51 protein-coding genes, 3 tRNA genes and 1 riboswitch (1 of these 55 only partly in view) are annotated in these 57,671 nt (G+C 43.1%); of the genes, 29 read left to right on the forward strand and 25 right to left on the reverse strand.

All coding sequences use genetic code 11. The features are described 5' to 3' along the window. From L3V33_RS09170 to moaA, 6 genes are all read right to left on the reverse strand, one after another. A protein-coding gene (locus tag L3V33_RS09170) for an ABC transporter substrate-binding protein (RefSeq protein ID WP_017093479.1) crosses the window boundary here: on the reverse strand, positions 1 to 922 show its 5' portion. Its footprint begins 710 nt before the window's first position; the window shows 922 of its 1,632 coding nt (coding positions 1-922); it begins with the start codon at positions 920 to 922; the stop codon falls past the left edge of the window. Positions 923 to 1,585: 663 nt separating this feature from the next. Further along, positions 1,586 to 2,059 (reverse strand): molybdopterin synthase catalytic subunit MoaE, encoded by a 474-nt coding sequence (moaE, locus tag L3V33_RS09175; protein WP_004734024.1) that lies wholly within the window; start codon positions 2,057 to 2,059, stop codon positions 1,586 to 1,588. A 2-nt stretch (positions 2,060 to 2,061) separates the two neighbouring features. After that, the gene (gene moaD / locus L3V33_RS09180) at positions 2,062 to 2,307 is read right to left on the reverse strand and encodes a molybdopterin synthase sulfur carrier subunit (RefSeq protein ID WP_061021879.1); all 246 of its coding nucleotides are present in this window, start codon (positions 2,305 to 2,307) and stop codon (positions 2,062 to 2,064) included. Continuing rightward, a complete protein-coding gene (moaC, locus tag L3V33_RS09185) occupies positions 2,304 to 2,783 on the reverse strand; it encodes a cyclic pyranopterin monophosphate synthase MoaC (RefSeq protein ID WP_017076655.1) in 480 nt (159 codons plus the stop codon). Before moaC ends, moaD begins: the two co-directional genes overlap by 4 nt. Before the next feature lie 12 nt (positions 2,784 to 2,795). Beyond that, on the reverse strand, positions 2,796 to 3,308 hold the full coding sequence (gene moaB / locus L3V33_RS09190; RefSeq protein WP_004734027.1) for a molybdenum cofactor biosynthesis protein B: 513 nt from the start codon (positions 3,306 to 3,308) through the stop codon (positions 2,796 to 2,798). Between the two features lie 90 nt (positions 3,309 to 3,398). Next, on the reverse strand, positions 3,399 to 4,388 hold the full coding sequence (gene moaA, locus L3V33_RS09195; RefSeq protein ID WP_026012219.1) for a GTP 3',8-cyclase MoaA: 990 nt from the start codon (positions 4,386 to 4,388) through the stop codon (positions 3,399 to 3,401). Next, a riboswitch (molybdenum cofactor riboswitch) is annotated at positions 4,377 to 4,529 on the reverse strand. Its footprint overlaps the gene before it by 12 nt. 194 nt (positions 4,530 to 4,723) lie before the next feature. On the opposite strand from moaA, the gene L3V33_RS09200 reads away from it, so the two are divergent. Then, on the forward strand, positions 4,724 to 5,611 hold the full coding sequence (locus L3V33_RS09200) for a YvcK family protein (protein WP_017063463.1): 888 nt from the start codon (positions 4,724 to 4,726) through the stop codon (positions 5,609 to 5,611). 96 nt (positions 5,612 to 5,707) lie between these two features. Here the strand turns inward: L3V33_RS09200 and luxU are convergent, their stop codons facing one another. From luxU to uvrB, 3 genes are all read right to left on the reverse strand, one after another. Then, positions 5,708 to 6,052, reverse strand: a complete 345-nt coding sequence (gene luxU, locus L3V33_RS09205) for a quorum-sensing phosphorelay protein LuxU (RefSeq protein WP_171310763.1) — start codon at positions 6,050 to 6,052, stop codon at positions 5,708 to 5,710. Positions 6,053 to 6,076: 24 nt separating this feature from the next. Then, positions 6,077 to 7,465, reverse strand: a complete 1,389-nt coding sequence (gene luxO / locus L3V33_RS09210) for a quorum-sensing sigma-54 dependent transcriptional regulator LuxO (protein WP_004734031.1) — start codon at positions 7,463 to 7,465, stop codon at positions 6,077 to 6,079. A gap of 302 nt (positions 7,466 to 7,767) precedes the next feature. Beyond that, on the reverse strand, positions 7,768 to 9,798 hold the full coding sequence (uvrB, locus tag L3V33_RS09215; RefSeq protein WP_065204945.1) for an excinuclease ABC subunit UvrB: 2,031 nt from the start codon (positions 9,796 to 9,798) through the stop codon (positions 7,768 to 7,770). A gap of 509 nt (positions 9,799 to 10,307) precedes the next feature. On the opposite strand from uvrB, the gene L3V33_RS09220 reads away from it, so the two are divergent. The 10 genes from L3V33_RS09220 to L3V33_RS09265 all read left to right on the forward strand — a co-directional run bounded on the left by L3V33_RS09220 (position 10,308) and on the right by L3V33_RS09265 (position 19,102). Next, positions 10,308 to 10,383: transfer RNA gene (locus tag L3V33_RS09220), tRNA-Asn, on the forward strand. A gap of 486 nt (positions 10,384 to 10,869) precedes the next feature. After that, on the forward strand, positions 10,870 to 11,448 hold the full coding sequence (gene rsxA, locus L3V33_RS09225; protein ID WP_004734039.1) for an electron transport complex subunit RsxA: 579 nt from the start codon (positions 10,870 to 10,872) through the stop codon (positions 11,446 to 11,448). Between the two features lie 2 nt (positions 11,449 to 11,450). Next, the gene (rsxB, locus tag L3V33_RS09230) at positions 11,451 to 12,044 is read left to right on the forward strand and encodes an electron transport complex subunit RsxB (RefSeq protein WP_004734040.1); all 594 of its coding nucleotides are present in this window, start codon (positions 11,451 to 11,453) and stop codon (positions 12,042 to 12,044) included. A gap of 7 nt (positions 12,045 to 12,051) precedes the next feature. Then, entirely contained in the window at positions 12,052 to 14,724 is a 2,673-nt protein-coding gene (rsxC, locus tag L3V33_RS09235; protein WP_237290278.1) for an electron transport complex subunit RsxC, read from the forward strand. Continuing rightward, on the forward strand, positions 14,724 to 15,770 hold the full coding sequence (gene rsxD, locus L3V33_RS09240) for an electron transport complex subunit RsxD (RefSeq protein WP_237290279.1): 1,047 nt from the start codon (positions 14,724 to 14,726) through the stop codon (positions 15,768 to 15,770). Before rsxC ends, rsxD begins: the two co-directional genes overlap by 1 nt. Positions 15,771 to 15,783: 13 nt before the next feature. Beyond that, complete coding sequence (gene rsxG, locus L3V33_RS09245; protein ID WP_237290280.1) at positions 15,784 to 16,413, forward strand: electron transport complex subunit RsxG; 630 nt, start codon at positions 15,784 to 15,786, stop codon at positions 16,411 to 16,413. After that, complete coding sequence (locus L3V33_RS09250; RefSeq protein ID WP_004734044.1) at positions 16,413 to 17,105, forward strand: electron transport complex subunit E; 693 nt, start codon at positions 16,413 to 16,415, stop codon at positions 17,103 to 17,105. Before rsxG ends, L3V33_RS09250 begins: the two co-directional genes overlap by 1 nt. A gap of 206 nt (positions 17,106 to 17,311) precedes the next feature. Further along, positions 17,312 to 17,947: an endonuclease III gene (gene nth / locus L3V33_RS09255; RefSeq protein ID WP_010437137.1), complete on the forward strand. Its 636-nt coding sequence runs from the start codon at positions 17,312 to 17,314 to the stop codon at positions 17,945 to 17,947. Positions 17,948 to 18,042: 95 nt separating this feature from the next. Beyond that, entirely contained in the window at positions 18,043 to 18,459 is a 417-nt protein-coding gene (gene gloA / locus L3V33_RS09260) for a lactoylglutathione lyase (RefSeq protein ID WP_054547234.1), read from the forward strand. A gap of 208 nt (positions 18,460 to 18,667) precedes the next feature. After that, positions 18,668 to 19,102: a DUF2753 domain-containing protein gene (locus L3V33_RS09265; protein WP_017076183.1), complete on the forward strand. Its 435-nt coding sequence runs from the start codon at positions 18,668 to 18,670 to the stop codon at positions 19,100 to 19,102. 95 nt (positions 19,103 to 19,197) lie between these two features. Here the strand turns inward: L3V33_RS09265 and L3V33_RS09270 are convergent, their stop codons facing one another. Next, positions 19,198 to 20,079 (reverse strand): OmpA family protein, encoded by an 882-nt coding sequence (locus L3V33_RS09270; protein ID WP_017080932.1) that lies wholly within the window; start codon positions 20,077 to 20,079, stop codon positions 19,198 to 19,200. A 188-nt stretch (positions 20,080 to 20,267) separates the two neighbouring features. Here L3V33_RS09270 and rnt point away from each other — a divergent pair, with 188 nt between their 5' ends. Both rnt and L3V33_RS09280 read left to right on the forward strand, forming a co-directional pair. Further along, positions 20,268 to 20,912: a ribonuclease T gene (rnt, locus tag L3V33_RS09275; protein ID WP_017061178.1), complete on the forward strand. Its 645-nt coding sequence runs from the start codon at positions 20,268 to 20,270 to the stop codon at positions 20,910 to 20,912. Between the two features lie 66 nt (positions 20,913 to 20,978). After that, complete coding sequence (locus tag L3V33_RS09280) at positions 20,979 to 22,304, forward strand: Na+/H+ antiporter family protein (protein WP_017079305.1); 1,326 nt, start codon at positions 20,979 to 20,981, stop codon at positions 22,302 to 22,304. Between the two features lie 229 nt (positions 22,305 to 22,533). Here the strand turns inward: L3V33_RS09280 and L3V33_RS09285 are convergent, their stop codons facing one another. Next, a complete protein-coding gene (locus tag L3V33_RS09285) occupies positions 22,534 to 23,163 on the reverse strand; it encodes a DsbA family protein (RefSeq protein WP_237290281.1) in 630 nt (209 codons plus the stop codon). A 97-nt stretch (positions 23,164 to 23,260) separates the two neighbouring features. Next, positions 23,261 to 23,599: a Grx4 family monothiol glutaredoxin gene (locus L3V33_RS09290; protein WP_017076187.1), complete on the reverse strand. Its 339-nt coding sequence runs from the start codon at positions 23,597 to 23,599 to the stop codon at positions 23,261 to 23,263. Between the two features lie 269 nt (positions 23,600 to 23,868). On the opposite strand from L3V33_RS09290, the gene sodB reads away from it, so the two are divergent. From sodB to L3V33_RS09305, 3 genes are all read left to right on the forward strand, one after another. Then, positions 23,869 to 24,453: a superoxide dismutase [Fe] gene (gene sodB, locus L3V33_RS09295; RefSeq protein WP_004734050.1), complete on the forward strand. Its 585-nt coding sequence runs from the start codon at positions 23,869 to 23,871 to the stop codon at positions 24,451 to 24,453. Between the two features lie 311 nt (positions 24,454 to 24,764). After that, positions 24,765 to 25,268, forward strand: a complete 504-nt coding sequence (locus L3V33_RS09300; RefSeq protein WP_004734051.1) for a VC2046/SO_2500 family protein — start codon at positions 24,765 to 24,767, stop codon at positions 25,266 to 25,268. 278 nt (positions 25,269 to 25,546) lie between these two features. After that, positions 25,547 to 26,230 carry an SDR family oxidoreductase gene (locus L3V33_RS09305; RefSeq protein ID WP_237290282.1) on the forward strand — a complete coding sequence of 228 codons (684 nt, stop codon included), beginning with the start codon at positions 25,547 to 25,549 and terminating at the stop codon, positions 26,228 to 26,230. Positions 26,231 to 26,420: 190 nt separating this feature from the next. Here L3V33_RS09305 and adhE read toward each other — a convergent pair whose 3' ends face one another. Then, complete coding sequence (gene adhE / locus L3V33_RS09310) at positions 26,421 to 29,126, reverse strand: bifunctional acetaldehyde-CoA/alcohol dehydrogenase (protein ID WP_054547228.1); 2,706 nt, start codon at positions 29,124 to 29,126, stop codon at positions 26,421 to 26,423. Positions 29,127 to 29,764: 638 nt separating this feature from the next. Here adhE and L3V33_RS09315 point away from each other — a divergent pair. After that, positions 29,765 to 30,403 carry a YchE family NAAT transporter gene (locus L3V33_RS09315; protein WP_004734056.1) on the forward strand — a complete coding sequence of 213 codons (639 nt, stop codon included), beginning with the start codon at positions 29,765 to 29,767 and terminating at the stop codon, positions 30,401 to 30,403. A gap of 150 nt (positions 30,404 to 30,553) precedes the next feature. Next, the gene (locus L3V33_RS09320; protein WP_026012221.1) at positions 30,554 to 31,396 is read left to right on the forward strand and encodes an ion transporter; all 843 of its coding nucleotides are present in this window, start codon (positions 30,554 to 30,556) and stop codon (positions 31,394 to 31,396) included. Between the two features lie 152 nt (positions 31,397 to 31,548). Here the strand turns inward: L3V33_RS09320 and asd are convergent, their stop codons facing one another. After that, positions 31,549 to 32,667, reverse strand: coding sequence for an aspartate-semialdehyde dehydrogenase (gene asd, locus L3V33_RS09325; RefSeq protein WP_017079532.1), 1,119 nt, complete (start codon positions 32,665 to 32,667; stop codon positions 31,549 to 31,551). 500 nt (positions 32,668 to 33,167) lie between these two features. On the opposite strand from asd, the gene nhaC reads away from it, so the two are divergent. Beyond that, the gene (gene nhaC / locus L3V33_RS09330; RefSeq protein WP_017079531.1) at positions 33,168 to 34,604 is read left to right on the forward strand and encodes a Na+/H+ antiporter NhaC; all 1,437 of its coding nucleotides are present in this window, start codon (positions 33,168 to 33,170) and stop codon (positions 34,602 to 34,604) included. A gap of 103 nt (positions 34,605 to 34,707) precedes the next feature. Here the strand turns inward: nhaC and L3V33_RS09335 are convergent, their stop codons facing one another. From L3V33_RS09335 to yejK, 3 genes are all read right to left on the reverse strand, one after another. Beyond that, complete coding sequence (locus L3V33_RS09335) at positions 34,708 to 35,886, reverse strand: chemotaxis protein (RefSeq protein WP_237290283.1); 1,179 nt, start codon at positions 35,884 to 35,886, stop codon at positions 34,708 to 34,710. Between the two features lie 76 nt (positions 35,887 to 35,962). After that, complete coding sequence (locus tag L3V33_RS09340) at positions 35,963 to 37,333, reverse strand: Hpt domain-containing protein (protein WP_237290284.1); 1,371 nt, start codon at positions 37,331 to 37,333, stop codon at positions 35,963 to 35,965. Between the two features lie 105 nt (positions 37,334 to 37,438). Beyond that, the gene (gene yejK, locus L3V33_RS09345) at positions 37,439 to 38,443 is read right to left on the reverse strand and encodes a nucleoid-associated protein YejK (RefSeq protein ID WP_017079528.1); all 1,005 of its coding nucleotides are present in this window, start codon (positions 38,441 to 38,443) and stop codon (positions 37,439 to 37,441) included. 84 nt (positions 38,444 to 38,527) lie between these two features. Here yejK and L3V33_RS09350 point away from each other — a divergent pair, with 84 nt between their 5' ends. The 3 genes from L3V33_RS09350 (at position 38,528) to L3V33_RS09360 (ending at position 40,821) form a co-directional block, all read left to right on the forward strand. After that, a complete protein-coding gene (locus L3V33_RS09350; RefSeq protein WP_004734063.1) occupies positions 38,528 to 38,755 on the forward strand; it encodes a YejL family protein in 228 nt (75 codons plus the stop codon). Positions 38,756 to 38,783: 28 nt separating this feature from the next. After that, on the forward strand, positions 38,784 to 40,592 hold the full coding sequence (locus L3V33_RS09355; RefSeq protein ID WP_237290285.1) for a DUF3413 domain-containing protein: 1,809 nt from the start codon (positions 38,784 to 38,786) through the stop codon (positions 40,590 to 40,592). A gap of 138 nt (positions 40,593 to 40,730) precedes the next feature. Then, positions 40,731 to 40,821, forward strand: a tRNA-Ser gene (locus L3V33_RS09360). Positions 40,822 to 41,476: 655 nt separating this feature from the next. Here the strand turns inward: L3V33_RS09360 and L3V33_RS09365 are convergent. Beyond that, a complete protein-coding gene (locus L3V33_RS09365; RefSeq protein WP_237290286.1) occupies positions 41,477 to 42,661 on the reverse strand; it encodes an NnrS family protein in 1,185 nt (394 codons plus the stop codon). A 37-nt stretch (positions 42,662 to 42,698) separates the two neighbouring features. Further along, entirely contained in the window at positions 42,699 to 43,142 is a 444-nt protein-coding gene (locus L3V33_RS09370; protein WP_004734067.1) for an Rrf2 family transcriptional regulator, read from the reverse strand. A 324-nt stretch (positions 43,143 to 43,466) separates the two neighbouring features. Between L3V33_RS09370 and L3V33_RS09375 the strand changes: the two genes are divergently transcribed. Then, positions 43,467 to 43,557, forward strand: a tRNA-Ser gene (locus tag L3V33_RS09375). A 302-nt stretch (positions 43,558 to 43,859) separates the two neighbouring features. Here L3V33_RS09375 and L3V33_RS09380 read toward each other — a convergent pair. The 6 genes from L3V33_RS09380 to L3V33_RS09405 form a co-directional block, all read right to left on the reverse strand. Further along, positions 43,860 to 45,713, reverse strand: a complete 1,854-nt coding sequence (locus L3V33_RS09380) for an alpha-amylase family glycosyl hydrolase (RefSeq protein ID WP_017091299.1) — start codon at positions 45,711 to 45,713, stop codon at positions 43,860 to 43,862. A 210-nt stretch (positions 45,714 to 45,923) separates the two neighbouring features. Beyond that, positions 45,924 to 47,045: a sn-glycerol-3-phosphate ABC transporter ATP-binding protein UgpC gene (ugpC, locus tag L3V33_RS09385; protein WP_004734070.1), complete on the reverse strand. Its 1,122-nt coding sequence runs from the start codon at positions 47,043 to 47,045 to the stop codon at positions 45,924 to 45,926. 227 nt (positions 47,046 to 47,272) lie between these two features. Next, positions 47,273 to 47,755, reverse strand: coding sequence for a glycosidase (locus L3V33_RS09390; protein ID WP_076646545.1), 483 nt, complete (start codon positions 47,753 to 47,755; stop codon positions 47,273 to 47,275). 25 nt (positions 47,756 to 47,780) lie between these two features. After that, complete coding sequence (locus L3V33_RS09395; RefSeq protein ID WP_017092510.1) at positions 47,781 to 48,182, reverse strand: hypothetical protein; 402 nt, start codon at positions 48,180 to 48,182, stop codon at positions 47,781 to 47,783. Between the two features lie 21 nt (positions 48,183 to 48,203). Next, positions 48,204 to 49,208, reverse strand: coding sequence for a UDP-3-O-(3-hydroxymyristoyl)glucosamine N-acyltransferase (gene lpxD, locus L3V33_RS09400; protein ID WP_017092509.1), 1,005 nt, complete (start codon positions 49,206 to 49,208; stop codon positions 48,204 to 48,206). 20 nt (positions 49,209 to 49,228) lie between these two features. After that, positions 49,229 to 50,233: a hypothetical protein gene (locus tag L3V33_RS09405; protein ID WP_004734074.1), complete on the reverse strand. Its 1,005-nt coding sequence runs from the start codon at positions 50,231 to 50,233 to the stop codon at positions 49,229 to 49,231. A 409-nt stretch (positions 50,234 to 50,642) separates the two neighbouring features. On the opposite strand from L3V33_RS09405, the gene L3V33_RS09410 reads away from it, so the two are divergent. From L3V33_RS09410 to L3V33_RS09435, 6 genes are read left to right on the forward strand one after another with little or no spacing between them, the layout of a single operon-like run. Beyond that, complete coding sequence (locus L3V33_RS09410; protein WP_020477191.1) at positions 50,643 to 51,869, forward strand: maltose ABC transporter substrate-binding protein; 1,227 nt, start codon at positions 50,643 to 50,645, stop codon at positions 51,867 to 51,869. A gap of 9 nt (positions 51,870 to 51,878) precedes the next feature. Then, on the forward strand, positions 51,879 to 53,162 hold the full coding sequence (locus L3V33_RS09415; RefSeq protein ID WP_004734076.1) for a sugar ABC transporter permease: 1,284 nt from the start codon (positions 51,879 to 51,881) through the stop codon (positions 53,160 to 53,162). Between the two features lies 1 nt (position 53,163). After that, positions 53,164 to 53,997, forward strand: a complete 834-nt coding sequence (locus tag L3V33_RS09420; protein WP_171736709.1) for a sugar ABC transporter permease — start codon at positions 53,164 to 53,166, stop codon at positions 53,995 to 53,997. Between the two features lie 15 nt (positions 53,998 to 54,012). Continuing rightward, positions 54,013 to 55,791 carry a glycoside hydrolase family 13 protein gene (locus L3V33_RS09425; RefSeq protein WP_237290287.1) on the forward strand — a complete coding sequence of 593 codons (1,779 nt, stop codon included), beginning with the start codon at positions 54,013 to 54,015 and terminating at the stop codon, positions 55,789 to 55,791. A gap of 4 nt (positions 55,792 to 55,795) precedes the next feature. Beyond that, positions 55,796 to 56,725: an ROK family protein gene (locus tag L3V33_RS09430; protein ID WP_237290288.1), complete on the forward strand. Its 930-nt coding sequence runs from the start codon at positions 55,796 to 55,798 to the stop codon at positions 56,723 to 56,725. 58 nt (positions 56,726 to 56,783) lie between these two features. Beyond that, positions 56,784 to 57,578: a TrmB family transcriptional regulator gene (locus tag L3V33_RS09435; RefSeq protein ID WP_237290289.1), complete on the forward strand. Its 795-nt coding sequence runs from the start codon at positions 56,784 to 56,786 to the stop codon at positions 57,576 to 57,578. Positions 57,579 to 57,671: the final 93 nt, after the last annotated feature.

Raw genomic sequence — 57,671 nt, forward strand, 5'->3', positions numbered from 1 at the left:
CTTTCTTAGTGTTAAAGATGTAGTAGTAAGTACATAGGTTACCCGCTACAGATACATCTTCCGCATACTCTTTCTTAAGGCGCTTGAAGTGCTCAGTTGGAAGTTCATTTGTAAAGTCGATTTCACCAGATAGGAAACGGTTCATTTCCGCAACTTGGTTTTCGATTGGTAGGAACGTTACTTTATTAAGAACCGTCTTATCGTTATTCCAGTATTGGTCGTTACGCTTTAGAACTAAACGCTCGTTCACAACCCATTTATCGACAGAAAACGCGCCGTTACCTACAAAGTTACCCGGTTTAGTCCATTGGTCACCGAATTTTTCAACAGTCGCCTGATGTACTGGCTTCATTGTTGTGTGGCCCATCATCATTACGAAATATGGTACCGCTGTATCTAGTTCAACAACAAGCGTGTTTGCATCTACAGCTTTAACACCTAGCTCACTCTTGTCTTTCTTACCCGCTACGATGTCTTTCGCATTCACCATCTTGGTATATTCCATGTACCAAGCATATGGAGAAGCAGTGGCAGGATCGACTGCACGTTGCCAGCTGTAAACGAAATCTTCAGCTGTTACAGGATCGCCGTTAGACCATTTTGCATCTTTACGTAGGTGGAAAGTGAATGTTTTGTTGTCCGTCGTTTCCCAGCTTTCGGCTACACCTGGGATTGTATTACCTTCGCCATCTTGGTTCACTAGACCTTCTAGAAGATCACGAATTACGTGAGATTCTGGTACACCTTGAGATTTGTGTGGGTCGATAGTCGCAACTTCAGTACCGTTACCGCGAACAAGTTCCTGAACTTTTGCTAGTTCTGTGCCTGCTGGAACTTCAGCAGCGATAGAAAGAGTAGAAGTGGCAGCCACTGCCAAACCAGCACCTAGAAGAAGGGCCTGAGTGATTTTATTCTTGTACATTTAATAAACTCCAAGTTTTACGTATTGCATCCATGACTTCTTTGCTAAGTTCACTGAACGGCAGTGATTTAGATTTATTTAGCTCAAAATTTAAGCATAAAAATCTAAAACCTTACAAAGATTGAGGCACACACTATCAACCATTGAAGTAATTTGCCATAAACAAGTCGCAAAAAATCGGATAATTCTCCGAATTACTCAAGGTCACAGTGTAAATCTCTAATAAAAACCTAATGAATAGTTAATTACACATAGGAATTAATTAAAAAACAGCCTTTAGTGTTGATGTATCTGAATTGATACTTTTATTTAGCATCTTATGCTAGAACACTGTCGGCAAATTAACATTAATGCCACATGAAATCTAATTGCACATCACATATCCCCTAAATAGACTGCACTATTTGTGAGGATTATCACTTTATACAAAACAGCATAAAGCACTGCACCAAAACGGATTTGGAAATGCACCAAGACAGACTAAATCACGCGTTGAATTCATATGCAACTTGACTGCTTAGTCATTTATTAAAGACCCTTTTATTTATAAATTACTTTGTAGCACGCACAAAAAAACCGACGTCAAATGTCGGCTTTCTTACTATCTACGTCCCAACCTGAAATACGCTTTCATGTTAAGATCGAAACACGCTATGGAGTGGATTACTTCTTCCAACGCTCCGCTGCTTTCGCGTCGGAGTCTCGAGAGTCAACCCAACGAGTCGCCTCAGTAGTACGTTCTTTTTTCCAAAACGGCGCTTTGGTTTTCAGAAAGTCCATAACAAACTCACACGCTTCGAAGGCAGCGCCACGATGTGCACTGGATACACCAACGTAAACAATCTGGTCACCGATATCTAGATCACCAACGCGGTGAATCACTCGCATCTTCTGAATAGGCCAGCGCGCTTCAGCTTGATCACAGATCTCGCTCAACGACTTCTCTGTCATACCCGGATAATGCTCCAGAGACAAACCAATAACGTTGTCGCCAAGGTTCATGTCGCGAACTTTACCAACAAACGTCACAACCGCTCCCGCAGCCGTACCTTGAGCTAGATAATCGTATTCGCCACCCACAGAAAAGTCTTCAGCAGTAACCAATACTCTTGGATCAATAACTCGAGAGTCATTCATGGTTAACCTCCAGTAACTGGTGGGAAGAAAGCCACTTCGTCGCCGTCTTTCACTTCAGTCGTCAAAGGTACAATTGATTGGTTGAGTGCTGCCAGCAGCTTGCCCTCTTCCAATGCGATATCCCATTTGCCTTCATTTGTTACTAGGTGGCTGCGAATCGCTTCAATAGTATTGTATTGCGCATCGATCTCTAGGCTATCAACACCAACAAGTTCACGAGTTTGTGCAAAGAAAAGTACCGTAATCATGATTCCACCTTAAAGTGACCTGATTTACCACCCGTCTTCTCTAACAGGCGTACGTTCTCGATAACAATGTCTTTCTGAACAGCTTTACACATATCGTAAATTGTTAGCGCGGCAACAGAAGCGGCCGTTAGCGCTTCCATTTCTACGCCTGTCTTACCTGCAAGCTTACATACCGATTCGATTCGAACCTTACTTTCAGACTCGATAGCCTCAAGCTGAACTTCAACCTTAGTCAGTAGCAAAGGGTGACACAGTGGAATCAGGTCCCACGTCTTCTTCGCTGCTTGGATACCAGCAATACGTGCCGTTGCGAAAACATCACCTTTATGGTGGCTGCCAGAAACAATCAGTTCTAGCGTCTCGGCTGACATTTGAACAAAAGCTTCTGCTCTCGCTTCACGTACTGTCTCTGCTTTAGCCGATACATCGACCATGTTTGCTTCGCCAGACGCGTTAATGTGTGTAAATTGGCTCATACTCAAACCACCTTATACAGAAAGATGTGGCATGAAGTTACAAGGACGGTGGCTAGCATCCATCTGTTGCTTGATGATCTTAGTCCAACCGGTGCGGCATGCGCCTGTAGAGCCAGGCATCGCAAAGATAACCGTGTGGTTAGCAAAACCCGCAATCGCACGAGATTGAATCGTCGATGTACCAATCTCTTCGTAAGACACTTGGCGGAAAAGCTCACCAAAGCCTTCTACTTCTTTATCGAATAGTGGTTTAAGTGCTTCAGGCGTGCTGTCACGAGATGTAAAACCCGTACCGCCAGTGATCATAATCGCTTGAACGCTTTCGTCAGCAATCCACTTAGATACGATCGCACGGATCTTGTACATGTCATCGATAACGATTTGCTTATCAACCACGTTGTGGCCTGCTTCTTTAGCATGCTCAGCTAGGTAACCACCTGACGTGTCATTTTCTTCTGTACGAGTATCTGAAACGGTTAGTACTGCGATGTTTGCTGCTTGAAATTTGCTTTCTGCGTGACCCATTTGTTCACCTATATAAATTTTTCAATGATTAGACTTATTCGCCCAGCTTAAAGAAGCTGAGCGATAAAATGCTTTAGAGTATATAGCGGGTTAACCGCCGATTGACGCCAAGTTTGGAGTCATGCCGCTGTTGCCATCATGCAAGAAGTGGCTAACGGACTTGGTTTGAAGCTGAGCCTGAATTCGATCAATGAGCTCTTGCTCTTGCTGATCTTCTTGAATCAGATCTCTCAGTTCAACACCGTGGTCGCCAAACAGACATAGGTGAAGTTTACCGGTCGCAGAAACACGCAGTCGGTTACAACTCTCACAAAAGTCTTTCTCGTAAGGCATGATCAAACCAATTTCACCCTTGTAGTCTGGGTGGACAAACACTTGTGCTGGGCCATCGTTAACAGCTTTGACTTTTAACAGCCAACCATTAGCAATAAGCTGGTTGCGGATCGCTACGCCAGACACATGGTGTTTATCGAACAACTCGTCCATCTCGCCGGTTTTCATCAGCTCGATAAAACGTAATTGAATAGGTTTGTCTTTGATCCAATTAAGGAAGGCTGGTAATTCCTGACTATTGAGGTCTTTCATCAATACGACGTTGACTTTGACTTGTTCAAAGCCAACCTCAAACGCTTTATCAATGCCTCGCATAACCTCTGTAAACTTATTCTCACCAGTGATCTGATGGAACATGCGCGAATCTAAGCTATCCACGCTCACGTTTATATGGGTTAAACCAGCATCACGCCATTGCCCTACTTGTTTCTCCATGCGGTAGCCATTCGTTGTCGTGGCTACTTTTTCGATGCCTGGAGTAGAAGCAACAGTATGTATGATTTCAGGAAAGTCTTTACGCAGGCTCGGCTCTCCGCCAGTAATGCGGATCTTAGAGGTACCACAATCTGCAAACGCTTTAACAATACGTTTGATCTCGGGAACACTTAAAAAAGACGAGTTTTTTTGCCCTGACGGTTTATAACCATCTGGCAAGCAGTAAGTACATTTAAAGTTACAGACGTCTGTAACCGACAAGCGCAAGTAATAAAACTTGCGATGGAATCTATCTTCGAATTGTTGCGCCACGGAACACCTTTCCAAACACGGGAGGCATAATCATTTCCAATTAAGCCCTTGTGACAACATGTCACTGGCTCTTGATGCGTATCGGTACAGCAAATACCACTGTGCGACTTAGCATGCGAGAGCTCGGAGTTATGGCAACTGCACGTTATATTCACACGCGCAGTAGCTGAGTAATAAAATACTTAATATTTGTACGTGAATCTAGCTCTGATGACAAAAAACGGGTCACATCGGCAAAAAAAACGTATCAAACCCTCAAAATAACTCTTGTTGAGTATCTGACGAGAAGCATTTAACCTAAATTATAGTTGGTAATAATCTAACAAGAACAAAAAATGAATATTTACTCTTCGAAGAAAGTCGTAGCAATCGGTGGGGGCCATGGCTTAGGTCGCATGCTAGCTGCATTAAAAGACTTTGGTAACAACGCAACTGGCATTGTTGCAACGACAGATAATGGTGGTTCCACCGGAAGAATTCGAGACTGCCAAGGTGGTATTGCTTGGGGAGATACTCGTAACTGTATCAACCAATTAATCACAGAACCTTCGATCAGTTCGATGATGTTTGAATATCGCTTTCGCGGTCAAGGTGAACTCGATGGTCACAACTTAGGTAACCTAATGCTAACGGCGTTAGACAACCTTTCCGTTCGCCCATTGGAAGCAATTAACCTAATTCGAAATATGCTCAAGGTCGATGTCAATATCGTCCCAATGACCGAGCACCCTTCTGATCTAACGGCTCTATCAATGGACGGTCGTTGGGTAACTGGCGAAACTAACGTTGACGACATGACAGAAAAGCTGCGCATGATGGACTTATCTCCAGAAGTACCGGCAACCAAAGAAGCTGTAGCTGCCGTTGAGCAAGCAGACTGCATTGTCCTTGGACCAGGAAGCTTTTTAACCAGTGTGATGCCCCCGCTGCTACTGCCAGAAATTGGCAAAGCAATCGCGGAAAATACCAAGGCAAAAGTTATCTTTGTTGAAAACCTTTCGCCAGAACACGGCCCTGCAGGAAAAATGACGCTTCAAGAACAATTGGAGTGGTGTGAACGTACCTGTAAGGCAAGAAAGATAGACATTGTACTAGGCAATGAACCACACCCTGAATTAGAAGGGCAATGGAATTGTGTGACCACTGATCTTGCCTCTCCTAACCGAGATTGGCGACACGACCGTTTAAAACTCCAACAAGCGATTAGGGATCAACTAGCTTAATGCTTGTAGCTTAGGCTAGACGACAGAGACCAGTAAAAACAAAAAAGGAGCATCATGCTCCTTTTTTAATATCTACTTATGCCACCATCAACCGCTTTAGAGATCAGTCATCAACTGCTGATATTCCGTGTACGTTGATAACAGAAGTTCTTGCATATCTTGAAAATCAACGTCTGTCACGGGTAACGCTTGTTTCACTTTTGCATCCACACTAATCGCAAAACTACACAAAGAATCTGCGCCAAAGCTCGCGGCACTGCTCTTTAAGGCATGGCTAATGTCGGCCAGATACTTCGATGTATCCGTGTCTTTATTGAGATCTAGGTGCTCATAGTATCCTTTCAATTCACCTAAAAATATTTCCAGTAGCACTGGAACATTCTCTTGCCCGATTTCGCCGGCAAGTTCATCAACTTTTTGCTGATTTAATACTTTCGTCATTATGATTTTCTTATTGTTTGGTGATTACTGCTTCGCATTCCACGTTTGCAACTTACGGTATATCGTAGATGGACTGACATCTAAGAAACCGGCCGCGCGGGGAATGTTGCCGTCACACGCTTTTATGGCCTGTTCGATAGCCGTCTTCTCAGTGATCCACAATGGGAAAATATCTTTTACCGTGATGTCTTCGTTCTGCTTCTCTTTCAAGCGCAGGCTGTTTTCAATCGGTTGGTTCAATGGTGGTGGAAGCATGTTGAGAGTAATCTCTTTACCATTATTCAATACCACCACATTTCGTAATACGTTTTGTAATTGACGAACGTTACCCGGCCACTCGTATTGGTTAAAGCGATCCAACACTTCCTGAGCAAAACGCACAAAGGCCTTACCTTCCTCAACCGACATGTAGCCTAGTAACGAGTACGCAATCTCGATGACATCTTCACCACGCTCGCGTAATGGCGGCAAGTGCAGTGGAATCACGTATAAACGATAGTATAAATCTTCTCTAAAGCGACCTTCTTGTACTTCTTTCCAAGGGTCACGGTTGGTCGCACACACAAAACGAACATCCACACTCTTCATCTTCGAAGAGCCGACTTTTTGAAAAGTACCGGTTTGGATAAAGCGCAGCAGCTTAGTTTGCAGCTCTAAGTCCATTTCGCACAGCTCATCAAGGAACAGTGTTCCACCATCAGCAAGCTCAGCAGCACCTTGGCGATCGGTCGCAGCACCGGTAAAGGCACCTTTAACGTGACCAAACAGCTCACTTTCAATCAGATCTTTAGGAATTGCCGCACAGTTGATTGCGATAAAAGGCTTATCGCCACGCTTGCTCGCTGCATGAATGGCTTCTGCACATACCTCTTTACCGGTACCACTTTCACCAGTAATGAAAATGCTCGCCTTACTCGATGCAGCAGAATCAATCGTTCGGTAAACCTGCTGCATGGTTTGGCTGCTGCCGATAAAGCCTTGGTAATTTTGGTTTCCCGGGTGTTCCGAGCTGTTTTTAAGCTTGGTGGCTTTGCGGATCGCGTTGTTCACCGTAATACGGAGTCGGTCGGCTTCACACGGTTTGATAAGGAAATCTTGAGAACCATGACGCATCGCTTCTACGGCGGTATCGATAGAGCCGTGAGCCGTCATGAAGATAACCGGAACTTCAGGGTACTTTTGTTTTACAGCAAATAGCACGTCCATACCGGTCATGTCAGGCAGACGTAGATCTAATAAAATAAGGTCTGGGATTCGATGATTCAAACTCTCGATTGCATCGCGGCCAGTGCCGACAATGTTGATATCAATTTCGAGCGGTGTAAGATACGAGCGATATAAAGCTGCTACCGAAGCGGTATCCTCAACCATCAACAAATACTTCGATTTGTTATCTAGCGTTTTTGATTGCATATCCTAGCCATTTATAATTTGCATTTCTTATTATAGTCGCATTCCGCTTTGCATTATGCAAATTAGCCACAATATTTGTAGTGTGTTTTTTTACTTACTTCAAATAATCAATGTTTTATCTACCTGGCACGAACGATGCAACAGTGTAAATGACCTCCGGGTCACCTAGCCAACTGACGTTGTTAGTGGACCGAGTGTTCACAAACGTAAGCCAGTAGAATATTTACTACTGGCTGTTTTTTTGCCTGAAGCACTCTCAATTTTTGTCTTGAGGGGATCAACTTCTCGAGTGAAAAGCGAGATTAGCTGTTGGTAATAAACTGCTTTCTTAGCTGCTCAATTTCATCACGCTTCTGTGCTGCCAATTCAAATTCTAGGTTCTGAGCATGCTGATACATCGCAGCTTCAAGCTTGCTGATCTCTTTATCAAGCTGTTGCGGTGTAAGTACAGCATAACTTTCAGAAGGCTCTGCAACCTTAGATAGAGGAACTTGCTTCGATTGGCGCTGCTGCTTCGACTTGGTTAGATCACCTAGCTCCATAATGTCTTTGATATTACGTTTCAACGCTTGCGGCGTGATGCCTTGCTCTTCATTGTAGGCTTGCTGCTTCTCACGACGACGATCGGTTTCATCAATCGCTTTTCTCATCGACTTAGTAATTGAATCACCATAAAGGATCGCTCGACCTTCCAAGTTACGAGCTGCGCGACCAATGGTTTGGATCAGAGAACGCTCAGAACGCAAGAAGCCCTCTTTATCTGCATCAAGAATCGCCACCAGCGACACTTCTGGCATATCCAAACCTTCACGAAGTAAGTTAATACCCACTAACACGTCGAACTCGCCCAAACGTAGGTCTCGAATGATCTCTACACGCTCAACGGTATCGATATCCGAGTGCAAATAACGAACCTTAACACCATGCTCACTAAGGTATTCGGTTAAGTCTTCTGCCATTCGTTTAGTCAACGTAGTGACCAATACGCGCTCTTCTTTAACTGAACGGATTCTGATTTCAGATAACAAGTCATCCACCTGAGTCGCGACAGGTCTTACTTCGATGATTGGGTCTAACAGACCAGTAGGACGCACCACTTGATCAGCAATTTCACCATCTGATTTATCAATCTCATAATTACCCGGCGTGGCCGACACAAAAATGGTTTGTGGCGCGATCGATTCGAACTCTTCAAATTTCATCGGACGGTTATCCAACGCAGAAGGCAACCTAAAGCCAAACTCAACCAAAGTTTCTTTACGAGAGCGGTCACCTTTATACATGGCACCAATTTGCGGCACAGTTACATGTGACTCATCGATGATCAGCAAACCATCATCAGGCAGGTAATCAAATAACGTTGGAGGCGCTTCCCCTTCCGCACGGCCGCTCAAGTATCGTGAATAGTTTTCGATACCGGAACAGAAACCCAACTCCGTCATCATCTCGATATCAAACTGAGTTCTTTGAGAAATACGCTGTTCTTCGAGAAGCTTGTTGTTGTCTTTTAAATATTGAGCCCTATCGCGCAACTCATCCTTAATCTTCTCAATCGCCTCAAGGATCTTCTCTCTTGGGGTTACATAGTGAGTTTTTGGATAAACGGTAAAACGCGGTAAGTCTCTTTGTTTCACCGCACCAGTCAGAGGATCAAAAATACTAATGCAGTCCACTTCGTCATCGAACATTTCAATTCGAACCGCATCTTGGTCAGATTCTGCTGGGAAGATATCAATCACCTCACCACGAACACGGAACTGCCCACGTTCAAATGCGACATCGTTTCTTGAATATTGCAGCTCAGCCAAGCGGCGTAGGATGTCTCGCTGATCCATCACCTCACCACGACTCAAATGAAGCATCATCTTCAAATAAGACTTAGGATCACCAAGACCGTAGATAGCCGATACAGACGCAACAATAATGGCATCTTTTCTTTCTAACAAAGCTTTGGTAGCTGAAAGTCTCATTTGCTCAATATGAGCATTTATCGACGCATCTTTCTCGATAAAGGTATCCGTGGTTGGAACGTAGGCTTCCGGTTGGTAATAATCGTAGTAAGAAACAAAGTACTCAACGGAGTTATTCGGAAAGAAAGATTTCATCTCGCCATAAAGTTGAGCTGCCAACGTTTTGTTAGGCGCTAACAAGATTGCTGGTCTTTGAGATTGAGAAATGACGTTGGCAAGAGTAAAGGTTTTACCAGAGCCCGTTACCCCTAATAGAGTTTGATGTGCCAAACCAGAATCTAATCCATCTAGTAATCTGGTTATCGCTGTCGGCTGGTCACCGGACGGGCTATAGTCCGATACCAAGTCAAAGAGTTTACTCATAGGTCGCCATTTCCATACTGTGTATTTAATCAGGTCATTGTCACTCTAGGAGCTATGTCGTTGCAACTATTATCTAGAGAAATGCTTCTTAAGATTAGATATCAGTGATAGCTTTTACTTTTAGAAATTGGTATTATCCGTGCCCTTGCAAGATCTCTTCAGCTAAATCACTTAATTTTTCATCCACTACTTTTCCCCAAAAAATCTAAAAATAGCACTTGTTTTACTGTATGTTTTATAATCGTCAAAAGTTATACAATCGTGATATTTTGATACAAATCTTTTAAATACATTACCTTACCTCAGATTTTTATATTCTCAGATTTATCCTAATTATTGTTGTTAAAGTTTCACGCACACACTTATCCACAATTTTGGTGGATAACTAAAGAAAGGCTAAATCCGGTAAGGCGTCCAAGAAAGTAAAGTTTTTTATATTATTTTTTTCTGCTATTTTTTATTGACAGAAATTCGGACTATTATTAGAATTCGCGTCGCTAACGAGCAATTCCCCTTTAGTTCAGTTGGTAGAACGGCGGACTGTTAATCCGTATGTCGCAAGTTCAAGTCTTGCAAGGGGAGCCAAATTCAGAAAAAAGCTCAATCGAAAGATTGGGCTTTTTTCGTATATAACTGCGACTAACTTGTTCCAAGTTAATGTCACAAACCTAGCCGCCCGCGTTCAAGTCTCGACAAGGGGAGCCAAATTTAAAGAAGCCGCATCACTCGATGCGGCTTTTTGCGTTTTAGCGGTTTGGGAACGTATTCGACTCGCTGCTTTCCTTCTCTTTTTGATAGTTCTGAGCACAAAAAGCCACAAATATGACCCTATTCGTAGGAAGTAAATCGAGTTCAATTCAAGAATGATCTTATGAAAGATCCAGTTTGACTACTCCTATAAACTGTCTCACGAAGTAAAAATTGGCCGTCTATACTTACGGTAACTTTAATAATCAATCGATTACCTGATGTTTTTTTCACCAAGTGTCTAAATCCCTAGTGATCCTTGGTTGTTATTAGGTAAGCAAAGCAGGATAATATCGGGATCGGAATCTCAAGAATTAATCCATTATGACCGAATACCTTTTGTTGTTGGTTGGCACAGTGCTGGTCAATAACTTTGTACTAGTGAAGTTTTTAGGGCTATGTCCTTTCATGGGAGTCTCCAAGAAACTGGAGACTGCGATTGGCATGGGCCTCGCGACGACTTTCGTTCTGACGTTAGCGTCGGTATCTGCATACCTAGTAGAAACCTACATCCTTACCCCTCTGGGTATTGAATACCTGCGTACCATGAGCTTCATCTTGGTTATCGCGGTGGTTGTTCAATTTACGGAAATGGTCGTTCACAAAACCAGCCCAACTCTATATCGCCTGTTGGGTATCTTCCTGCCTCTTATCACCACCAACTGCGCGGTGTTAGGTGTGGCACTTTTGAACATCAATGAAAACCACAACTTCATTCAGTCGATCATCTATGGTTTCGGCGCTGCGGTTGGTTTCTCGCTTGTATTGATCCTATTTGCTGCGATGCGTGAGCGTATTGCGGTTGCTGATGTTCCTATGCCATTCAAAGGCGCATCGATTGCGATGATCACAGCAGGCCTAATGTCTCTGGCATTTATGGGCTTTACTGGGTTGGTGAAGTAAGAATGAGTACCATCTTAATTGCAATCATTGCACTCGCCGTTTTAGCCGCTGTTTTTGGCGCTATCTTAGGCTTTGCTTCTATTCGCTTTAAAGTAGAAGCCGATCCGATCGTTGATCAAATCGATACTATTTTACCGCAAACTCAATGTGGCCAGTGTGGTTACCCTGGTTGTCGCCCATACGCAGAGGCGATCGCTAACGGAGATAAGATCAACAAATGTCCTCCCGGCGGCCAAGCTACGATTGAGAAGCTTGCAGATTTAATGGGCGTAGAAGTTGAAGACTCCGCTCATGACTTAGACAACAAAGTAAAAACCGTTGCCTTCATTCATGAAGATATGTGTATTGGCTGTACCAAATGCATTCAAGCCTGCCCTGTCGACGCCATTGTTGGTGGCACCAAGGCACTTCACACAGTAATCAAAGATGAATGTACAGGTTGTGATCTATGTGTCGCACCGTGCCCTACTGACTGTATCGAAATGATTCCAGTGGCAACAACGACTGAAAATTGGAAATGGCAGATGAACATCATTCCTGTTACTGATATCACTAACCAAGCGACTGATGCGACCGCGTCAGAGCCTAAGGCATAGGGTTAGTATGATCTCTTTAATTGAACAAATTCGCACGGGCTCAATTTGGAACTTCCCGGGCGGTGTGCACCCTGCTGAAAACAAGAAACAGTCGAATACTACTGATATCGTGCATGCAAGGCTCCCAGAAGAAATCGTTCTTCCAGTGAAACAGCATATCGGTAAGCCTGGTAACTTGTTGGTTGCTGTCGGTGATGCCGTACTCAAAGGTCAACAACTGACGGCCTTAGAGACTGGTTTTACTTTGCCAGTACATGCACCAACATCGGGTGTGATTACCGCTATCGAACCACGAACCACCGCTCACCCTTCAGGCTTGAGCGACGTGTGCGTGGTTATTAAACCTGATGGCCTCGACGCTTGGGTTGCAAAACACCCGGTTGAAGATTTTTCTACAAAGACATCCGATGAACTGCTTGATGTAATTCGCCAAGCTGGTATCTCAGGCATGGGTGGCGCAGGCTTCCCCACCGCTAAAAAGCTTCAATCAGGCTTAGGTCGTACCGACATTTTAATCGTCAACGCTGCTGAGTGTGAACCTTACATCACCTCAGATGACAAGTTGCTGCAAGAGCATGCCGAAGAAGTATTAAAAGGCATCGAAGTGGTTGAACACATTCTTCAACCAAAGTTGACGGTTATCGGCATTGAAGACAACAAACCAGATGCGATAAAAGCTCTTGAGATTGCTGCGAAAGACAAAGATATCGTCATTCGTGTTATCCCAACTAAATACCCTTCTGGTGGTGAGAAGCAACTTATCAAGATCCTCACCAACAAAGAGGTTCCAGCTGGCGGCATCCCTGCAGACATTGGTGTTTTGGTTCAGAACGTCGGTTCTCTTTATTCTATTAAGCGAGCGGTAATTGACGGCGAACCTGTGGTTAACCGCGTTGTGACCTTAACCGGTAAAACCTTTAAGCAACCTCGTAACGTTTGGGCGCTATTAGGCACACCTGTACATGAGTTACTTGAAGAGTTTGGCTACAAAGCCGATAAAAAATTGCCGCGTTTGATTTTGGGTGGCCCTATGATGGGCTTCACCTTGCCACATGCCAATGTGCCAATCACCAAAACGTCGAACTGTATTTTAGCGCCAACGCGTCGTGAGATCTCACCAAGCACTTACGAGATGGAATGTATTCGTTGCAGCGCGTGTGCTGAAGCTTGCCCTGCGTCTCTACTTCCTCAACAACTGCAATGGCATGCGAAAGCCAACGAGTTGGATAAGTGTGAAGAGCTGAATATTAAAGACTGTATTGAATGTGGTGCTTGTGCGTTTGTCTGCCCAAGTGAAATCCCTCTTGTTCAGTACTATCGCCAGGCAAAAGCAGAAATCAAAACAAGAAAAGATGAAGCAACGGCCGCAGAACGCGCCAAGATTCGTTTCGAAGAGAAAAACGCTCGTATGGAGCGTGACAAAGCTGAACGTGAAAATCGCTTCAAGAAAGCTGCTGACAACCGTCGTAAAGATATGAAGTCTGCGGATGGTGATGATGCGATTGCAGCTGCGATTGCTCGCGTTAAAGCGCAAAAAGCTGCGGCAGACCAAACAGCTAATGCAGAACCAGCCGTGAAACCTGCGGTAGCCGCTGCGATTGCGAAGGCAAAAGCGAAACAAGCTGCAGCTCAAAAAGCAAACGACGCCGGACCTGATAACTCTGAAATGTCTAAGTTACGAGAAGAGCGTAAGAGACAAGCTAGAGAACGTAAAGCACAACAAGCTGCAACGGATAATCCAGCAGAGAACTCTGGCGATACTAAGAAAGATGCTGTCGCTGCGGCTATTGCTCGCGCTAAAGCCAAGAAAGCTCAACAAGCGGAGTCAGCGTCTGAAGCTTCAGCTGAAAGTTCTGGCGACGCTAAGAAAGATGCTGTTGCTGCAGCTATCGCTCGTGCTAAAGCCAAGAAAGCTCAACAAGCAGAGTCAGCTGCTCAAACCGAAAGTGAAGCGCCGGTTAAAAGTTCTGGCGACGCTAAGAAAGACGCAGTCGCTGCAGCAATTGCTCGCGCTAAAGCCAAAAAAGCACAACAAGCTGAATCAGCTGCTCAAACCGAAAGTGAAGCTCCAGCTAAAAGCTCTGGCGATGCCAAGAAAGACGCAGTCGCTGCGGCCATTGCTCGTGCTAAAGCCAAGAAAGCTCAACAAGCGGAATCAGCTGCTCAAACCGAAAGTGAAGCTCCAGCTAAAAGCTCTGGCGACGCTAAGAAAGATGCAGTCGCTGCCGCTATCGCTCGCGCTAAAGCCAAGAAAGCTCAACAAGCGAAATCAGCTACTCAAACCGAAAGTGAAGCTCCGGTTGAAAGCTCTGGCGACGCTAAGAAAGATGCCGTTGCTGCGGCTATTGCTCGCGCTAAAGCGAAGAAAGCACAGCAGGCTAAGCAAGACCAAACGACAGAAACTCCTGAGCCAGTGGTTGAAGCTAAAACTCAACAAGAGTCAGTCGATCCTAAGAAAGCTGCAGTTGCCGCCGCGATTGCTCGCGCTAAGGCGAAAAAAGCACAACAAGCGAAGCAGGTCGAAGCTCAAGCAACCGCCCCTGAAATTGAAGTGGAAGCTGAAACTCAATCAGAACCCGTCGATCCTAAAAAAGCAGCCGTTGCTGCCGCTATTGCTCGTGCTAAAGCAAGAAAGGCGCAGCAAGAGCAAGACAAAAAGAATAATGAGGAGAAAGAGTAGTGGCCTTCTTTATCGCCAGCTCACCGCACGCACACAGTCGTAGAAGCACCCCAGATCTGATGAAATGGGTCGCTATTTGTGCATTGCCAGGTCTACTAGCTCAAACCTACTTCTTCGGATGGGGTACGCTCATCCAGTTAGTATTTGCTATTGCACTTGCTGTTACCTTTGAAGCCGCTGTAATGCTGCTAAGAAAACGTCCGCCAGTGATGGCATTACGTGATTACAGCGCTGTTGTGACCGCTTGGCTGTTAAGTGTCGCGATTCCGCCACATTCTCCTTGGTGGATTCTAGTCATAGGTATGTTCTTCGCTATTGTCATCGCTAAGCACCTATATGGCGGCCTTGGACAAAATCCATTTAATCCAGCGATGGTCGCTTACGTTGTTTTGCTGATCTCATTTCCAGTTCAGATGACCAGCTGGAATGCACCGGCCAGCTTAACGGCTGAAGCAACAAGCTTTGTTGACTCTTTCTTGATGATCTTTACCGGTTTCAACAATGAAGGTTTATCTCTTCAACAAGCACGCCTTGGTATTGATGGTACCACCATGGCAACACCACTTGATGCCTTCAAAACCGCATTGACAGCAGGCAACACCGCTTCTGAAGCTCTGTCTCAACCACAATTCAGCTGGTTAGCAGGCGTGGGCTGGGAATGGGTTAACCTTGCCTACCTAGTCGGCGGATTAGTGCTCATCAAGCAACGCGTGATTCAATGGCATATTCCTGTGGCTTTCATCGGCAGCCTTGCGCTGTTTAGCCTAGTGTTCTTAATCCTAACCCCAGGTGAAACAGCTTCTCCAACCATTCACCTATTGTCTGGCGCAACCATGCTTGGTGCATTCTTCATTGCAACCGATCCGGTTTCCGCCTCGACGACAGTGAAAGGTCGCTTGGTATTTGGTGCGCTGATCGGTGGTCTAGTCTTTATCATCCGCAGCTGGGGCGGCTTCCCTGATGGCGTAGCGTTTGCTGTATTGTTAGCCAACATGTGTGTTCCACTGATTGACTACTACACCAAACCTCGTACATACGGCCACTAAGGAAGCAGATACTATGCTAAATGCAATTAAGAAAAACGGTCTTGTACTTGCGATTTTTGCGTGTGCTTCAACAGGTTTGGTCGCGGTAACTCACTACCTGACCAAAGATCAGATCAAACAGCAAGAACAGGCTCAGTTACTGTCTGTGCTTAACCAAGTGATCCCGCATGATCTGCACGATAATGAACTCTTTTCAGCCTGCACTCTGGTTCAAGCAGAAGAGCTGGGCACTGAGCAAGCGATGCCGGCTTACATTGCTAAAATCAATGGTGAGCCGAGTGCGATTGCGATTGAAGTGATTGCCCCTGACGGCTACAACGGCGCGATTAAAGTGATTGTTGGAATGAAGATCGACGGTACTATTTTAGGTACTCGCGTGCTTTCTCACCAAGAAACGCCAGGTTTGGGTGATAAGATTGATTTGCGTGTAAGTGATTGGATTCTTTCGTTTGCAGGCAAACAAGTAACAGATTCTAATCTTGACCGTTGGAAGGTTCGTAAAGACGGTGGTGACTTTGACCAGTTTACTGGTGCAACCATCACACCAAGAGCGGTCGTGAAGTCAGTCAAACAAGCGGTTCAATACGTTAACCAAAACAACCAAGCATTGCTTGCTCAACCTCTAAATTGTGGTGGTGAATAATGAGTGACCATAAAACACTGATCAAAAATGGCATGTGGGCCAATAACCCTGCCCTAGTGCAACTTCTTGGGTTATGTCCGCTGCTGGCTGTATCGTCAACAGTCACTAACGCACTTGGGCTAGGTATCGCTACCTTGCTTGTATTAGTCGGGTCGAACGTGTCTGTTTCTCTGGTTCGAAACCATGTGCCAAAAGAAGTGCGTATTCCAGTATTCGTGATGATCATTGCATCACTGGTAACCTGTGTTCAACTACTGATGAATGCCTACGCATACGGGCTTTACCTATCTTTGGGTATCTTCATCCCACTGATCGTAACCAACTGTATCATCATTGGCAGAGCTGAAGCCTTCGCGTCTAAAAACGAAGTGCTACCTGCTGCTCAAGATGGTTTCTGGATGGGCCTTGGCATGACATCGGTACTGGTTGTATTGGGTGCGATGCGTGAGGTTATTGGTAACGGAACCCTATTTGATGGCGCAGACTTGCTCCTTGGTGATTGGGCTTCGGTATTGCGCATCCAGATATTCCAATTTGATAACAGCTTCTTGTTAGCCCTGCTACCACCCGGTGCCTTTATTGGTGTTGGTTTCTTGATTGCTTTGAAAAATATCATCGACAACCAAGCTAAAGCTAGACAGCCCAAACAAGAAAAACCAGCTATTGAACGCGCTCGCGTTACCAATGCCTGATAAGTTACAGTAGCTTAAACCCTGCTGAGTAACTCAACCGCTCAGCAGGTAAATAGATAAACCAAGTACACATAATAATGACGCTCATAAGAGCGCGTAACCGATGATAAAGCCTGAACCATTGCGGAACTTGTTATTTTAAAACGAGTAAGTTTGAAAGAACTTCGCCGGAACTCAAGCCCTAACTATTTGAAAGTAATGTCGCTATGAACAATGTAAAACGAGTAGAAATACTTGAGCGTTTAAGAGAAAACAATCCAAAGCCAGAAACTGAGCTTAACTGGAACAGCCCTTTCGAGTTGCTGATCGCCGTGCTCTTATCTGCGCAGGCAACCGATGTCAGCGTCAACAAAGCCACTGATAAGCTTTACCCCGTTGCTAATACGCCACAGGCTATTTTCGACCTAGGTGTCGATGGCCTAAAAGAGTACATCAAGACCATAGGCCTGTTTAATTCGAAAGCAGAAAACACCATCAAAACGTGTCGTATGCTGCTTGACCTACACAATGGTGAAGTACCGGAAGATCGCGCTGCATTAGAAGCCCTTCCTGGCGTTGGCCGTAAGACTGCCAACGTAGTATTGAATACCGCTTTCGGTTGGCCAACCATTGCCGTTGACACTCACATCTACCGTGTATCAAACCGCACCAAGTTAGCGATGGGTAAAACGGTCGATGATGTTGAAGCTAAGCTGCTCAAAGTCATTCCAAAAGAATTCAAACTGGATGTCCACCATTGGCTCATTCTTCATGGACGTTACACCTGTGTCGCGCGTAAACCACGCTGTGGCAGCTGTATCATTGAAGACCTATGTGAGTTCAAAGAGAAGACGGACGTCTAGGCTAACAAGCCTATTGGCCAAAAAGCGCCGCGTTTATCTAGCGGCATAAAACAGAATTACAAAAACGTATACATAATTAAAGCTAGGAGCAAATCATGTCAAACGGTCGTATTTTACACACCATGCTACGCGTGGGTGATCTAGACAAGTCTATCGAGTTCTACACCAATGTAATGGGCATGCAGCTATTACGTAAGAACGAAAACAAAGAGTACGAATACACGCTGGCTTTCGTTGGCTTTGGTGATGAATCTCAAGGAGCTGTGATTGAGCTGACTCACAACTGGGGCACGACTGAATACGACCTTGGCTCAGCTTTTGGTCACGTTGCTATCGGTGTTGATGACATCTACACAACGTGTGATGCAATTAAAGCAGCAGGCGGTAACGTAACGCGTGAAGCTGGTCCGGTTAAAGGCGGCTCTACACACATCGCATTCGTTAAAGATCCTGATGGCTACATGATTGAACTTATTCAGAACAAACAAGCAAGTGCTGGTCTAGAAGGTTAATTCCTAACAAACCGCTATGAAGTTTGGCTTTGAAAATAAAAGCCTAAACCAATACCAAAAGAAGCGAGCCCTATGCTCGCTTCTTTTTTATGTTTCCACGCATGAACAATACCCTTCACTAATTATTATTAACAATCTCACCAATGAAACTTTACATGATAATGATTATCATTTAAATTAACCACCTATTGATTAGTGAGGTAATACAATGATTAGCGAATGGGAAAAACACACGTTACTTGCCGATACTGCATTGCAGCTCGACGATCCTGTACGAAGTATTCTTCACTATCAGCAAGCATTAAACTTAAGCGAAGAAATTACTGAACGCACTGATATTCAGGCTGATGAGCGTTTGCTGATTTCAGTTATCTCTTGCCATAACCTTGCTCAATTCTGGCGATGGGCTGGAGATACAGACTACGAACTCAAGTACCTTCAACTTGCTTCAGAAAAAGTACTGACCCTGATTCCGCAGTGCCCGAATACACAATGCTCCAGCTTTATAGATTCTATTGGTTGCTGTAAGAAAGCCCTTATCGATTTCATGAAACGCCATCCCAACCCTAAAATTGCCTCTATGGTTGAAAAAATCGATACCGCGACCAACTGTGAAATGATCGCTCGCTTCCGCTTGAACTAAACAAGTTACGTTTAGACAATAGCTCCAAATTTTAAAGACAAAAAAGCCCGTCATTACGACGGGCTATCTGATTTCAAAACAAGCAATTATTCTGCTTAAACCTGCGTACGACCTAAAGAGATCACAACGCGTCGGTTCTTGTCTTTACCAATTGGCGAATTGTTGTCTGCAATCGGGCGACGTTTACCATAGCCCTGAACTTGGATACGATCTTCTGGCAAGCCTAAAGATTTGAAGTACTCTCTTAACGATTCCGCTCTGCGCTCTGAAAGGTTTTGGCTAATACCTTTGCTGTCGACAGAATCGGTGTACGTTGCCACCAGCACAAGATCGATGTCTTGGTTATAGCGAACGTAATCGGCGATCTGGCTCAGCCTTTTGCGCGACGACTTGTTCAGCTGATCGCTGTTACGGTCATAGTGCAAAATAGTGAAAGAGATATCTTCAAAGCTGTAAGGCAGCAGGTTAGCAACACAGTCACTGAACACATTGTATTTTTCTTGGAATAACACCGACGACAGCGACACTTCGATTCGCTGGTCGCGGCTCTGCCACTCTTGGTAACTGAATGTCGGGTAGCGCCCTTTCTCCAACTCACTCAAAATCCCCCAAGCTGTTTGACCACCGACGTAGCCATCAAATTGTTGGAAGAACTTAATGGTTGTCATGCGATCAGCACTTTCACCCGGACGCCAAGGTGGCGGCATCGAAATCAAGCTGACATTACGCGTAGCACCCATTGGGCGACGCATTTTAAGCTCAAAGTCCAAAATGATTTTTTTACTCGCGCGAGATGAGAACTCAGCATCACCAAAATTTGGGATAGGGTGAACCAAGCGGCATTCGAGTGGCGTGTTGGCCACCATCTCCCACTTTGACTGTTGAGGAGATGCTCCATAACGCTTTTCTTGTGCCATTACTGGTAACGACATAAGTAGCGAAAATAGCATTGAACCTGTTATGAGTTGTTTCTTCATAAAGTGGAGTATCTCTTAAGCAATTCGTTTAACAATGCAGCCAATTGCCGCATTTTTCTCTCACGTTTAAATATGCAATTATCAAGCCGCAATGGATTAGGTAATTTATGATTTATTGCCCTTCCCTAGTTTTTATCACTGCTATTATCTGCAATAATGCAGCCTTAATCACACTTATTTGGGCTAACATGACTGTAGAAAACGAAGCTCTGACCCTAAAAAAACGCTTTCGTGGCTATTTTCCAGTGGTCATCGACGTGGAAACCGCAGGGTTTAACGCTGAAACCGATGCATTATTAGAAATCTGTGCCATTACGTTAAAAATGGATGAGAACGGAGATCTGCACCCTGCATCAACGCTTCATTTTCACATTGAGCCTTTTGAAGGCGCAAATATAGAGCAGGCAGCATTAGACTTTAACGGAATTAAAGACCCATTTAGCCCATTACGTGGTGCTGTGTCGGAACAAGAAGCCCTTAAAGAAATCTACAAGCTAGTGAGAAAAGAACAAAAAGCTTCAGATTGCAGTCGTGCAATCATGGTTGCTCACAACGCTACATTCGATTTGAACTTCGTTAATGCAGCAAGTGAGCGCTGTAAGCTTAAACGCGTCCCTTTCCATCCATTTGCTACTTTTGACACTGCAGCTCTTAGTGGTCTTGCCTACGGTCAAACCGTTTTGGCTAAAGCTTGCCGCACTGCAGGGATGGAATTTGACAACAAAGAAGCACACTCTGCTTTGTATGATACGCAAAAAACCACAGAGTTATTTTGCGGCATTGTAAACAAATGGAAAGCCCTTGGTGGTTGGCCTCTTGTTGACGAAGAATAAAAAAATAGAGTCGGTAAACGTTCACTCGTATTGCCTTCATAAAAAACACAACATCCCGAGAATAATATGAATCCTGTTGTAATTTCAGTTTGCATCATGCTTGTTTTAGCTTTGATGCGCGTAAACGTAGTCGTTGCTCTCACGTTCAGCGCAATTATCGGTGGCGTAGCCTCTGGTATGGGCTTGAACGACGCAGTCGCGGCTTTCGAAAGTGGATTAGGTGGCGGTGCAACTATCGCACTTAGCTACGCTATGCTTGGTACATTCGCTGTTGCTATCTCACGTTCTGGTATCACAGACCTGCTTGCTCAAAGCGTCATTAAGCGTATTCACGGTAAAGAGAACAGTGCAGCATCTAATGGTCTAAAATATGGCATCCTAGCGTCTTTGATCCTAGTGACCATGTCTTCGCAAAACGTAATCCCTGTACATATCGCCTTTATCCCAATCTTAATCCCACCTCTATTAGGCGTATTCGCAAAAATGAACCTAGACCGTCGTCTAGTTGCGTGTGTACTTACTTTTGGTCTGATTACACCTTACATGGTGTTACCGATTGGTTTTGGTGGCATCTTCCTAAACAACATCCTGCTAAAAAACCTTCACGACAACGGTCTTGAAAACGTAGTAGCAAGCCAAGTACCAATGGCGATGTTGTTACCGGCTGCAGGCATGATCTTTGGCCTTCTTACGGCCGTGTTCTTTACTTACCGTAAGCCACGTCAATACAAAGAAACCTCTCACACTGTTGTTTCAACAGAAGTGAAAGAGATCAACAAGAAGCACATCCTAGTGGCTGCTGCTGGTATTGTTGCTGCGCTAACGGTTCAGCTATCGACGGGTTCTATGATCATCGGTGCTTTGGCTGGTTTCATGGTATTCACCTTCGGTGGTGTAATCGCTTGGAAGGAGACACACGATGTCTTCACTAAAGGCGTTCACATGATGGCAATGATCGGTTTCATCATGATTGCAGCGGCAGGTTTTGCGGCAGTTATGAAGCAAACGGGTGGCGTTGAATCTCTGGTTGAAGCACTTTCAACCAGCATTGGTGACAACAAACCTCTAGCGGCATTGCTTATGCTAATCGTTGGCCTGTTGGTAACAATGGGTATCGGCTCTTCGTTCTCTACGATTCCAATCCTTGCAACTATCTACGTTCCACTAGCGGCAGCATTTGGTTTCTCACCAATGGCAACGATCGCTTTAGTAGGTACAGCTGCAGCGCTAGGTGATGCGGGCTCTCCGGCTTCTGACTCAACATTAGGTCCAACGTCTGGTCTAAATGCTGATGGTCAACATGAGCACGTTTGGGAAACCGTTGTACCGACATTCTTACACTACAACATCCCACTGATCGTATTCGGTTGGGTTGCGGCTATGGTTCTGTAATTGGGTTCTTTAGCTAAGAATCAATACGCAATAAACCGTAAGTAGTAAGCTATAAGCTAAAGAAAGACATTATAAAGACCGCCTCGTGCGGTCTTTTTTGTTCCTGGGATTCATTCCACTCTTCCTTCCTCCTCACTCTCAATGAACCAGCGACGCCAAACAAAAAAGGCTTACTCTGATGAGTAAGCCTTGGACATAATTTACGTTAATACAGACAGCTCTAGCTGAATTATGCAGCGGGAGCGTTGTTCACAAGCACTTCACGAATCGACTTAAGCGTCGCTTCAGTCGATTGGTAATCTAACTCAACTTCACTAAAGATACCGTTCACTTCAAGCATTAACGTCGGGTAAGAATGTACGCCCATCGCTTCTTTAAAGCCTAACTGGTCATCTAATTCACTTTCCAATAACTTACTAGAAAGATCATTTTCAAACTGTTGCACATTCATCCCTAGCTCTTCAGCTAACTGCAAATGCGTTTCTTGGCTGTGTGGCAACATCGCACGAAGATAGTAAGCGTGTTGAATTGCTTCAAGCATCGCTTCGTAATGGTCTTGAAAACCAGCAGCGATCACGGCACGACAAGCAGGGTAAGTGCTGCGAACTGGTTGGCATTCAGTCCAAAATTCGTGGTTGAACTCAGTACCCAACTTAGCTTCAATCTGCTTCCAGATAGCTTTCAGCTTACCTTTCATCTCTTCTGACATTGGATCTTCAGAATCAGGGGCCAAACCACCGACTACGTAGTTAAACTCAATACTCGCAGGTAGCTGCTGTTTTAAGAGTTCTAATGTTGGCTTATAACCCCAGCACCAACTGCACATTGGGTCATGCACATAATGAAGTTTTACGTCCATTGTTCATTCCTTATCGAGTCTTTCAAACCATTCAAACAAAAAAGGAGCCTCATTAAGGGCCCCTTCCATTCAATATTTAAGCGCAAAGGCTTAAAGCTTACTCTGCGTCGTCGCCAGCTACTTTAGCAGCCGCTTCTTTAACGATTGGCTGAAGTTCGCCTTTTTGGAACATCTCAAGAATGATGTCACAACCACCGATCAGCTCACCGTCAACCCAAAGTTGTGGGAACGTTGGCCATTGTGCGTAAGCTGGAAGCTCTGCACGGATGTCAGGGTTTTGTAGGATATCTACGTAAGCAAATTTTTCACCACATGCCATTAGAGCTTGAGATGCTTGAGAAGAAAAACCACAGCTTGGCAGCTTAGGAGAACCTTTCATGTAAAGTAGAATGGTGTTTTCTTCAATTTGCTGTTTGATTTTATCGATAGTTTCCATTGCTTCCTCGTTAATGGATTACGGCTTTTATTGCCTTTATTCTACCCCAAACCAAAAGAATAAAAACCATATAAAAAAAGCGGTTTACGAGCTAAGCTAACAATTCACACAAAAGTGATGAATTAAGCTTTTAATAAAGTAAAAACTTGCTAAACTATATCGCAAGTCAGCAAATTGACCATGGTTGGCTGTAAAGCGAACCATGAATAATAATATCACTGGAAGCAATCGAAAGAGTTAACTCTTTCATATCAATGGAGAATTGAGCAATGGCATTTGAACTACCGGCTCTTCCTTACGCGAAAGACGCGCTAGAACCACACATCTCAGCAGAAACGCTAGATTTCCACCACGGTAAGCACCACAACACTTACGTTGTTAAGCTAAACGGTCTTATCCCAGGTACTGAGTTTGAAGGCAAAACACTAGAAGAGATCGTTAAGACTTCTACTGGTGGTGTTTTCAATAACGCTGCTCAAATCTGGAACCACACGTTCTACTGGCACTGTCTTGCTCCTAAAGCAGGCGGCGAACCAACTGGCGCTGTTGCAGAAGCTATCAACGCTGCATTCGGTTCTTTCGAAGAATTCAAAGCGAAATTCACTGATTCAGCAATCAACAACTTCGGTTCTTCTTGGACTTGGTTAGTTAAGAAAGCTGACGGTTCTCTAGACATCGTTAACACTTCTAACGCTGCTACTCCTCTAACAGAAGAAGGTGTTACTCCACTTCTAACTGTTGACCTATGGGAACACGCTTACTACATCGATTTCCGCAATGTTCGCCCTGACTACATGGCTGCATTCTGGAACCTAGTAAACTGGTCTTTCGTAGAAGAGAACCTAGCTAAGTAATTATTACTTACGCTGCGCTATTTATAGCGAGTTATCTATTGAAAGCTCATGCCTCGGCGTGAGCTTTTTTGTATCTGTCGAATTCCACAAAATCTTGACCTTTCTTAGCCTATTAACCTATTAGCCTATTAACCTATTAGCCAGTTAGCCAGTTAGCCAGTTAGCCAGTTAGCCAGTTAGCCAAGAGAGCTTACTTCTCGACCAATTCCTAGCACTCTTCCCCGCCCTGCATAAATTCTCTATTTGCCTGTAATTAAACACTAAAGTTTGCCGACTCCATGCCGTTAAAGGTGTATCCAATGAGAGGCAGCATGCAAATACATACTTTAGACAAAGCAGGAATCATCAACGAACTGAAGTTCGGCATCGGGATCAGCCAAGCGGTTGAGCAAGGTCGCCGTGCAGATTTCGCGTTGCTGTTGTCTATGTTTTCTAATGACGTTCGTGATTGCACGCCGATTGACACCATTGAAGTCACAGAGACAACTGAAGATCGCCTGCGTAAACACTTCGGCGTTGCAGAACCGCAGCAACTGCGTTCGAACCAATCTTCGTATGAAATTTCAGCTCAGCAATCTAATCATTTTCATCAAGCTAGCCTTGCCAGCGCAAAACTCAGCCATTACTTGAAACCGGAAGCGCTTGCCTTCATGCCTGAAGATACAGCCGACTTACCCGAAGAGGTTTACCAAAACCTTTCTGGTCATGACCGACGTAAATTGGCAAACAAACAGGTTCCTGATTTGCCACTTGCTACGCTCTACAATGAACTATCAACTGCTCAGCGTCAGTACCAAATTCAAGCTCAAGTATAGCGGTCACTTACCTTTCCTCTTTTTCGTTCTCTATCCACTGCTATTCTTGATTAGTTCGCGCATTTCAAATCATTCACATGCGTGATATGAACCACCAGTCGTGGGTGAACATGAAATACGAGTTGTCGATTACTACTTGAAGTTACTGCGAAATGTGAGCTGCCACTAAGTTCATAAAAACTTATCAATTGGCACGCCTTAGTTTGAACCTCTTCACACCCATTGTATGAAATTTAACCCATCCTTATCCGACATGGACGATTTATTTAGGTGCTGGGATGGAAATAAAAAGCTCAATCATATTGGTGACATCTGCAGGCTCGCAACTCGGAGGGACGATTGCGAACCACTTTGTTAACCTTGGAGCCACAGTCATCCTTTGTGATAAAGACACGGAAGCACTTCAAGCGACCTATTTACAATGTGCTCGTTTTTCTGACTCGGTTTACCACTACACGCTCAAAAGTAATGACAACCAAGCAATTCTCAGCGTGTTTGATTTTATTCAAACCACCTTCAACACTACGCCCGATGTACTGGTCAATAATTGGATAAGCTCCCCGATGCCAAGCCTAATTGGCGATCAACCTGTCAGTAGCTTTATCAATGATCTTTCTTCTATGGCTACGACTCTTTTCGCATTTGGGCAAATCAGTGCCGAGAGATTGCGAGAGGAGGATAAAGAAGGCGTTATTGTGAATGTGATCTCTCACGATGACTTCCATGACGTGTCCGGCTTAGAAAGTGCGAACTCAATGATTACTGGCTTTACCCATAGCTGGGCCAAAGAACTGACTCCATTTGGTATTCGAGTCGGCGGTGTTGTCCCCGCGGTTCATAACTCCGACGGCAAACTCAACCGATGCCACTGGGCTCAGCTGCAAGATGAACTGACCAGAACAACGGAATACATCGTCTCTAATGATTACTTTAGTGGGCGAGTGGTCGCTGCTGAGGTTTAGTTCTTCCCCGATGCCAAGCACATTTGAGCCATTCATTTCTAATCGAGTGACGTTACTCTAGCCTTTCAAGCCGCGTAGAGCAGGCAGTAAACATAAAAAAAGCCCCAGTCTCTCGACTAGGGCTTTGATCTTTTCCCGATAGATAAGGTTCGTGCTAGCGAAAACTTATCTCAAAACTAATGCTTACTTATTATGCGTTAGCTTTTTCTTTTTTAGCTTTTGCCGCTTTCGCGTCAGCTGGCTTTTGGTCAGCTTTCTTAAGAATCACTGTAGTGCCTTCGAAAGTTTCACCTTCAACGTAAGGAGTACCGAAGTAAGACGTTGTTAGTACTTCTTTTAGCTCAGTGATTAGTGGGTAACGTGGGTTAGCACCTGTACACTGGTCATCGAACGCTTCAACAGCTAGTTCGTCTAGTTTAGCGATGAAGTCAGACTCGTTAACACCCGCAGCTTGGATTGATAGTGGGATGTCTAGGTCGTTCTTAAGCTCTTCTAACCAAGTTAGTAGACGTTCAATCTTCTGAGCAGTACGGTCACCAGCTTGGCTTAGGCCTAGGTGGTCAGCAACTTCAGCGTAACGACGACGTGCTTGTGGGCGGTCGTACTGAGAGAATGCAGTTTGCTTAGTTGGGTTATCGTTCGCGTTGTAACGTACAACGTTTGAGATAAGTAGTGCGTTAGCAAGACCGTGTGGTAGGTGGAACTCAGCACCAATTTTGTGAGCCATTGAGTGACACACACCTAGGAATGCGTTCGCAAAGGCAATACCAGCAATCGTTGCAGCGTTGTGTACTTTCTCACGAGCGATTGGGTCTGCTGAACCGTTTTTGTAGCTTGATGGTAGGTATTCTTTAAGCATCTTAAGAGCTTGTAGAGCTTGACCATCTGAGTATTCGTTCGCAAGAACTGATACGTAAGCTTCAAGAGCGTGAGTTACGGCATCGTAACCACCGAACGCTGTTAGAGACTTAGGCATGTTCATTACTAGGTTAGCATCAACAACAGCCATGTTTGGCGTGATTTCGTAATCCGCTAGTGGGTATTTAGCACCAGTCTTGTCGTCAGTAACAACGGCGAAAGGCGTAACTTCTGAACCCGTACCTGAAGTTGTAGTGATACATACAAGCTCAGCTTTTTTACCCATTTTAGGGAACTTGTAGATACGTTTACGGATATCCATAAAGCGCATTGCAAGTTCTTCGAAGTGAGTTTCTGGGTGCTCGTACATAACCCACATGATCTTAGCAGCATCCATTGGAGAACCGCCACCTAGAGCAAGGATTACGTCAGGTTGGAAGCTCTTCATTGCTTCAGCACCTTTCTCAACAACAGACAATGTTGGATCCGCTTCTACATCGAAGAATACTTGAACTTCAATACCCTGTGCTTTCAGGATTTGTACTACGTCGTCTGCGTAACCGTTGTTGAACAAGAAACGGTCAGTTACTAGGAATGCGCGTTTCTTACCTTCTAGGTCGCTCATTGCGATTGGAAGGCTGCCACGACGGAAGTAGATAGACTTAGGTAGTTTGTGCCACAACATATTTTCAGCTCGCTTCGCTACAGTTTTCTTGTTGATAAGGTGCTTAGGACCTACGTTCTCAGAGATAGAGTTACCACCCCATGAACCACAACCAAGAGTTAGAGAAGGTGCAACGTTGAAGTTGTACAGGTCACCGATACCACCGTGAGTAGTAGGGATGTTGATTAGGATACGAGCCGTCTTCATCTTGTCACCGAAGTAACGAATACGATCTGCGTTTACGTCTTGGTTAGTGTAAAGACCAGACGTGTGACCGATACCACCGATTTCAACCATCGTTACCGCTTGAGCAACAGCGTCTTCGAAATCGTCTGCGCGGAATAGACCTAAAGTTGGAGACAGTTTCTCGTGAGCGAATTCGTCATCGTAAGAAACTTTACCAAGACCTTCACCTACAAGAACTTTAGTATCAGCAGGAACTTTAACACCCGCCATTTCTGCGATTGCTGGAGCAGGTTGACCTACGATCTTAGCGTTTAGGTTACCGTCGATAAGAAGAACTTTACGTACTTTATCTGCGTCAGTTTTAGATAGAACGTGAGCTTTGTGAGAAGCAAAACGCTCTTTAACTTCGTCATATACTTCGCTAACTACGATTGCAGCTTGCTCAGAAGCACATACTACGCCGTTATCGAATGTTTTAGACATAAGAATAGATGCTACAGCACGTTTGATGTCAGCTGTTTCATCGATAACAACAGGAACGTTACCAGCACCAACACCGATAGCAGGCTTACCAGAAGAGTATGCTGCTTTAACCATGCCTGGACCACCAGTAGCTAGGATAAGCGCGATACCGTCGTGCTTCATAAGCGCGTTAGAAAGCTCTACAGATGGTTGGTCGATCCAACCGATGATGTCTTTTGGTGCGCCCGCTTTAACAGCCGCATCTAAAACAAGTTTAGCAGCGTCGTTAGTAGAGTTCTTTGCACGTGGGTGTGGCGAGAAGATGATGCCGTTACGTGTCTTAAGAGAGATTAGAGATTTGAAGATTGCTGTAGAAGTTGGGTTCGTTGTTGGAACGATACCACAGATGATACCTACAGGCTCAGCGATAGTCATTGTGCCTAGGCTGTCATCTTCTTCTAAGATGCCACATGTTTTTTCGTCTTTGTATTTGTTGTAGATAAATTCAGATGCAAAGTGGTTTTTGATAACCTTATCTTCAACAATACCCATTCCAGATTCAGCAACTGCTTGTTGTGCAAGTGGGATACGAGCGTGGTTAGCAGCAAGAGAAGCTGCACGGAAGATTGCGTCTACTTTCTCTTGAGAGAATGTTGCAAACTCTTCTTGTGCTGCTTTAACGCGAGCTACTAGAGCATCAAGTTCCGCTAAGTTAGTTACAGGCATGGTGGATCTCCTAAAATAATAAATATTAAAAACTTTTTATTAAATTCGCTGCTTGCCTTTAACCTTAAACATCAGCGTTCTTAGTAAATTGCTTTCAGGACTGAGTATATTATTTCACTGTGTGAAAAAAATTGACCCAGATCAGTTACCCAAAAAGAATTAACCAGAAAGTAGTAAGGCAATCGCAAAAATTAACTTAAGAGCATGATTTACATAGATTTAAATCACACTTTCCGTTAGCGCAAAAAACAAGCAAACAGACAACTTTTTTCTACATAGCGTCATAAACTGTAAAAAAGTTTCATTTTTAGTCCGTTAAATTACATGTATACAGCTATATTCGTGCTACTGAGAGTATATCCATACCGTTGCAGCGGCTAGATTCTGACATAATTTTTATTAAATTCGTGCGATGGTTAACAGTTACTCAATAACAAGTTACAAAATGAAACACTAACAACTAGCTTTCAACAAGGCGAATACAAAAGTGAGATTCAATTAGTTTTTCTAAAAAAAATCCCCTATTTCAGGTTAGTTTTTTTCATTCGTGCAAATTGAGTTTGTCCCTTACATTACGCGCTCTGACTATTCACAGATCAACACTTCAACTTTAAGTACGCTAACTGGAGACCGCTCTCATGCAAGGCTTAGAACTCGCAATTTTTATGCAATTCTTCCTTGGGCTTGTTGCTGCCGTAAACCCTATCGGCATCATGCCTGTTTTTGTTTCTCTTACTGCTCATATGCCGCCAGAAGAGAGGAACAGGACAGCCTTACAAGCAAACATTGCTGTTGCCGTTATCCTGATTGTGTCGCTTGTTGCGGGGCAAATGCTGCTTGATATGTTTAGCATCTCGCTAGATTCATTTCGTGTTGCAGGTGGTTTGCTATTGCTGAGCATCGCATTTTCGATGATGAGCGGTAAGCTCGGTGAAGATAAACAGAACAAACAAGAGAAATCTGAATACATCAGCAAAGAACAAATCGGTGTTGTACCACTGGCTATGCCGCTAATGGCAGGCCCGGGTGCAATCAGCTCGACCATTGTTTATGGTTCTCGCTATCCTGCAGCCATTGATACCGTAGGAATCGGCATTAGTATCATCGCGTTTGCAACGTGCTCTTGGCTTCTGTTCCGTTCAGCGCCGGTTATCGTTCGCTTTTTAGGTCAAACCGGTATCAACGTTATCACTCGTATCATGGGCTTGATTCTTGGTGCATTGGGCATCGAGTTCATCGCTAATGGTCTACGTAACCTGTTCCCAGGTTTGGCATAACATTTAACGGCATTTCAGTTGCTCTAAAAAGGGCAACCACTACTGAACGATAGATGAGGCGAGTAAAGCAATTGGGCTTTCACTCGCCTCGTTATTATGAAGCTTGTATAATGATTGTTAATGCATTTAACAGAAGATGAATCTTTCCTTATGTCACGCAAGCCACTCAAGCATCATTTGTACGTCATTATCTTTGGTACTCACACGCCAGCCGGACGTGCATTTGATATCTCTCTGATCGTTGCAATCTTGGCTTCGCTGTTGGTTCTGATCTTAGAGTCCATCCCTAATGTGATGACCGAATGGTCACAGCAGCTGCGTTATATCGAATACACCTTTACAGCCCTCTTCACTCTTGAGTATTTATTAAGGCTCTATTGCTCTCCGAAACCAAAATCTTATGCCACCAGCTTTTATGGTGTCGTTGACCTATTGGCGATTCTTCCAACCTACCTAGCAATCATCTTCCCAGGCGCTTCATTTATGGGTGTAGTGAGACTGCTGCGTGTCATGCGTATCTTCCGAATTCTAAAACTAGTTCGCTACCTGCAAGATTCCAATATCTTGTTGCGCTCACTGTTGATGGCACGACGAAAGATACTGATCTTCTTCAGTACAGTGGGTATCTTGGTCGTTATCTTCGGCGCTCTGATCTTTGTTATTGAAGGACCAGAAAATGGCTTCACCAGTATTCCCCACAGTATTTATTGGGCAATTGTAACCATCACCACGGTTGGCTACGGTGACATGATCCCTCAAACCGCGTTAGGTAAAGCGATCGCTTCGCTTACCATGCTATTGGGTTACTCTATCCTAGCCGTCCCAACGGGTATCATTACCGCAGAACTCAGTAATGAAATGAACTCACACAAAGAGTTGGTTAAGTGCCCGAACTGCAACCGCGCTGGCCATGATTCGGATGCCATGTATTGCAAACACTGTGCGAGTGAATTGGCAGACCCAGACAAGCGTGTCGTCACCGACGAGAAATAAAAGCAGACACGAGATTCGAGTAGCGAGATGCGAAGAGATTTAAGGACAGTTTCGAGGGCCGAATAACGAGATATCAATAAACTAAAAAGGGTTGACGTTTATCGTCAACCCTTTCGGTTTATCAGCTAATAGAATTTAAGCAATCTTGCCTATTACGCTTTCTCAGCAAGGATAATGCGCAAAGTACGACGTAGTGGTTCTGCAGCACCCCAAAGTAATTGGTCACCGACAGTGAACGCGTTCAGGAAGTCGTTACCCATAGACATCTTACGCAGACGACCTACTGGTACAGACATAGTACCTGTTACTTTCGCTGGTGTTAGCTCCTGTGCCGTGATGTCACGGTCATTAGGAACCACTTTAACCCAATCATTGTGCGTCGCGATGATCTCTTCGATCTCGTCCATTGGCACGTCTTGCTTAAGCTTGATTGTTAGTGCTTGAGCATGACAACGCATTGCACCGATTCGTACACAAGTACCATCAATAGGGATTGGCTGACCATCTAAGCCAAGAATCTTGTTCGCTTCAACACCTGCTTTCCATTCTTCTTTGCTTTGACCATTTTCACGCTTCACATCGATCCAAGGGATTAATGAGCCCGCAAGCGGAGCACCAAATTGGTCTGTTGGGAATGAAGATGAACGAATGGTATCAGCGACTTTTTTATCAATATCAAGTATGGAACTTGAAGGGTTTGCTAGCTCTGAACTTACGCTATCGTTGATCACACCCATTTGTGAGATCAGTTCACGCATGTTCTTAGCACCGGCACCAGAAGCCGCTTGGTAAGTCATGGCACTCATCCACTCGACCATGCCTTTCTCGTAAAGGCCACCCAAAGCCATAAGCATTAAGCTCACAGTACAGTTACCACCAACGAAAGTGTTAGTACCGCCGTGAATGCCTTGCTGAATTTGAGCCAAGTTAACAGGATCAAGAGTGATGATTGAATCAGCGTCCATACGCAAAGTAGAAGCTGCATCAATCCAGTAGCCTTTCCAACCTGCTTGACGCAGTGCTGGGTATACTTTTGATGTGTAATCGCCGCCTTGACAGGTAATCACAGCATCAAGCTGTTTTAGGCTATCAATATCAAAAGCGTCTTGAAGTAGACCCGCATCTTTACCACCTAGAACAGGGGCAGGAATACCAATCTGAGATGTGCTGTAATAAACAGGCTCAATCAAGTCGAAGTCTTTCTCTTCAACCATACGTTGCATTAGTACAGAACCAACCATACCGCGCCAACCAACTAGACCTACTCTCATCGCTCACTCTCCATGTATAAATTAAAAATTGCTCTCCCCCATCTATAAGTTTTTCAGAAACAGAACTCAAGCGCTTTTTGTCAAAAAGTGTAACTTTTTCGTTTCTTTTAAGTGAACGTAATGAATCGTGCAGTTATCTCTGTATCGACATTCAATGTCTGGACCATTGTTAAAGCACCCATTATCGTCAAATTCAAACATTTACATCGCCAAAACCGCTTGAATCGACACCCATCACAAACAGTAAATCCCTCTTTTAATCCAAGGTTAATCAGAATTATATTTTACAAAACGAAAACAACGTGCGACAAACTTCAACATGTAACAATCATGAATTTAACAAAATTTCAGATTATGAAACCACAATTGATTGAGTTAACAGTCAAATATCACAACTTTGGCGTATTTTTTCGATATAATAAACTAATTACTGTAGTGTCCGTTTTGCACCACACACTATAACGAAGCACTATAAATGCTCGAATTAACAAGAGGCTTTTATGAAGCAGAGTAAAACTCGCCTACCGAACCTATTACAGGTATTCATCGCGTTAGGACTATTTCTATCCCTTGCTTTTTCCTTTACAGCAAAGCTTGACCTTCCAATTCAACTTGCCTTGTATATTGGTTGGTTCATTATCATGGTTCTTGGTATTCGTCTTGGCCACGAATACAAAGACTTAGAAAAAGCAGCACTCAAAGGAATATCCAATGGCTTAGGCGCGGTTTTAATACTTTTAGCCGTTGGCGCTCTTGTTGGTACTTGGATCTCAGGCGGGATCGTACCTACTATCATTTACTATGGTCTGAAAGCTATCCACCCTTCTATCTTCCTTTTAGCGACCATGATCATCTGTTCTCTAACCGCATTGGCGACCGGTACGTCTTGGGGTGCCGCGGGTACTGCAGGCATCGCGATGATGGGTATTGGCCAAGGCTTAGGTGTTCCAGCACCAATTACAGCGGGTGCGGTGCTATCAGGCTGTTACTTCGGTGACAAGATGTCTCCACTTTCTGATTCAGTGATTCTGGCTTCTTCAATGTCTGGTGTCGAAGTGGTTGAACACATCAAAGGCATGCTGCCTGTTGCGCTAATCAGCTACATTATTACTGGCATCATGTTTACTGCGTTTGGTTTCCACTACGCAGGTAATGTTGACATGAGCCAAGTAGATTCTGTCATCAAAGCAATGGAAGTTCAGTTCTACATCACGCCTTACTCATTCGTTCCAGTACTGATCGTGCTTGGCCTGTTGGCTTTCCGTATGCCTTCATTCCCAGTAATCAGCTTTGGTTCTCTGCTTGGTATTATCTGGGCAGTCATGATCCAAGAGATCGATTTCCTAACGGCATTCAACACTGCTTGGGCACCGTTCTCTATCTCATCTGGCGTAGAATTCATTGATTCAATTCTTAACCGTGGTGGCATGTCTTCAATGCTTGGTTCGGTCGCGGTTATCGTATTTGGTCTAGGTTTTGGTGGCTTACTGGATAAAGTGGGCGTACTAGAGACAATTGCTAAAGTGTTCGAGCGCCGTGTAAACAGCGCAGGTTCTCTAGCAACCAGCACCATTGGTACGGCTTTCATGGGTAACGTGTTCGGTTCTGCGATGTACGTATCATTAATCCTTACGCCAAAAATCTGTGCGAAAAACTACGACCGCTTGGGCTACAAACGTAAGAACCTATCTCGTAATGCTGAGTTTGGTGGCACGTTAACGTCAGGTATGGTTCCTTGGAGTGATAACGGTATCTACATGGCGAGTATTCTAGGCGTTGCAACGCTATCTTACGCACCGTTCATGTGGCTAAGCTTCATCTGTATCATCGTGACTATCGTTACCTCTTACATGGGTTGGTTCGTTGATAAGTGTGAACCAACAGCACCAGCCGTTGAAACTGAAGAAGCGGCAGAGCTTACTAAGCAGCAAGCATAAGTTAATACCTCAGAGCTTTAGAAAGTAAGTACAAAAACGTTAATGATATAAATGCAAAAAGAGCGCCCTAGGGCGCTCTTTTTTAATCTACTGGTTTATCTATTTATCTATTTATGGTTCGCTTACCCAGCCAGTAACCGATGCCTAACGGTGCAAAGAACACCACTAAGATAAACAGGATGAAGTAGATAATCACACCTTTGATTAACTCCATCAGTTTATCAATAGCAAGTACCACTACCTCTTGAGATACGCGGTCAAGGTCTTGCGTAAACAACTCCCTCTCTGAAGTCACGATACCTGCAATCTCAATGCGCTCTTTCGCAATCATCTCTACCAGAGCTTCTCTTTCACGTGTCACCATTTTTTCTAACGCTACACGCTCTTCAGTGAGCATCGCTAATTTCTGGTCTGTCTTGTCGCTAAGATCGTTGAGTAGAGGCTGCATTTCTGTCGACATAATTGAAGCCAGTGTTTGCATGTACTCAGGGTTGTTCTCGATGAAGTCTTGCATGCTTGCTGACGTTTGACGAAGACTTTCTAATGTCATAGACAGGTCTTCACCCGTTAGCGAACTGTTTAACGCAACCAGCTCCGCTTTCCAAGACATTAGTTTAGGCGTCTGGTCAGCCATCAAACTTAAACGATCGGATGCGTCACTCATTGCTTCTGGCATGGTGCCTAAGCTCTGGACAATTTGCGACTCGTCTTTACCTAGATAGTTCAGCCATTCACGGTAAGCGGGGGTGATTCTGAATGTGAGGTCTTTAAATGGGTGGCTAGCAGCAAACTGCGCAACGAACACTTTGCTGTTCTTGAAATCACTCGAGCTCAATACACCCTTTGCCAGTTTTTCTGCTTCTTGATCAAGAAAACGAGCAGTCTCTACCGCATGATCCGTCGCGAACAGATCCGCACCATCGCCTTGGCGATAAAACTGATTCATTTGGGCAGTGAACACCCACGAGTCGATTAAGGCAGACATCGGTGAAGTTTGATAAGCCGCTTGCTGTAAGCCCTGCTCCGCATGGATCTTCCAAAGCAAGACATAAGATTGATGTAAGGTGTCATCAGCAGGGTAAGATTGAGCAATGAGATCGGCAGAGTCTTCTACTCGCATAAAAAACATCTTGGCGTATTCACGCGTCATGATTCGAGCATTCAGCTCTTGTTGAGTGAGAGGCGTCGTCTGAGTATCTAACTTAACTTCTAATAGAGAACAACCACTTAGCGCAATACTAAGCACCAATACCATCCAACGTCGACTCGAAAATCGTAACATGTAAACCTCTGACAAAGACTAAGGGCGCGGATTGTATGAGCACTTCGTCAGAGTATTGTCAAAATTCCTACAAAAGTTAACGCTGCTTATCTAAATATTCAAACGCAGCATCTATAGAGGCTTTTATTGCCGCCTCTAGTTCTTCTAAATCGTGTTCACTGATCGCTCTCGACTGTTTCATTGTCATTTCAATAGTTGCTGCAATGATCGCTAATCGAGACGCTTTGATACTGCCTGCCACACCTTTTAAGCTATGTACAATACGAGCAGCAGAGGTTTCATCTTTAGTGAGAAGAGATTTGAACTTCGTGTAATCATCAGCGTGATCTTGTACAAAGACGCCAAGTAGCAATTCGACAGACTCAGCATCACCATCAAGCGTTTCTAGCATGTCTTCAATATCAATCGCAGGCTTTGAATCAGTGACACTTGCAATGTGTTTCTCTGCCACTGGAGCTTCCTCTGTATTCTGCTGAACAATTTCCTGGCTTGTTACGTTAATGCCCTCTTGAGGTTGAAGGTCGGAATGTTTGCTCGTTGGCGTAATCTTCAATACGGAAGGGTCACTAGTTGGTTGTCTCACCGCAGAGAGAGCATTTTCCTTACTTGAATCAGTTACTGGTTCAGGGCTCAGTTCATTGTCTGCTTGTTGAATCAATTTTCTCGATCTAACGCCCCACAACACTAATGTGATCATCGTTACCAAGCTTAAACCTAGCATCACTAGCAATAGGTTAAACTGACGGTCATGGAACTCAGCTTCAAGTTTAATGATCTGTTCGTTCACCGAGTTTTTCTTGATTTTATCGACTAAATAATTGAGCTGAGCGTAATCACTCAACAACGCTGAGGCATCAGCCAATAACTGTTGCAGTGCGTCTTGCTCTTCAGTTTTTAATGAATATGATTTTTCTAGAATGGAATCAAACGCACGATAAGTCGCTGACGAGCTTTGATTGTCAGAATACATCGCTTCAAAGACAACAACGCCGAATTCATTGAGTAGCGGTTTTAGTTTAGGGGAAAGCTCTTTATCAGCGCGCAGTATCTTAATATTGTCAACGATGTCTTGAACCTGATTTTCTATCGGGATGAACTCATCAAACTTTTCTAGGAATTGATCGGCTACGTAAAGCAGTTGATTCACATCAGGGCGAAACAAGGCGTGTTGAAAATCAGATTCAATCTGCAGTCGGATCGAATAAACCAACTGAGCATCAAGTGCTAACTCATTGATACGAGAGACTCGCAGCGGCTCAGAGAAATAAAGCGATTGCCTCAATTCATTGACGCGAATACCGAGTTCTTCAATTTGAGCAAGAGAATTGGTGTAGGAACGGCTTAGATTAAGGAGAGCCAATGAAGGAAGTAGCCACAGAGCCAAGAGCACAACCAAGAAAGTGGCCGGTTTTTTAAAGCGTTTGGGCTTTGCTACTGATTGTTCCATCTATATTCCTTGTGCGTGTTAACTTGAAGCCATGACACTAGCTAAAAGACTAAGCACAAAACAAGCGACAACATCTTGCTGCCGCTTTTACTCATTAACTTCGGACTATGACTTATTGCGAGTCAGTTGGTCACGTAAGTTCGGTGGAGTGCCTTTAATCGTTAGCGTGTCTGTCTCCGGATCGTAAAAGATACGTTCGCCTAGAAGCAGACTATCAAAACTAACATTCAAACCGCCACCAGCACCAACAAATTTTGTTAGTTTACGCATAGTTGCGCGATCAGCGGGGAAACTGTCTTCTAACTCGTAGCCTTGCTCACTAGTATAGTCAAAGAAGCTTGTACCATCAGTGCTTGCTGGCAGTTCTCCAGAAAGTTCACGAACTTGAACTTCATCGCCCGCTTTTAGCTGTTCGTTACAGTAATCCGCAACCTGCTTTTTATAGCTGATCGCTTCTTCTTTTTCTAACTTAGAGTCTGAAACGAAATCTTCTACCGCTTGCATCAGTACTTGGTTTTGCTGTTTCGCATCCAAACCGACTTCAGCTTGTAAGAAATCTAAGAAGAAATCCGCGACTTTACGGCCAACACGTCCTTTAATGTAAGTTAAGTAACGGTTTGACTCTTTGTCTGTGTCGTATGTTGAAAGGTCAAGGCGCGCCACAATATCCATCTTTGAGATATCAAGGTAATCAGTCGCACTGATGTCTAACCCTTCAGTCACTTTCAAACTTTGGTTCGAAGGCAGTAAACCGATGAAAAGGTAGTCTGTCGCCAGTGATTGGTATTCAGCGAGTACCAAAGTGCCTTCGTCAGCAAATGGGTATTTCGATAACTCATCTTTTAGACGTAGCGCACTTTTTTGAGAGAAATCATAGAAACTTTGCTCTCCCGCTCGAAATTCATGCAACGACTGCTGGAATTCGCTGTCGGATTTGAAAGAACCAAACCCTTTACCTGCTTTTGAATTAAAAACACGGTGAAGTTCAGCAACTAGGCTTTCAGATGAAGCATCGTTCTCTAGAGATTCAGCACGATAGTTAACAATCAGTTCATCCTGATCGTTCTTGCTCAGCTGGTGTAAAATTACGTTGGAAAGGTGAAGGCTCATAGTGAAAATATTACCGTTCAGGTTTCAGTTGTCGTGCATAGTAGGTTATCATAAGCCGCTTTTACTATCATTATTAGAGTCCTTATGCCGATTATATCTAAATACACAGATGATCAAGTTGAAAAAATCCTAGCTGAAGTAGGTGCTGTACTCACTAAGCACAAAGCTTCACCAGAACTTTCACTGATGATCGCTGGAAATATCGCAACCAATGTCTTAAATCAGAATGTTGCTGCTTCACAACGCAAAGGAATTGCTGAAAAATTTGCCGAAGCTTTAATCTCTTCTCTTGAAGATAAAAAGTCTCACTAAATTTGATTGACGGATAAAAGAATTATAAATGGTAGACAGCGCAAACTCATATAGCGATCGCGTATCTCGACTTGTTGGTTGGGGTCACTGGTTTGCATTTTTCAACATCATTGCTGCGATGTTGATTGGTACTCGTTATATTACTCAATCTGCTTGGCCAGAAACCCTATTGGGTCAGTTTTATTTGGCTGCATCTTGGGTTGGTCATTTCGGCTTTTTAGTATTCGCGCTTTATCTATTAGTGCTGTTTCCGCTCACTTTTATTCTTCCGTCGAGGAAGTTATTACGTTTGGTTGCCGTTTGCTTTGCAACCATAGGTTTAACTGTCCTACTGATTGATACCCAAACGTATCAAAATATAAACCTCCACCTGACACCTGTCGTGTGGGAGGTTTTATTTAGTGGAGAGGAGTCTGCATTCACATCTGATTTGCAACACCTCTTCATTGTTATGCCACTTATCTTCTTATTACAGCTAGGTCTGTCTGAGTGGGTTTGGCGTAAGCAACGTAAACTGTCTCATAAACACATTGGCCGTCCGATTACTGCCGTCTTCTTCTTGTGTTTCATCAGCAGCCACTTGACTTACATGTGGGCTGATGCGTATTTCTACAACCCAATTACTAGCCAGAAAGCGAACTTCCCACTGTCATACCCAATGACAGCGAAAAGCTTTATGGAAAAACATGGCCTATTAGACCGTGAAGAATATTTACAGCGTTTAGAAGCCAACAAAGAGAACGTAAACTTAGTTAGCTACCCGCTCGAAAAAATTCAATACAACCGCCGCAGTGATGATCTTAATATCCTGATGGTGAGTGTAAACAACCTTCGCTCTGATGCACTTAATGCCACAGCGATGCCAAACAGCTATGCCTACGCACAACAATCGATCAACTTCACCAATCACTACAGTTCAAGTAACGACATGTTTGGTATCTTCGGTTTGTTCTATGGCCTTCCAAGCAGCTACGCAAGCAGCATCGAAGCTCAGGGTTCAAGTGCAGTACTGTTGGACGTTTTAGATAATCACAATTATAAGTTTGCGGCTTTCAGTGGCGACAACTTTGACGATGCACTTTACTCGGAAATCATCTTCCGAGGCCGTGATGTTATGCCAGAGCAAGCAACTTATGATGACAAAAGCGCGATACAAGCTTGGTCTAACTGGATTCAATCACCACAAGCTAAACGTCCTTGGTTTAACTTCATTGAGCTGACCACGCTGGATAACTTCTCTAGCTACGATTCAAGTTCAGAGTCAGACTCAACGTTAACGACAGCAGAACGTTTTGCTGCAGACTATCAAAAGTCTGCTCAAGCAGCCGATGCTCAGCTAGCAACAATCTACACTGAACTGGAACGCTTAGAGCTAACCGACAACACGGTGGTTATCATTACCTCTAATCACGGTAGCGAGTTTAACGAAACTAAGACCAACAGCTGGGGCGCAAACTCCAACTACAGTCGTTATCAGTTACAAGTGCCACTGTTTATCAGCTGGCCTGGTAAGTCTGCTTCTGAATACACTCACCGTTCTAGTCATTTAGACGTGTCCGTAACGTTGATGCAAGAGCTATTGGGCGTATCTTCAAACCCAACAGATTTCAGTAGCGGTCGCAGCCTGTTTAATGAGCGTAAAAGAAAGTGGATTCTCGCGGGTGACTCACGTGAACTTGCCCTTGTTACCGACCAGCAAACCACTGTGTTAGATAAATTTGGTAACTACAAGTTGTATGACCAAAACTACAAACGCCTAAAAGATGTAAGCCCTCGCTTACCAGTATTAATGCAAGGCCTGACTGAGTTACAGCGTTTCTACACAAAAAATGATTAAATAGTCATCAAACAGAAAAGGGAAGCTAATGGCTTCCCTTTTTTATTGCCGCTAATGACTAGAAAACAAGCAACCAAACAAGATTATGATAATTAAGGGTTTACAAGGCACTCTCCCCCTTATATTATTCACGCCAATGGAGGGATGGCTGAGTGGTCGAAAGCACCGGTCTTGAAAACCGGCAACCGTTAATAGCGGTTCTAGGGTTCAAATCCCTATCCCTCCACCACATTAAAGAAAGCCGCTGAGAAATCAGCGGCTTTTTTGCGTCTGACGTAAAGTGAATCGAATCTAAAGTTTAATATTCAACTATTCCCCAAAGACAGATTGTTTGGTTCATTCTGAACAGTTTAAAGCCCTGTTACGACTCTATAACTGTTTGAATATCACTGGCTAGCTCAATTTATATTCTCTCCGCACTCCAGTCATCGATACATACCTTAGACCAAACTTATCTGCACAGCGCGTTCATTCAATATGACTAGACTGGTGGTGCATGCCAATCGGGTACAGTTACTCGCTAGAGAGTCAGAATTCACTGCAGGCTCGAATAGTGTTTAGGCTTGTTTCAGGCACTCATCATAAATCCATAAAAATAAAAAAAATCCAGAGGCTTCATCTAAGTCTCTGGATTTCTAAATTTGGCTTGAGCGCTACTTTAATTAAGCGTTTTCTTGCTTAGTCTCTTGCTGCTCTGCTTGTTTCTTTTGTTCAGCTTCATTTGCTTTTTCTTCGTGGTTTGAACCACCACATCCGCCACAACAGCTCATAATCATACTCTCTTTGATTGTGTTTAAGTCATTCACTGCAGACATAATATTAAAGATGCATTTTAAATGCAACTTTAAAGTCATCAATATTGAACATTCGCAACTTGTAGTAATTTAAGCTTTTGGTTTTATTAAAATTGGTAAGTACAACACAACGAAACAACTGTATGCAGCGACCCACAGAGCGCTGGATAAGGTGATGATAGAGACAATATCATGGGTAAAGTATCCACCAAACACTCGAACAATAAAGGCAAAAACAATGGCGATTAACGCCGCAGTCATTATTTTACCAATCGCAATAGTTCGGCCTGTATGCCCTAAAGACACACGTGAGATCATTGATAAGATCATCACTCCCATTCCACCAACGGTTAATGCATGAATCGCTTGTGATTGTGTGACCAATGACGAAATGATCGAAACACCATACAAAACCAACCCTAACGAAATGGCCCAGTAGCTTAAGTGTAGAGACCACACAAGAGGAGTCTTAAAAGCAACCCATATTTTCCACCTTACTGCCCTAATCGCATTTGCCGAGCCACTGACAATAAACACGAAAGCAACGAGATTTTGTGGAACTGGAAGTATCTGAAAGCTCAACACAACGGCGAAAATCGTGCTCACGATGCTCAGCTTTTCAAGCCATGGTAATGCAGGGGTTCGTGGTGTCTGTGTGCCATTAGCGGTAAACATAGGAAAAACTCGTCCACCCATAATGCACATGACTAGAGTCACCAACAGCACCATGCTTGTGCTAGCTTGTGACATTAAGAGTGGCTGCTGAAATAGAACACCATAGTGCATCGCAGCATTGGCAAAGGTCATAAGCAGCAGAATAGGAATGAACAACAGATTTCGCCAAAGCTTCACACTGACAATATTGTGGGCAAGATAAATTACAGCGATCGGTAAAAACAGTAAATCGAGTACAGCCACCAGCCAAGGGCTTAGAACCTCAGGTAGGAACATGGCTATTCTCGCACACAACCATAGAGCCAGAAGTATCATTAACCCACGTCCGTTAATACTGCGGACACCCGTCCAATTTTGTACGGCCGTCAGCAAAAAACCAACCACAACAGTGGCTGCAAAGCCAAACAACATTTCATGAATATGCCACCACATTGCACCGCCATAAACATTTAAGGTTGCGCTGCCATTCCAAAAAGCAGCCCAACCAACTAATGCTGCAATACTAAAAAGTGATGCAAACAAAAAAAACGGTCGAAACGCGAGTTCGAAAAATGCCGTCATTGAAACGCCATTGTTGGGGTTTTGATTTAAATTTTTCATCATCGTAAACCTAGTGAGTAAACAAAACTTGCTTACTTTAAATAACTTCAACCGCCAAGAGTTGCCCTAGCTTGTAGCTGTGTCCTTCGCCAAGGAGATCTTGTAAGCTATAAGCGTCTAAGCTTTTGTAAAAACACTCTTGAGCTTCAGCAAAGATAGTTTTCAATTGGCAATTTGGTGTAATGACACAGCTATTATCCTCGCCAAAACATTCAACCAAGTTACGTTTGTCTTCTAACTCTCGAACTAACGTACCTATGTTGATCTGACTTGGATGGCAACTGAGTTTCAAACCACCATTTTTTCCTCTTGTGGCGATCAGATGTCCTTTGAGGTTGAGTTGCTGAACGATCTTCATTAAATGGTTTTTAGAAATACCATAACTGTTAGCAATGTCGCCGATGGTGCTAAGAGATTGGTTGTTGATCGCTAAATAGATCAGAACTCGTAGGGAATAATCAGTGTAACGTGTGATATGCATGGTGGGATATTTCACTCTATAAGATGCATTCATTATGAATCTTATAGACAGCAAAGGCAAGTTAACCCTAATGAGGAATGGTGGCTACACACCAAAAGCCAAGGCTTCGGTCCTAATTACGTTCCTCACATCAGTTGTATTCGATCCTTTCTCCATTTTCCTTCCTCAAAGATACCCAATCCCTTAAGTCGAAACGATCAAGAACATTTTTCGATGTATTTTCACTCTAACCATATAAAAATGCACAAACTTGTTCATAAAAAAAGCAGTCAGTTGATAAGGGTATTTACAAGCCAAAGCCACCCTTATATTATACGCGCCATTGGAGGGATGGCTGAGTGGTCGAAAGCACCGGTCTTGAAAACCGGCAACCGTTAATAGCGGTTCTAGGGTTCAAATCCCTATCCCTCCACCACATTAAAAAAAGCCGCTGAGAAATCAGCGGCTTTTTTGTATCTGATATAGTAAGTCTCATACATGAAGTAAGCACACATCTACACCACCAAACAATACTTCCATATACACCTCTAAAAGCTATAGCTACTCAATTATCACGATTACCTTCAACACCCCAGCTTAATGATAAAAATTCACTCTGAACTAATAGATACTCGATTTAAACGTACTAATTATGGTCTGTACCTCAATCAAAATATCACCCATAAAAAACGCCAGCAACCTTCATTGCTAGCGTTTAATCTTAACTAAGCCAAATTGCTATTGCTGAAGCGTTCTCAGCACAACGACTTCATTCTGCTCTAAATTAAATGTACCACTACCATCCGATACGACAACTTGATCACTACCTAAGACATTATCGTAAGTTCCGTTCGCTAAACCTAGGTTAATGGCATTCACAGAAGTGCTGTTACCTAAATTCATTGCCACGACAACCACATCATCCCCAGCATTGCGCTCGTAGACTAAAACATCATTGCTTACCCAACGTTCAATATAAGAACCTTGTTGAATCGCATAACTTTCTCTACGCAATTTACTCAGTTTCTTAATCATTTGATAAGCCGGCGTATTAGTATCAAAACTTGGCATCATTTCACGGTTATATGGGTCATTACCTACTTGTCCAAACCCATTGGTCGTAAAGTTCGCTGCATAGTGTTCAGTGCCATAGTAGATACAAGGGACACCGCGAGAAGTCATAATAAGAGCTAAACCTAACTCAACACGATCTTGAGCGAATGGAACACTCTGGCGACCGCCCCATTTATCTTTACCTGGCCCGAAATTAGTTGCGTCTGAACGAAGAACCGTAGATAAACGCGGAGCATCATGGTTATCTAAGAATACAACCTGCCAGTCACTCGATGTAAACTTAGTATCGCGAATTTTCATGTACTCATTAATCGCGTACATACCAGTACCATTGGCACGCAACAGCGCGTCTTCTATCGTATTACGTAGACCAAAATCTAATAGTGCAGAGCCAGATGTGTTAGCAAAATCAATCGATTTAGCATTAATACCCGTAGCCGTGGCACCAGCATCCATCCACTCACCAAAGAAGTAGAACCCAGGCTTACCCTTAGCTTTTGCGTAATTGTTTAGGTCGCCAGTCCAGCGTTGAATAAAAGATTTATCCATATGCTTAATCGCATCAATACGAATGCCATCTACACCGAGGTCAATCCAGAACTTTGCTCCTTCAACTAAATATTGATAGGTTTTCTCATTACTTTGGTCAAAGTCGGATAGATTAAATAAGTTGTGGTTTCGAACTTGATAATAATCATCCCAATTCGTCACTCCACCATTATGGTGATACCAGTTTTCAGTATCGCCATCGAAGTTAGTTTGGTACACGCCATTTTTATATAACGCACCATATTCATTTTCATCATTGGGGTTAGAATGGTTTGGTGCGTAGTCCAGCACCAACTTCATGTCATACTCATCCATTTTTTGGCTAAGAGCGCGGAAATCGTCAATTGTGCCTAAATGCTCATCCACTTGGAAAAAATCACGTCCCCAGTAACCATGATAACCAGCTGAACCATCTTTGTTTAATTGGTCGACATTATTAACAGGCGGGGTAATCCAAATAGAAGTAATTCCCATGTCTTTTAGGTAATCTAACTTACCTAACAACCCTTTGATATCACCACCAAAATACTTCTTATAATCAGATCGGTCTGCAGAGTAAGTCTGAGCATTATTACCGGTATTATTTGCAGAATCGCCATCAGAAAAACGGTCTAAAAAGACGAAGTACATCGTCTCATCACGCATATCAAAAGCTAGTTTTTCATGGACTACAACACTGTTAGTATCAGCGTAGAAGTTAATCTCATACGTTTTATTAGGATCAACAACGAAGTTAGCTAGTGGGTAATTTTCTGACCAATCACCAAAACGGTCGATTTTGAAACTTGGGGGGTTACTGCCATCCCCTGTGTTAAATTTTTTAACTATTTGCCAATGGTTAGTTTTCACTTTAACCATGCTTTCTGTTTGCCAATTATTTGCAGTTCCACGAAAATAAGCTTGATTCCAATCTGCAGCAGCAGGCAAGGAAGCAAGCAATACTGAAAAGAGTACTAACTTGTTCTTCATCATCTTGTCCTATTTTACGTTGATAAATGGTTATTAGGGGTACAGCAAACCCTCCAAACAAAATCTTGGATGGTTACATCGGCATTAAATAATCTTGATTTACTTTTTACTTTTTACTTTTTACTTTTTACTTTTTACTAAAAATAACCCCTACGTATATTTAGGAATTATTTAAATGACGTTAATGGTAGTTAATATAACTAGCCATATTTACAAGGTTATATTTCCTTCCGTTTCTGAATCAAATATATGACAGAACCCTGAATCAAAATTAAACCTCACATTACTGCCAATATCCGAGGTTGTAATGGTTTGATTATTAACACGAGCAACAATTTCATTATTACCAATTCTAAAGTACAAATACTTTTCATTACCTAAGTTTTCGACGACGGTTAATTCACCTGGGTGAACATTCACCGTTTCATCATCGTTAGCTAAATCAATATGCTCAGGTCGAATGCCTAAACACACTGGTTTATCTATGTAGTTAAGCAACTTCTCTTGCTTATCTTTAGGGATAATAATTTGGGCACCAGGTGCAAGTTCTACGTAAATATCGTCACCAAGTTTACGTAAGGTTGTGTTCACTAAGTTCATTGCTGGTGAACCAATAAAGCCAGCTACAAATTTATTTTTTGGGTAATTATAAAGATTGGAAGGAGTGTCGACTTGCATGATGTTGCCTTGGTTTAACACACAAATTCTATCCCCTAGCGTTAACGCTTCCGTCTGATCATGTGTCACATAGATCATTGTTGCTGGGTTGCCTTCTTCTTTCAAAGACTGGTGCAGTTGAGCAATTTTAACTCGCATTGAAACACGCAATTTGGCGTCAAGGTTAGACAGCGGTTCATCAAATAAGAATACATCAGGTTTACGCACAATCGCTCGTCCCACAGCTACACGCTGGCGTTGCCCACCCGACATTTCTTTCGGTTTACGATAAAGCAAATCTGTAATTTCTAATTTTTCAGCCGCTTCTTCAACACGTTGTTTGATTTCTTCTCTCGGCTTTTTCTGCATCTTTAGACCAAAGGCCATGTTGTCAAAAACCGTTTTATGCGGGTAAAGCGCATAGTTTTGGAACACCATTGCAATGCCACGATCTTTAGGAGGTAAATCATTAACGACTTGATCACCAATACGGATATCACCACCTGAAATACTTTCAAGACCCGCTATCATGCGCAGTGTGGTTGACTTAGCACAACCAGATGGACCCACGAACACCATGAACTCACCTTCATGAATATCTAAGTCAATTCCATGTACAGCTTTAAAACCATTGTCGTATTCTTTTTCTACTTTGCGTAGGCTAACTGTTGCCATTTGATACTCCGCATACGGGTTATATACTCAAGTGTAAAAATAAGGCTCACTTGGTATCGCTTATTCAAAAAATTAAAACTGTTTATTTAGCGAATAGTTCCACTTAGCGAGTGATTCTACAGAGTAAAAACACTCGCTAAATAGGCAAAAGAAGAGAGTACTAAGTATAACTTATAGGTGGACCGAACGACTTTGAACGTCTATTAGTACTCTCAACGGAAATAATGCTATTTACACGCCTTTATAAGTGCTCGTACTGGTTTCTTATCCTTGTTGATCTCAATACTCCACAAGTACTTCCCATCTTCAGGGATATTTACCGTTGTATTTTTAGCAAAACCACCACGTTTTAGTTCTTTTTCATAGCCTACTTCCATCTCTTTACCTGCAGCAGTAAATTGAGGATTCCAACTCATGGTTGCAAACTGTAAGCTTACATTGCCTGCTTTTTCTTCACTCACGACTTGATAGATACCATTGCCTTTATGAGACATCTGGCGGTTATCCATGTGCATCCACTGACCATCAGGGAAAGTACCAATCACAAACAGTGAAGGACGAATTGGACCACGGTCTTCAACACTCGCTAGATTACAGTCAGCAAAAGGACCAGTAGCAAGACTTTGTTCAATAGCGGGAGCGTCTGAAGTGCTTGCACACCCCATTAATGCAGAAGACAAAAGAGCAGTAAGCAGCAGAGTACGTTTCATTATAAATTCCTTATTATTCTAATCATTAAATAGTCAGATTCATCTTCGTGTCATGGTCGAAAATATGACTAAAGTAAGTATCAAAGTTCACGTTAAAATATTTACCAATATCATTGGTATTCAAAACTTTATTTCTAACCTTTGAAACAAACAATTTATGTTCAATATTAAAAATAAGGTTATAGCCATTATCCTGTTTTTGTAACTCAGTAAACTGACCTTCTACGGTATTCAATTTATCGTTATCATCCGCTAGATAAATAAAATCAGGTCGAATACCAAACTTAACTTTTTCGTTAATATAGTTAGACAAGCATTCTTGATGATGAGGCGGGATATTTAAAGTAGAGTTATCACCTAACTCTAAATACACACCTTCAATACTATCTCTTATATAAGCATCAACAATATTAATTGATTCGTTCATAAAATTGTCACTTAATAATATTCATAATTTAAAAACCCTTGCGATAAACCCCTTATTCTTAGCAGATTCATTACTACTAGGTTTCTTGCTGTTATTTGTTAATTTATTAAGCATGGCTAAGTTCTTATAATACGAACGTGCGTCTTTTGCTGGATAGCCAAACAGATCACTATTTTCTGGGAAAGAATGACTCACACCTGATTTCGCTTTAACAACCGAGTTCTTGCCTATCGTGAGGTGCCCAGCAGTGCCAGCTTGACCATGTACAATCACGTTATCTTCAAGGATGGTGTGCCCTGCGAAACCCGTTTGAGAAACTAATAAACAATGCTGCCCAATCTTACAGTCATGACCTATTTGCACTAGGTTATCAATTTTGGTGCCTCGTCCAATCACGGTGTTGCCTAAGGTGCCACGGTCAATAGTGTTGTTACATCCAATTTCAACATCGTCTTGAATAATCACTCGACCAACGCTTTCTACGCGCTCATAGCGTGTTAACTTGCCAGTCATATATTCAAAGCTGTAATTACCTATCGAGTTATTGGAATCGATAGTCACGTTATTACCGATCACGGTCCCTTCTTTGATAACCGTATTGGCATGAATGGCGACATTATTACCTATCGTCACGCCGTTCATGATTTTCACACCGGGCATAAAGTGGCAGTTTTCACCTATTTGACAGTGCTTTCCAATATAGACATCTGGAGTATCAGAGGTATTGCATTGATCAAATAATTGATACTTATGTACTTTATAAAAACGCATTAGTTGATTGAGCTTATCGGCATCAAGCTCATCAATGATAATTTTCGTTTTGGCTTGAGTTTCAAGCACAACTTTTGGTCCAACAATGACATCCGCTAAAGTTTCAGAAAGCCCTTTAAGATCTGACTTAGCAAATACTATCGCTAACCCTCCTTTTTCATCGCTTGATACTGGGCGAATCGTTGATATCTCAATTGATTCATCACCAACTACTTTGCCACCAAGGATTTGAGCAATTTCTGAAACTTTTATCATGATGTTCGACCTACTATTTATTAAAAGCGGTATAAAGCTTGTAAGAAGAGGGTGTTTTGTTCAACCACTTTTTCATCACCTGCATATTGAGCAGCATTCGATGTTTCAGTATCTTTCGCCCATTCATACTCAGCTTTCATTAGCCAATCGTCACCTACAGCTTGCTCATAGCCTACTGTCGCTTTACGAATATCTTTGAAGTAATCATCGTTACTGCCAATTCCATTCGTTTCGTTTTCACCGATACGCGCTCGCACATACATTGTGCCTGCATCATCAAAGCTGTATTGAACAATTGGCTCAGCGTATTTTTCAGTAAAGTCGCTAACTTTATTTCCGTTTGCGTCGTTTTCTTTAATTTGGTAGAAAAACTCAACGCCCATTTCCCAGTTACCAAAACGCTTATATGGCTTGAAGAGTAAACTATATCCCTCTTCTTTTATCGTGCCCCACGCACTCTTATCTTCATCATTCAATAAATATTCAAGGTTTGAATAGAAACCAGCACCATATTCATTATTCCAGTAGGTTAAGTATGGTCTAAAACTGTGTTCTGTTGTGGTATGGCGTAATCCATTAACACCTGCCGTGCTATATATCTGGCTTCTTGTATATTCGATGTCATAGACCGCACCAGTCGCCCAGCCACTGCCTATGTTAAAACCTTTGTTCAGTGATAAAAGATGTTTGTAACCATCTTCTGTTTCACTGTATCCCGTTTGTTCTTTCTTACGGTCTTCCAATTTAAACGCATACAGAGCCGACATGTTCCACTTAGCATTTTTGTAGAACAAACTTACTACTTCGTGAGTCCTAGTTTTCTCAGTAGATTCAGTCCCTCCCCACTTCGCCCAGTCGGTAGTCGTTTTGTATTCATACTCAACTGATGATCCAACGTGCCCGCCAAACTGCATAGCTTCATCAAAAAAAGTATCTTCAGGTGCAAAGCCTCGGTCGCTTGCTAGTGCAGTGGTGCTAATAAGTAGGGTGTTAGCTATCACTACAGACAATATTGTTCGTTTCACAGTATTTCCTTATTAATCCGGCAATGGAGTTATTTTTTAATAATTCTGGCCACGAATCTTAGTAGTTCACGTTGAACGCCTAATTATTGTTCTGCATTTATTTTTATTTTTCTTCCTATAGAAATGATATATGAGACATTGGTCACCTTTAGCTATGGAAATAATTGACCACCATCACGAATAGTAGGGTTTTCATCAATCTAAGTATCAAATTGAGCCTAGTTCTTGCTGCCATTCCTTAGCTAACCTGGTTTCCTACATAACAAGCCACAATACTATTAAACCTGTAAATATAGTGATTCAAATCACAAACAAGCTTCTATTCCACTCAATTCGTATTGACATATTTTGGTCGAGACATAACCTAGTAGTATCTTATGAACTACTACTTTGATTGTGCGGTGTGGATATGAAGAAAAATCTATTTACGACAACGTTAATGGCTGCAGCTTTAGTATCAGGATTTGCTTGTGCTGAAGAAATTGTGCCAGAAAGCGGTGCAGAGCTATTAATCTGGACAGATAAATCAACTGTCGATTACATGGAATATGCAGCTGAATCTTTCAACAAAGATTTCGCCCAAGATATTAAGTTCTCATTTAGAGGGCTTGCACCCATCGATTCGGCATCTCGACTTATTCAAGATGGTGGCTCAGCGCGTGTTGCTGACGTTGCCGAGATTGAACATGACCTACTGGGGCGTTTAGTTGTTGCCGGTGGCGCAATGGAAAATCTAGTCTCTGCAGACCGAATCAATAGCACATTCATGCAAAATGCTATCAGTGCGTCACAAGCAGAAGGCGGCAGTTATGGCTTCCCTGTCAGCTTCGCAACAACGGCTCTTTTCTATAACAAAGACCTACTGCCTGAAGCGCCTGAAAACTTTGAGGAACTCATTGAGTTTTCAAAATCCTTCAATAGTAAAAAAGAGCATAAGTACGCCTTACTTTGGGATATCCAAAATTACTACGAGTCACGTATGTTCGTCACACTCTATGGCGCTTATGAGTTTGGTAAAAACGGGACGGATGCAAAAGATATCGGCATTGACTCTGAAAAGGCTCAACAAGGTTTAGAGGCAATGAAGAAACTGCGTGTTGCTAATGACTCTAACCCTATTGATATGCGTAACCCGCAAGTTCGCCGTGGTTTATTTAGCGAAGGGAAAGTTGCCGCGATTATCGATGGTCCGTGGGCGATTCAAGGTTATAAAAACTCAGGTATAAACTTTGGAGTTGTGCCTATGCCGAAATTAGAAGGTCAGCAACCTCGTACTTTCTCAACAGTTAGGCTTGCAGTTGTCTCTTCCTATACTGAATACCCAAGAGCAGCTCAATTATTTGCTGACTACCTCACGACTGACAAAATGCTCAAGAAACGTTACGAAATGGCTCAAGCTATCCCGCCAGTTCCAACCGTTATGGAAGAGATTATCGTCGATGCTGACGAAGCAACTTACGCCATTATCACTCAAGGTTTCTATTCAGACGCTATGCCTTCAGTACCTGAGATGGGGTTCATTTGGTCGCCAATGGCAAGTGCAATTACGGCATTTTGGATAAACGATAAGTCACCAAAAGACGTATTAGACCGAGCTCGCTCAATTATCGAAGAACAGATCGAACTCCAAGAGTAAAGAGGATCTATGTTGTTATCAGAGACTAAGCCGGCACCACGAGTGCCTGCTGCTCTCCTCATAATGGGGAGCACACAACTCTTAAAAGGTCACTGGGTGAAAGGTGGCGTATTCTTAGCAATGCAGCTAATTACGTTACTGGTTTTCCCTGAGCTACTCTCTTCGCTGAAAGGGTTAGTAACTTTAGGCGACGTAGCTCAAGTGCGTAAAGGCTTTACGATCACCCAAGGCGACAACTCAGTATTTATGCTGGTAGAAGGAGTGATCGCCCTACTCTATAGCTTCTTATTCATTTGCTTATATTTAGCCAACGTTAAAGATGCAAAAGAAACCCAAAGAACCAACCTGACTTTACGTGAACAGATCAAAGATATTTACGACCAAAAATTCGCATTTATCATGCTGTCCCCTGCTTTTGTAGCCAGTATTGCTTTCATCATAATGCCGATCATCATTACTGTGATGGTGTCATTTACTAACTATTCTGCGCCTCATCATATTCCACCAAGGAATTTGGTTGATTGGGTTGGTTTTAAGAATTTCTTTGCCTTATTTGAGCTTAAAATTTGGTCAAGCACCTTCTTTGGCGTGGCATCTTGGACTGTGATGTGGGCGTTTTTTGCCACTATCTGTACTTGCGGTTTTGGATTTTTGTTGGCGCTTGCATTGCAAAACAAAAATATCAAAGCAAAGAAAGCATGGCGTTTTGTTTTCATTCTTCCTTATGCTATTCCAGCCTTTGTGACCTTGTTGATGTTCCGCCTACTTTTGAATGGTATTGGTCCGGTTAACGCGGTATTGAATTCGTGGGGGCTAGATTCTGTCGCTTTCTTATCTGACCCATTTACCGCAAAAATCACGGTTATTGCAGTCAGTGTTTGGGTCGGTGCACCTTACTTCATGCTACTTATCGCAGGTGCATTAACGAATATTCCCGAGGACCTTTACGAAGCCAGTGAAGTGGATGGAGCCAATAAACTCCAGCAGTTCTGGGAAATAACTTTGCCTATGGTATTACACCAAGTTGCGCCATCTCTAGTGATGACCTTTGCCCATAACTTCAATAATTTCGGTGCAATTTTCCTATTAACCGAAGGTGGTCCAATAAACCCTGAATATCGATTTGCTGGTCACACCGACATCTTGATCACTTGGATCTACAAACTGACATTAGATTTCCAGCAGTACCAGATTGCTTCTGTTATCTCAATTGTCATCTTCTTATTCTTGTCTGGTATTGCTATCTGGCAGTTCCGCCGCATGAATTCCTTTAAAGACGATGTAGGTATGTAACATGGACAAGTTTATTGGAAAAATCGGTACAGCTATCGTTTACCTCTTCTTAATAACCAATGCGTTGTTGGTACTTGGACCGGTAATTTGGACGGTTATGGCGTCATTTAAAGCGGGTAATAACCTATTTAGCTCATCATTTACAGGGATGGAGTTTACTCTTGACCACTACCGAGCACTTTTTACCGACACGCCATATTTTGAGTGGTACAAAAATACGTTCTTCCTAGCAACCGCCAATATGATTATTTCATTGATCGTGGTAACCATTTCAGCGTTTGTATTCTCACGTTATCGCTTCAATGGTAAACGGAACGTAATGATGAGTATTTTAGTATTACAGATGTTCCCTGCGTTTCTATCGATGACCGCTATTTATATTTTATTGTCGAAAATGGGCTTAATTGATACTTATGCTGGCTTACTGTTTGTTTACGTCACAGGTTCCCTTCCCTTCATGATTTGGCTTGTTAAAGGTTATTTCGACGCTATCCCAACATCATTGGATGAAGCGGCCAAAATTGATGGTGCTGGCCATATGACGATTTTCTTAGAAATCATTTTACCGCTAGCCAAGCCTATCCTTGTCTTTGTCGGCTTAGTTTCATTTACAGGACCATGGATGGATTTCATTTTACCTACGCTAATCTTACGTAGTGAAGAAAAAATGACTCTCGCAATTGGTATCTTCAGTTGGATTTCATCGAACTCCGCCGAGAATTTCACCTTATTTGCAGCCGGTTCTTTGTTGGTAGCAGTCCCCATCACGTTGCTATTCGTTGCAACACAAAAACATATCACTACTGGTCTCGTCAGCGGTGCAGTAAAAGAATAACGCTAGGAATACAACATGATTACAAGAAGTTCACTTACACACTCGGCAAAGAGTGCGGACAGTTACGCCTACGATAATGAAACACTGCACCTACGATTACGTAGTGCAAAAGGTGAAATTGAACGTGTATCCCTGTGGATAGGCGACCCTTACCATTGGGCTGAAGGCGGTCTTGATGGCGGCAATTTAGGAGGGAGCGATGCCCACGGTTGGGTAGGTGGTAACGAAGTAGCAATGATTCACGAAGGTGAAACTGAGCACCACGACCACTGGTTTGCAGAGTTTAAGCCGCCAAAGCGCCGCAGCCGTTACGGGTTTATTTTATACGGTAAAGATGGTGAAAAGATTCTCTTCGGTGAAAAGCGATGCGCTGATCTATCTGAGCCTAAAAAAGCAGAAGCAGAGCTCAGTAACTTGAGTAACTTTTATTGTTTCCCATACATCAACCCACGCGATGTATTGAAAACACCGAACTGGGTAAAAGACACCATCTGGTACCAGATTTTTCCTGAAAGATTTGCAAATGGTCGACCTGACCTATCGCCTATCAATGTCCAACCTTGGGGAACCGAGCCTAAATCGGATAACTTTATGGGTGGGGACTTGTGGGGCGTAATTGAAAAGCTCGATTACTTACAAGATCTTGGCGTTAATGGCTTATATCTTTGCCCTATCTTTACTGCCAATGCCAACCACAAATATGACACGGTTGATTACTATAACGTCGACCCACATTTTGGCGGAAATGAAGCGTTCAGAGCACTGGTAAAAGAAGCCCACCAGCGCGGCATGAAAATCATGTTAGATGCCGTATTTAACCATATTGGTACTCAATCTCCTTTATGGTTGGACGTCGTTGAAAAAGGAGAGAAATCTCAATACGCCGACTGGTTCTGGATTAATACATTCCCAGTTTATCCTGATACGCCTAAAGCAGAATGGGACTTCTGGAACCTCAATTACGAAACCTTCGGTAACGTCGTTGAAATGCCAAAGTTAAATACTGAAAATGAAGAATGCCGCGCATATCTCCTAGATGTAGCCCGTCACTGGGTAGAGGAATTTAACATCGATGGTTGGCGTTTAGACGTCGCTAATGAAGTTGACCACGCCTTCTGGCGAGACTTTCGAAAAGTCGTCAAAGGAGTCAACCCAGATTGCTACATTCTTGGTGAGATCTGGCACGAAGGCATGCCTTGGCTGCGTGGTGATCAATACGATTCATTGATGAACTATCCTTTGACCCAGGCCATTACCGACTATTTTGCTCTTTCAGCGTTTGATAAACACAGCTTCATTAATGCTGTAAATACTTCCTATATGGCATACCCAAGAAACGTTAATGAAGCGATGTTTAACTTGCTTGATAGCCATGACACTACGCGCATCCTTTCTCTATGCCAAGGTGATACACGCAAAGCAAAACTCGCGTACCTATTTATGTTTACGCAAGTTGGCGCGCCATGTATTTATTACGGAGGCGAAATTGGCATGGACGGTGGTCGTGGTATGGGCAGCGAGAACAACAGAAAATGCATGGAGTGGAATGTAGGTAATCACGACTTAGATTTTAAGGCTTTCATCAAAGAAATGATCGCTTTACGTAAGGCTAATCCCGATTTAAACCAGCCTAACCTAGACTGGGTAAACGTAAACGATGCTGACTGTATTGCTTATCGCCGAGCTGACCGTTTATTTGTTCTAAATAATAGCGAACACGACAAGCAAATTGAGCTAGAAGGACGTTCAGTTTCAATCAAAGCGTTCGGTTACCTTATCGTGAAAGTTCAATAACTTGATGAACACTGCCATTGTTATGGGAATCTCTATTGATTCCCTACTTACTCACTCAATAATAAGCACCTCTTGCGGTAAAGAGGTGTATCGAACCGTGCAAAAAACCTCAGACGATAAACAAAACCTATTTAGATATCTCGCCGAACTGATCTCTCAAATTAGCTTGCGATATGGGCAAGTCACGGCAATAAGTATCAGTGCTTCTGAATATTACTCTTCAGATTTTTTATCCACAGAGCGTAACTGTTCTCAAACCGAACATTTACCCCTGGCGCAATTGGCTATTGATTTAACAAACCGTTTTAACTGTGATTGCATACTCATCAACCACGCGCAAAGTGCTGCCATAACGGAGTTCCAACACTCCAAGACCCTCACTAATTCAACAGTGTTAAGTGCCACCATTGGTGATAGTTGCGGGATCAGTTTCTACAATAAAATGACGAATGTGCATCACTCACTATGTGCTAATTGGGCTCATTCCACACTGCCCAACTTTCAGTGGCTCGTTGATGGCTTAACACCAATATGTCGCTGCGGAAATGAAACATGTGTCGAACAGTTTATCTCCGAGCAAGGCATTGAACGTCAGTACCACCAAGTCGTATTGCGTGACCGAACTCTTTCACAGATCTTTGATGGTGTTGATGAAGTAGACACTCACTCAACCCGAATCTATCGAACTTTTGTCGATCAACTGGCTCGTAGCTTAATTAAGCCCATCCAGTCTTTACGCCCTAAGCAGTTAATTTTATCAGGCTCCGCAAGCGCCTATCCTTCTTTACGTAACGATTTGAAAGTAGCGCTCTATCGCAACAACGCCACGAGTGACTTACCCGTAATCACTCAGTTACCGCAAGATAAATTCCTTTTTGCATACGGCGCTTCTCTCATCGCAATAAAAAATAACAACAATCATTTACGCTCATAGTTGCAGGAATGGTAACCTTAGCAGGAAGAAAACATTGAATAGTTTCAGAGGACAACCCGTGTCAGAGCTAGTGACCAAATTGATGGATTTTGGATTTACCAAAACCGACGCACTTGTTTACATTAATTTGCTGAAAAATGGCCGCTCCAGCGGATATAAAATTGCAAAAGAGATCTCTATCTCGCGATCTTCTGTCTACTCATCGATAGATAATCTCTACACCAATGGCTATATCTTTATGTCCGATGGGGACACAAAAGAGTATGAAGCAAAATCACCTGATTTAATTTTCAGCCAAATTGAGAAAAAGACTGTAGAGAACATTAATATCCTCAAGACAGAGCTTTCAAAGATGATGCTTCAAGAGGAAAAAGAATTCGTCTATAACCTCACAGGCTCTGAGAATCTGCTGCAAAAAGCCAAAGAAATTATTAATCAGGCTAACCTTGAGGTTTACCTCAACACTGACTTTAATTTAGAGCTATTTTCAAAAGAATTATGCGATGCAGTGGAACGTGGTGTAAGAGTGATCGGTTTCTCATTCAATAAAATGTCGAAGCCACACGAAAAGATAGAATTATACTCACGATCTGAAACGGAAGAGACAGAATACCCCTCTCATCGCTTTATGTGCGTGGCAGATATGAAACTAGCCTTAATGTTTTCTCATCGTGAAGAAACCGTAGGCCTATATGCGAATAATAGACTTATCGTTAAGATGATTGCAGAGCACATCCATAGTGATATATATCTAACCGAATATGAGCGTTTAGAGCCAGAAAAACGTGTACGTGTTAACACCATTCATGAGCAACATAACTCAATGGTGCTAGACGAGCTTAAAAAACATTAAGTGGCACTAAAAATCCGCTAAGCGATCAGCGGATTTTTTGTTTGCTCACCGTATACCACTTACGCTTCTTAAGTCATGAACGCAATATAACGC

The organism is Vibrio sp. A2-1 (assembly GCF_021728355.1).
In the GTDB taxonomy this organism is placed as follows: Bacteria; Pseudomonadota; Gammaproteobacteria; order Enterobacterales; family Vibrionaceae; genus Vibrio; species Vibrio splendidus_K.

Excerpts from the sequence above, each read along its gene's own strand:
- L3V33_RS09340 (WP_237290284.1), bottom strand. The coding sequence starts at position 37,333 with ATGGAACAATCAGTAGCAAAGCCCAAACGCTTTAAAAAACCGGCCACT.
- lpxD (WP_017092509.1), bottom strand. The coding sequence starts at position 49,208 with ATGATAAAAGTTTCAGAAATTGCTCAAATCCTTGGTGGCAAAGTAGTT.
- gloA (WP_054547234.1), top strand. The coding sequence starts at position 18,043 with ATGTCAAACGGTCGTATTTTACACACCATGCTACGCGTGGGTGATCTA.
- L3V33_RS09315 (WP_004734056.1), top strand. The coding sequence starts at position 29,765 with ATGCAAGGCTTAGAACTCGCAATTTTTATGCAATTCTTCCTTGGGCTT.
- ugpC (WP_004734070.1), bottom strand. The coding sequence starts at position 47,045 with ATGGCAACAGTTAGCCTACGCAAAGTAGAAAAAGAATACGACAATGGT.
- L3V33_RS09420 (WP_171736709.1), top strand. The coding sequence starts at position 53,164 with ATGGACAAGTTTATTGGAAAAATCGGTACAGCTATCGTTTACCTCTTC.
- L3V33_RS09410 (WP_020477191.1), top strand. The coding sequence starts at position 50,643 with ATGAAGAAAAATCTATTTACGACAACGTTAATGGCTGCAGCTTTAGTA.
- rsxC (WP_237290278.1), top strand. The coding sequence starts at position 12,052 with ATGATCTCTTTAATTGAACAAATTCGCACGGGCTCAATTTGGAACTTC.
- moaD (WP_061021879.1), bottom strand. The coding sequence starts at position 2,307 with ATGATTACGGTACTTTTCTTTGCACAAACTCGTGAACTTGTTGGTGTT.
- uvrB (WP_065204945.1), bottom strand. The coding sequence starts at position 9,798 with ATGAGTAAACTCTTTGACTTGGTATCGGACTATAGCCCGTCCGGTGAC.
- luxU (WP_171310763.1), bottom strand. The coding sequence starts at position 6,052 with ATGACGAAAGTATTAAATCAGCAAAAAGTTGATGAACTTGCCGGCGAA.
- rsxA (WP_004734039.1), top strand. The coding sequence starts at position 10,870 with ATGACCGAATACCTTTTGTTGTTGGTTGGCACAGTGCTGGTCAATAAC.
- L3V33_RS09285 (WP_237290281.1), bottom strand. The coding sequence starts at position 23,163 with ATGGACGTAAAACTTCATTATGTGCATGACCCAATGTGCAGTTGGTGC.
- luxO (WP_004734031.1), bottom strand. The coding sequence starts at position 7,465 with ATGCAATCAAAAACGCTAGATAACAAATCGAAGTATTTGTTGATGGTT.
- L3V33_RS09280 (WP_017079305.1), top strand. The coding sequence starts at position 20,979 with ATGAATCCTGTTGTAATTTCAGTTTGCATCATGCTTGTTTTAGCTTTG.
- L3V33_RS09290 (WP_017076187.1), bottom strand. The coding sequence starts at position 23,599 with ATGGAAACTATCGATAAAATCAAACAGCAAATTGAAGAAAACACCATT.
- L3V33_RS09305 (WP_237290282.1), top strand. The coding sequence starts at position 25,547 with ATGGAAATAAAAAGCTCAATCATATTGGTGACATCTGCAGGCTCGCAA.
- L3V33_RS09350 (WP_004734063.1), top strand. The coding sequence starts at position 38,528 with ATGCCGATTATATCTAAATACACAGATGATCAAGTTGAAAAAATCCTA.
- L3V33_RS09365 (WP_237290286.1), bottom strand. The coding sequence starts at position 42,661 with ATGAAAAATTTAAATCAAAACCCCAACAATGGCGTTTCAATGACGGCA.
- L3V33_RS09430 (WP_237290288.1), top strand. The coding sequence starts at position 55,796 with ATGAACACTGCCATTGTTATGGGAATCTCTATTGATTCCCTACTTACT.
- L3V33_RS09390 (WP_076646545.1), bottom strand. The coding sequence starts at position 47,755 with ATGAAACGTACTCTGCTGCTTACTGCTCTTTTGTCTTCTGCATTAATG.
- L3V33_RS09250 (WP_004734044.1), top strand. The coding sequence starts at position 16,413 with ATGAGTGACCATAAAACACTGATCAAAAATGGCATGTGGGCCAATAAC.
- nhaC (WP_017079531.1), top strand. The coding sequence starts at position 33,168 with ATGAAGCAGAGTAAAACTCGCCTACCGAACCTATTACAGGTATTCATC.
- L3V33_RS09370 (WP_004734067.1), bottom strand. The coding sequence starts at position 43,142 with ATGCATATCACACGTTACACTGATTATTCCCTACGAGTTCTGATCTAT.
- L3V33_RS09335 (WP_237290283.1), bottom strand. The coding sequence starts at position 35,886 with ATGTTACGATTTTCGAGTCGACGTTGGATGGTATTGGTGCTTAGTATT.
- L3V33_RS09380 (WP_017091299.1), bottom strand. The coding sequence starts at position 45,713 with ATGAAGAACAAGTTAGTACTCTTTTCAGTATTGCTTGCTTCCTTGCCT.
- L3V33_RS09300 (WP_004734051.1), top strand. The coding sequence starts at position 24,765 with ATGCAAATACATACTTTAGACAAAGCAGGAATCATCAACGAACTGAAG.
- moaC (WP_017076655.1), bottom strand. The coding sequence starts at position 2,783 with ATGAGCCAATTTACACACATTAACGCGTCTGGCGAAGCAAACATGGTC.
- rsxB (WP_004734040.1), top strand. The coding sequence starts at position 11,451 with ATGAGTACCATCTTAATTGCAATCATTGCACTCGCCGTTTTAGCCGCT.
- adhE (WP_054547228.1), bottom strand. The coding sequence starts at position 29,126 with ATGCCTGTAACTAACTTAGCGGAACTTGATGCTCTAGTAGCTCGCGTT.
- L3V33_RS09270 (WP_017080932.1), bottom strand. The coding sequence starts at position 20,079 with ATGAAGAAACAACTCATAACAGGTTCAATGCTATTTTCGCTACTTATG.
- rnt (WP_017061178.1), top strand. The coding sequence starts at position 20,268 with ATGACTGTAGAAAACGAAGCTCTGACCCTAAAAAAACGCTTTCGTGGC.
- nth (WP_010437137.1), top strand. The coding sequence starts at position 17,312 with ATGAACAATGTAAAACGAGTAGAAATACTTGAGCGTTTAAGAGAAAAC.
- L3V33_RS09425 (WP_237290287.1), top strand. The coding sequence starts at position 54,013 with ATGATTACAAGAAGTTCACTTACACACTCGGCAAAGAGTGCGGACAGT.
- L3V33_RS09415 (WP_004734076.1), top strand. The coding sequence starts at position 51,879 with ATGTTGTTATCAGAGACTAAGCCGGCACCACGAGTGCCTGCTGCTCTC.
- sodB (WP_004734050.1), top strand. The coding sequence starts at position 23,869 with ATGGCATTTGAACTACCGGCTCTTCCTTACGCGAAAGACGCGCTAGAA.
- rsxG (WP_237290280.1), top strand. The coding sequence starts at position 15,784 with ATGCTAAATGCAATTAAGAAAAACGGTCTTGTACTTGCGATTTTTGCG.
- L3V33_RS09200 (WP_017063463.1), top strand. The coding sequence starts at position 4,724 with ATGAATATTTACTCTTCGAAGAAAGTCGTAGCAATCGGTGGGGGCCAT.
- L3V33_RS09395 (WP_017092510.1), bottom strand. The coding sequence starts at position 48,182 with ATGAACGAATCAATTAATATTGTTGATGCTTATATAAGAGATAGTATT.
- moaB (WP_004734027.1), bottom strand. The coding sequence starts at position 3,308 with ATGGGTCACGCAGAAAGCAAATTTCAAGCAGCAAACATCGCAGTACTA.
- yejK (WP_017079528.1), bottom strand. The coding sequence starts at position 38,443 with ATGAGCCTTCACCTTTCCAACGTAATTTTACACCAGCTGAGCAAGAAC.
- L3V33_RS09265 (WP_017076183.1), top strand. The coding sequence starts at position 18,668 with ATGATTAGCGAATGGGAAAAACACACGTTACTTGCCGATACTGCATTG.
- L3V33_RS09355 (WP_237290285.1), top strand. The coding sequence starts at position 38,784 with ATGGTAGACAGCGCAAACTCATATAGCGATCGCGTATCTCGACTTGTT.
- L3V33_RS09320 (WP_026012221.1), top strand. The coding sequence starts at position 30,554 with ATGTCACGCAAGCCACTCAAGCATCATTTGTACGTCATTATCTTTGGT.
- moaE (WP_004734024.1), bottom strand. The coding sequence starts at position 2,059 with ATGAATGACTCTCGAGTTATTGATCCAAGAGTATTGGTTACTGCTGAA.
- asd (WP_017079532.1), bottom strand. The coding sequence starts at position 32,667 with ATGAGAGTAGGTCTAGTTGGTTGGCGCGGTATGGTTGGTTCTGTACTA.